We start from the raw sequence: 57,671 nt of genomic DNA, 5'->3' as shown, positions 1-57,671 counted from the left end.
ACAAACAAGGGGAAGTTGATGAGGAGTATATACAACATATAGAGAGTCTAACATTTGGAGTGGATATTTATTCAGCTTCAATTCAACAAGAAAAAGTTGAAAATATGGATTATGGCAGTGATGTGGAAAAAGTAGAATTGGTTGGCTTAGAGGAAAACGCAATTTCTACATTATCTACAGATGCATCTTTACCAGTAGTTAGACTTTATCAAAGAATGTCCGGCGTTGCGAATCCGAATAGTTCGTGTGGACCAACTGCTGGCGCAATGATTACTAATTATTATAAAAGTTTAGGTTATAATGTAAGAGCTTCTTCTTATTATGGTGGCAATGCAAGTTTAATCAACCAGTTATATTATATGATGAACTCTTCCTTTATAGGAACAAACCAATACTCGTTCCATAATGGTCTTCAAACACATTTAAATTTAGATAAAAATTTATGGGAAGGGAAATCAAGAGGTCATGCTAGTGGTGTTGAAAAGCCAACTTACGCAAATGTAGTCAACGCTATTGATAAAAAATATCCTTTAGCGATGTTAACATATTTAAGTTCTGAAGATCCTTATCATTGGACAGTGATTAATGGTTATTACAGTAATGGAGATATTAGTTATTTAAATCCTGATGGTAGTTCAAGTTCATCTACAAGAGTTAAAGCTTCTTTAATGTTTGAAAGCAAAGCAGGATATACTTATATGGCATTGAAATAAAATAAAAAACACCTTTTGTTTAAACTTTAAAAACACAAGTAGAAAAGCTGATTTTTAGTCAACTAAATGTAAAGATGAAGTTGTAGTTTACAAAGTGTTTTTAATCAAACTTTATTTTAAAGCTACAATAGTTATTAATTTTTATATAAAAAAGAAAGAACGCTAATCCATAAGGACAAGCGTTCTTTTGTTATTTTATCTTTTAAAATCATAATGTTTCCTCAAATGCATAGTAGACTACTCTTCGTCAGGTTGCTCTTTATTTGTTCTATCCACCTTTATCATTGTTCATCTAAGTAGTTCTTTTCACAATGCTTACAGACATCATCTGGATAATCAACAATATTTACAAGCGTTTCATCGTAAGTAATACCACAGATTGAGCAAGTGATTAGATTAGTCTGAAGCTTATACGAAGTACCATTAGCAGCTACTATATCAGCTACTACTGTATCTAAATCTCTTGTCTCCAGCATATCAGGGGAAACATAAGCTAAAACTTGAAATTCACCATTTAGTAACACACATATATTTCCGCGATTTTCAGTTTTAAATAGTTTACTTATCCATACCATTCCTTCATGGTGGTCCAATGTATTATAATTATTCATTCTTATCGCTCCTATTTATCAAATATATAATCTTAATTTTGAACGGATATTTAAAATGAAAAATTAAGATTGAAAAGCGAATCGAGAAGAATTTCTTCTATATCTCCTGTTCCCAAAAATACCAACATACCTTTTTCTACTGCTAAGGTGATTTCATTTTTTTCTATTATTTCTATAAATTTTATAAACGAGCAATTTGCAATATAAGTTGCGAAAGAATTTGTTGAAATACTATTTCCCTTAACTGTAAAATCAAATGCTCTAGTAACGATATTAACCCACTTAAAAGGATTTTGACTCAATATTGTTTTGGCAATAGGTTCGATCATATTACAATTTTCAATCAAGCAGTTATATTTGTAAACATCATTTTCAGTAAGTTGTAGTGTATTTGTTTTCATAGTTTATCTTCTCCTTTATTAATCAACGAGATTTTATCTTCGATTAGTGCTGCAAGTGTCGAACCATTATCCCATTGAGTATGAACAGAACCAATGTCATCAACATGTAATACAGTCCCTTTTTCGTCTTTTAGTATTGGGGTAAATATATCTTCAATCGTTTCTAATACGACAATTCTTGCTCCTGGAGGGAACATTATTTTTCTTTCTATAACATTTGAATTCATAAAATGACTCCTTTTTGGTAGTTTGAAGAGTGAGTTTTAATTCTTTTCAACCTCTATTCTTTCGTTCATATATGGCATATATGTTGTAATAGTCAAACTTTCTACTACTCGTTTACATTCATAATGTTTGCCATTCCAAAGTTCAGAATCGATGACTGAATTTTCTAGAGATAAATAATCTTCTAAAGGAATAGATGTATACTTCTGTTTGTAAGTCCAAACAATCGTATTACGAGAATCATATCCAGCTGTCTCTATACCGTTAAATGTTTTTAACCAACGTTCATATTCTTCCTTCGTTTTAAAGGCAGTATGACGATGGGGTCCTTTTGATACTAAATAATTGTATTCAGTATCTTTATCATCTTCACTGTTATAAACTACGAATTTATCATGAGTCTTTGTTGTATATTTGTGTTCACCAATGGTATATTCCCAAACTGAAACTTCAGCATCGAATTGAATTGCTCCATTTGCACAAGGCCCATTATGTCCCCAAGCTTTAAATGCTTTTTTAGCCATACCAACAAAGCGAATTTCTTGAGGAATGTAAAACCATGCTCCGCCACTCGTTGAAGTCTTTATTTTTTCACCATTTTGAACAGCTTCCACAAAAGGAACATAAGGTTTTTCGCAAATATATACTGAATCATTAGTAACAGATTCAATATGAGCATAAGCATGATATTCTCCAGAACGATTAGTGAACTGTACAATATCTCCAACTTGAGGTTTAGAATTGTCACGAGTATTTTCGATAATTGGAATAATTTCATGGATTATCTCTAAATCAATTTCATTAATGCCGTATTGGTCATCATAACTTTCATTAAAGATTTTTAGCGCGTTAATTGTATTCATAATAATTTCTCCTTTGAATTAGATAATGTTCTTTTGTTTTCAATAAAAAGAAAAGAGTTTTGTAGAAATATCTACAGAACTCTTTTGCAGTAATAATTAAACTGATCATGCTAAAAATTACGATTTAGTTTCATAATTCTCGCCCCTTTAATTTATTTTCGGAAAAGAAACAACGTTACTATTTCTAGTAGATAAAGGTGTGTTCATTTCCTTTGATTTTTTATCGTAATACGGTTCATATTCTGCCTCCCATGAAGGTATATTCTTACTAGGGTAAGGGAAGGGAGCAAAATTTGGATTCTTCCATTCAGGGAACTGATCCGGTATTGTAAGACCTTGAATGGTTAATTCGTAGCGTTGCCTACGCTCCATCTCAAAATAATAAGCTCTTACAAATGTAATACCAACTTCCCGATCCGGAAAGGCATCTCTCCATGTTACTTGCAGCAAGCAATCATTTTCTTTCAATTCGCGATCCAATTTTAAAGGATTGTACTTAATGAAAGCTTCAATGAAAAAGAGTCCTCGCTGGAAGGCTGCAAACATAAAAGGTAATGATATAAGAGGCCAATCAGTCAACATGGATTGCTCTAATATGATATAGACAAAGAACAGCCAAACAAATGGTATCAACAGATACAACAGACATTTAGTAATATTCTTTACCCCGATTACGTCAAAATAAGATGAACGGTTACAAGGTTCTATAGAATCGAAATCTTGTAAAACAAAAATTCTATCTCGAAACGAATTAATGACTAAACGATAAAATGTATCGTTTATATATGCATAGTCAGTTGGCCGAATCGAGCCAGGGGGGTTTTTCAAGTATCGTAGCATAATAGGTGGGACATAAGGTGTGTTAAAGTACCTTTGGATTTCCGCGAGATATTGATTAATACGCATGTCTTCCATTATGTCATACTTGTAATCTTTAGATTTAGTGAAAACAACTTTACACAGCAGTAATGCTAGTATTAGATTCCACCATTCTTTTAAAAAATGAGAATAGTTCAGTAGCCAACTTGTGCCATTAAAGTAATCGACAATTAAGCAGATTGGAAACAACACTAAAATGAAAAAAACTGGTTTTAACATAAAATTACCTTCTTTCTATTATGGAATATTTTAGGTAAATAAAAAAAGCATTCCATAGTGAAAAAAGCATAGTAGCTTCATTCACATTGGAATGCTTTTAAAAACATAGGCCCTTCACCGTTTGGTTAGGGTGATAAATTGCAAAAATAAATTGATAATTCATTTTACCATAAAAAATTAATTTAGGTATATTTTAAAAATAATAAATTATGTTATAATTCCGATATACACTTTTTCTTCAATTATCAAACCTTAACCACACGGTGAAAGGCTTTAAGTTTATTTTAAAACTCATTATGAGGTAATAGCGGGATACGTCTGTCCTTTTGCTACCCCTCATAATGGGTTTTTTTGTTTTTAAAAGGGGGGATTTTATGCAAGAAGTAAAGGATGTAACAGCATTTGGTTGCTGTGCTTTTTGGCAGTCATGCAAGTTAGGTTCTGAAACTTGTGTGTATGCTATTAGTAATCCAGCTAAACAACAAGCATGTGGAGTTTATAAAAGAGCTAAACGTGCTAGATCATGTAATTTTTTACATGAAACGACAGAAGCGGTCCATCCTTCACAACCAATGATCGAAATAAATAATTTCGATAGTGATGAGGATGGACAACTTACTTTATTTTAAGGAGGATTATCAAATGAGACAGATTTCTTTATTCGATGATTTTGTTACAGACGAGAGAGAGGACAAAACAATTAGAACCGATTGGTTATTAATCGACGGTAATAATTTGTTAAACCGCGCTTTTTACGCTACTGCAAATAATAAATTTACAGCACCGGACGGTACTCCTACTAACGCGGTATCATTATTCTTAAGAATGGCGTTGAACTATCAAAAACAGTTTAATACTAATATTGTAGTTTTCTTTGATAAAGGAAAAGGGTTCCGCAAGAAATTGTATCCTGAATACAAAGAAGGGCGTAATGAAACTCCTGAATTACTTGAGAGGCAATTCCCAGTTATAAGAGAAGTATTAACATCAGCAGGTATACCATATTTTTGGAATGATGACTTAGAAGCAGATGATCTTATTGGGGCAGCTTGCAATTCACTAAGTGGTCATAAATATATCCTTTCAAATGATAAGGATCTACTTCAATTAATTCGAAATGATGTAACTGTTGTTGTTAGAAGGAAGAATAATGAAGATATTTTAATGACGCCACACCAATTTTCTTTGGAATGGGACGAATTAATTCCACAACAAATAGTGGATATTAAATCACTAGCAGGGGATACATCGGATAATATTAAAGGTGTCCCAGGGGTAGGAAATAAAGGAGCCCTAAAGATTATTAAACACTTTGGGTGTGTCGAAAAAATAGAAATGCCTTTTCCTAAAGAGATTAAAAGATATGAGAAAAAATTTGATGATAATGGAATGAAGGAGGCTTTATTTGCTAAGCAATTAACTACATTAAAAGTAGATACGCCGCTTCAAATAAAAGAATATGAGATTAATGAATCTGGACTAATTAAAATTTGCGAAAAACTTGCAATGAAATCCATCATTGATCTGATCATGTACTACTAAAAGAACTGTTACGAACAGTTCTTTTTCTATTGGAAAATTATATTAATTTCTAGCAATTGAGTTGTGGGAATTATTTTAGGGAGGCTGACGCATTGTTAGATAAGTTGTGGAATGAGTTTGCAGAGTCTGAAGAAAGATCAACATATGCAGAAATCATAGCATGGGCATATTTCAATCCTCCAGGAGTTCAAATTAAGGATATTCAAGAGCAATTCGATACTTGGACATTAGAAGATTTTGAAACAGTTTACGACCTAGTTATTGAGCTTCCACCACTGGAAGGTGAAAAGTGGGCTGAAAAACGTTTTGGTGTAACTGATTTTGTTTCAAAGATTGATTATTATGAAGGTGGTAATTTGCAAATATTACCTGAATTCTTATGGTTTTATATGAGTAAGCCACGAAAAAAACAAAAGTTTTTTTAGGAGGAAAATATGATAGACATGACTTCTAGTCAAGCAGGACAAGGGGATAGAGAAACGATAGGACGATTAATGTCTCGTTTAACCATGGCAAAGGTACTTAACTTAATGGGACATGATACAACAAATTTTATTTTTAGTAAAAACGAATATAATGAATATTCTTATTATCCTATTGATGTTGCAATAAGCGATATTAAAGAGTTTTTAGATACGATTGATGCGAATTATCTATGGGATGAAGAAGAAAGTATATTGACATTAAATTTTGCTTCGGAAGTAAAGAATATTGGTGCTTTAGCCAATTCAATTTCTTTTGGATGGAGTGAGCTTGAATTTAGTGGTGATGATGAATTAGAAGATGTTATTGAATATATCGATAATGGTCTACGATTTAATTTAGTAGGATATGAAGGTATTCCATTAATGTTTTTTAGAGCATACTATGAGCTGTTAAAGGAGAATAATTTTTTATGAAAATAGTAACGACAATAACGGAAAATAATTCTGTTAAAATACAACGATTTGAAAATGATGTATGTGTAGGTGAACGAAGTATTAGGCTTGTTGATTACTGTAAAGGATTTATTAAACCTTTACCTATGGGAGCAATTTTCGAGCATTTATGTACAGAAAAATCAGAGTTAGAAGAATACTTAAATGAACTTGAAGAACCTGAGAATTTTGATCAATTCTTAATCTCTATATTTGAGAATCTTTCTACGTCATGGTATGAAGAAAATCCAGCATTTTTGAACTACCTAGCAGTTGCATTTAATAGATTATCGAGTGTAAAAGTAGATAATCCATATTTAATAGATTTTTTAACTTCAATTGCTAAGAAAGCAGATAAAATACCACTTGAAGATAATATGGCCACATTGGTTATTGTGATTTTAAAACGTTTTTTAAAAGAAGAAAATAATAGCAAAGTATTAGATAAGAAAAAAATAGAAATATTCAATGCTATCATTTCCACATTAAAAACTGAGCATAAAAATGAACTGAAAAATGCCATATCACATTTAACTCCACATATGGATAGTGAATGGTTCTATGAGATGATGACAGCGATGGAAAAGGTTCAAGCAACCACAAATAAAAAAATTACTTTCTTTAGTGGAAAACTTCCTCCAGGATTATCATATTTTAATGTAAATTCACGTGGAACGAGCTTTGTATACGAAGTTGCCAAAACAAGACTCAGAGTAAAGTTTTTTGATACTCCGATTGAAGACGTAGGACATCCAAGATTATTAGCTATATATAAATTAAGCGGTGAAAAAGTCTCTTCAATGAAACTTGTTGCTGTCAAAGAACATGATGAAATTAATGATGACATGGATGTCTATCATTATCCTTATGCACATGTATTTAATAATGGAAGCGTGTGTTGGTACGGTTATCAAGATTTCACTAAAGATTTGCTGCCTAACATTGCGAATTTGTTCTTATCTACAAGTAATTCTAATCATATGGTTAATAATTGTTTGGAATTATATAAAGAATACGAGGGTAAAGATTTTGATGATTCAAAGCTTAAACTACTCGGGAAATTAGAAGAATTGCTATAGTCTATAGCAATTCTTTTCTTATAAGGAGGTAAATAATAATGATTAATATTTCGAAGATTGCCGATAGAATTGAGGAACAAGCAATTACAAGCGATAAAGAAAAATATGTGAATATATTTCAAGCGCTATATAATAATCCATTCGTACGATTAGGAGAAATAAGAGAAGTCTTTGATACGGTCTCTACGGATGATTTTAAAAATTTATATGATATGTTGATGAAAATAAAATCTCATGAAGGATATGAGGTAGAACCACTTATCTTAGGATACAGAGTAGAGTCTAATGTATTTAGAGATAGCTATTGGAATAATAGAAGTAGTAATTACTACTGGAATAAATTAAAAAATAATAAAAAAACTTTTATTTAGGAGTAATTTATGAATTTTGATTTAAATATTGATTTTGAAGATAAATTTCAATCGTTAAATATGATTGACATGTTAATTATTTTTAAATTAATCGAAGAATATACAAATACAAAATTGTCGAATAAAACGATATTTTATTCTGATAGACATTCGGAATATATCAGTACGGATGATGTTTGGTGGCCGTTAGATTATTTTTTGTATAAAACCGAAATTGGGGAATTAGAATACGATGGCGAACAATATAAATTAACTTTATACAATTTATCTTCTGCGTATCTACAAAAAGCTCATATGTCCATTGATTCTCAAAATGATTTAGAAAGTTTGGTAGAAGATTTGAATGAGAAAATGATGGAACCTACATCTGAATCTATGTTTTCACTAATTTCTTTTTTTTGTGAGGATGAGTTGATTTTTCGAGGTTACTTAGAATTTGAATGCGGAAGCGATATGTGTTGGCATACTATATGTGAATCGCTTCTTGAGGCACATACTCAATGTCTAAAATATATTAAGGAATGATAAAAATGACCAAATTAGTAGTTACTTTAGAACAAGGGGATTTCCCTACAATGGATAGATATGAAAATGGAATGAAGGTAGGGAGTCGTAAAATCTCTCTTGAAGCATTATTACGTTCTTTTATCGAAGATGCTTCACTAGATTTAATATTTGATATATTAATTAATCAAAGAAACGATGATTTAGACGAATATTTTGAAGGATTATCCGATATGACTGACAATGGGTTACACTTTTTAGTGAGTTTATTTAATAAAATTCCAGATTCTTTATTTAACAGAGATAAATTTTCTGATATAGCGCAACTTGTACTTGAAAATGCTTGTGATGAAGCCCTTTCTGTTGATCAATTAACTCCTGTACTATCAACATGGGTTAATAAAGTAAAATGTGTTCCGTGTAAAAACGAATATGTAGTATTATATAAAGATTTATTGCAATACTTTTTAGGAACTACTAATAGTGAACATTTAAAATTTCAGAAAGAATTACTAAAAACAATTTATAAATACATGAAGGGTTTAAAAGAAAAGAATGAAATTGATAATTGGGTGGCAATGCACGTAGAGCATTTGCCATCGTCTATGTTAATTGAAGCCTTACAAGCAAAAAATGTAAACAATAAAGTTATTCATGGCTTTTCAAGTGTACCTAAAAATGCAGCTTTTGTTGCAACAACAAGTGTTGGAACCACATATTTTTATGACATACCAAAGACAAAGATGCGCGTTAAATTTCAAGATGTTGCATTTGACAATGTGGGTCATCCTAGACTCCTTTTTGCAATATCTACAGTAAATAATAAAACCAAAGAAATTAGATTATGTGCCATAAAAGGAAAAAACGAATTAACCCTTGAGACACCTTTATTTCATTATCCATACTCGAATGTCTATTCTAATGGTAGAGTGTGCTGGTCAGGGTGGGACAACCTCCCGATCGATCAAATGCCTATGATGTTTTTAAGTACATCAAATAATAGCCATCTCAATTCGGAAACATTATCTCTTTTTAAAAAATATCAAAATAAAAATTATCCTGATAAAGTTTTAATGCCAATGAGTCAACAAATTGAGGATTGGTGTTAAAAGTATCAACTCTATACAGTAGAACAAAGGTAATTAATATATACCTTTGTTCATTATATTGTTAAGTTGGAATAATTTTGATATGTTTAAAGATAATAATTAAAAAACTAATGTCGAAAATTGATAGATTATAATGCTTGAATTTAATAATAAATAGAGGTGTGAATATGAGAAATCGTTCTTATTTTAATAATCAACTTAAAAAAGACTCAGTAACTAAAAGACCTATTTGTGAAGGTAAACATGTTGAAGAAGAACCGAAATTACTATTAGAGATTTCGGAACGCCAATATCAACTTAATAAGATATTTAATGAGTTTACTGTACAAGATGGGATTAGATGGATTTATGGATATGCTAATTATGTAAATGTTTTAGCCAAAAAGCCAAGAAGTACGAATTATCATTATCGTACCTATAAAGAGGGTACAATTGTGATGTTAGATTTTTTTGGAGGATTCAGCACTGAGTTGATTTATGATCATCCAGCCATTATTTTGAAATGTTCAAAGGATGGATTAATTGTTGCACCTCTTACATCAAATGCTAAGGTTTATTCAAATGCAGTTAATGTTGATACCCATATTCGACTAGATCGGAATATTGTTCCATATGGAAACCTACCTAAAAATTCTACAATCAAATTAGAACAACTTAGATTTGTATCTAAGTACCGTGTATTACAATCAAACGGACGTGTTACGGATAAACCAAAGTTAAATGAAATTCAGGACGCCCTAAGTGGATTATTAGCTGAACACGTGACTAAACAGCGTAATTTAAAAATCCAAGGTTTAGAGCAGGATAAAGCGATACTGGAAGGTGAAAAAACAATATTGGAGGGTGAAAAGACTACTCTCGAAATTGAAAATGCATCATTGAAGGAAGAACTTGTAATCAATAAAAGTGAGAAGCAAGAACTGGTAACAGAAATACTAAAACTTGAAAAAGAAAAGGAACAACTTGTCCTAGAATTAAGTGAATTAAAAGTAAGAACTAAGAGATAGGAAAAAAGATTAAAAAATTTTTAAAATATCTCTAGACATCCATTAAATTTTGAGGTAATATTAGTATATAATATTTGGGGGCGAACGGTCCCGTACTTTATGTACAAAATTGCATTAAAATGATTCTGCACTTTTGTGTGCTAACCCTCTAACTTTAGTTAGGGGGTTTATTTTTTTTGATAGGAGAGGAGTTATTTGGATAGTTATTTTTCAAAAGAATTTATAGAATCTTTAAAAAATATCCAGACTGTAATGCAGTCATTTCAAGCATCATCTCTACAGAATATAAGAATTTATAATGATATTGCATTAAATGCGCAAGCTGCTGCTGTAGAGCCAATTAAACAGTTTCAAAAATTTCAAAATTCTATATCTTCTCAAATGGTTACAGCATTACAAACACAACAAGCAACAACTACTGAAATGATAAATGTATTTCGTCAGTCAATGGTAAGAATCCCTTCATTTGTAAATGTTGTTGAGGAAATTCGAAATACTATTCCTTATGAACAGTTAGCAGCGTTAGATTTCAGTTATCTAGATAATTTAACTCTAGATAATGATATAGAGGATGAAACGGAACTTTCTAACGAAATGAAAGCTCATATACAACTAGAAATTCAGGAACAATTGAGATCTATAAATGAAAATGAGTTGCAAACTACATCTACTTACCAAGACTTTTTTGAAAAACTATCTAAAAATATTCCGGTACAAATAATGTTCTCCATTTTGGTATATTTGTTTACACCATTTATTTCACCGGTTACTGAAGAAGCTCTGGAGTTCACTACAGAATTATGGGAGGATAACCTTCACATAGATTTAACGGGTAAGTATAATGCTGTTATCCTCTCGGATACATACTTAAGACATGATATGAGTGAAATGGCACCAGTTGTCCTTTCACAACAGTTGAAAACTGGACAATCTATAATAGTGGAAAAACGTGAAGGTAGTTGGGTAAAAATAATACTCTATCTAGATGATGAAACGTATACTGGGTGGGTAGAAAAATCAAAAATTATTAAATAAACTCAGTAAATTCTATTACTTGAAAATAACTACCTAATTAACAGGGAGAGCCAAAAGCTTTATAAGCTTTTAGCTCCTCCCAAGTTAGAGGAGCAACAGCAAGTACATTGTTAAAATTGAAGATTCTTTTAGCACGTCTTGTAAAGCAGTAAGCTGTAAATGTATCATGTGTTATTTTAAGAATTTTGACTTTTCTTTGTGTGATTTCCCCATTTTTAGATACATATATCATAGTCATTATTTCATTGTGTTTCATAGCTTTTAGAATTGAATTTTTCATCTTGCATCACTCCTTTCTGTTAATTTTAGAACAAATGTTCTTGCTTAACAAATTTTCATTGAATGGTTATTTTTATATATGGTTGCTCTATCCATTCTTTTTATATATAATTTTTATATAACTTGTTTAATGAATCTTAGAGCTTAACCATACGGTGAAAGCATTTATAACACTTCTTTGATGGTGTTCATACTTATCTCTAGCTGGGATCAGTCTGTACATTTATCGGAGAGGTGTTTTTTCATTTCACAAGATAAATAAATTTTTAGGAGGACTTAATTATGAGTCAAGAATTAACTTTATTTGATTTAGGTGTTGAAGACACAACACAATCAGAGGAGCAAAAGAAAAAGGAAAGCAGCAAAAAGAATGCAGTTAAGAATGCTCCTACTCCAAAGAAGAAGGAAGAGCCACTTTTGGTTAATGCTGAATGGACAATTCATTTTGCAACTGATCACTTTAGCGTAAGTGAATTTGTCGATGAGATACCAGAAGAGGGAGTTACTTTAGAGGTATTGAGGGAAGGGATAGAACGTCATTTTCCGCAATTTAGTGCAGCGCGGACAAAATGGGATGCCAATAAAGATGAAAAGCAATTATACCCTGATGCTTTTGCAGGGAGTAAAGGTGCTGGTTCAAAAGAAGGTCGCTTTACGCCTTCTTTTTTTATTTCTGCTGAAGGAGCTTTTGAATCCAATAAATATTACCGGTATATTCTAAGTGGAGATGGTAATGTTCTGTCTGTACATCAATCAGTCTGTGGAACAATGATTACACCTACAAAAATGGTTAGTAGAGAAATAAAAAATAAGGCTTTAGAAGGTTTAGGATTTACTAAGATATCTGATTGTCCAGTAACTCCTTCTTCTTTTGAGTGGGCTCTACCAAAAATTGAAAATAAGATTTTAAGACAAATTTTAGGTTTTTTTAGGTCGTTTATACAAGATGATGCTGAATACGAAGTAGCGCTTAAAATTTATTGGGATTTAAAAAAGAAGAAATATGTAGTAGATTGCCCTAAACAGGAAGTTACTGCTATTAATATCGAGTTGCAGCACAATGAAGAATTCACAGGAAAAAATGCAACGCGTTATATTCCGGTTATGGAAGTGCATTCTCACAATGTAATGAGAGCCTTTTTCTCTGAATTAGATAACTCAGATGAACAAGCATTTAATACGACATTTGGTGTGTTCGGTGTGTTTGGAAGAATGAATCGCCAAAAGTATGAAATGGTCTTTAGAGCTAAAATGAGAGACGATGTAATTGACATTAAACCAGAGCAATTATTTGAATTAGAAGAAGATCGTAGGGACTACTCTTACCCGAAACATTGGAAAACTAATGTTTCAACAAAGGAAGGGTTTTACCTATGAAACTACTATTCGGACAAGCAATGGACATTGTGGTAATTGGTGTAGGAGCAAATGGTTCACATTTCCTTCGGAATTTACTACAAGACATGTCGATTTACGGCAGAGATATGAAAAAGAATCGCTTACTAATTGCTGATGGTGATAAAACAGAAGAAAAGAACATTAAGAATCAACTCTTTACGATTGAAGATGTTGGGGAGTTTAAAGTAAATGCTTTAGCAGAACGGTACGGCGATCATTATAGTATTGATGTTTTAGCTGTTCCTCAATACATTACTGATGGTGAAATGTTGGATAGACTTTTTGTAAATGACGGAAGATTTAAAATTCTAATCGGATGTGTAGACAATAATAGAACCCGACAATTAATGCATGATTATTTCAATCATGTGAGTGATTTATTGTACATTGATGTTGGAGTTGAAGGAGTCATTCTGAAGGAAGAGTTGAATGAATACTCATTTGAGGAAGCAAATCGTATGATAATTGGCAGCGGATTTTCAGGCCAGGTAGTTGTTGGTTTAAAAGCTAAAGGAGAATTAATATTACCTCCAATTTGTGATGTGTACCCAAATGTTCTAACTGATACAGAGTCAGTATTTCCAACACAAAATTGCACAGAGATATTAAATAATCCTCAACGTTTAGAAACAAATAAAATTGCTGCTCAAATGGCAAATATCATTATGAACAACTTGTTCCATACAGGTGAACTATTTCAGCACGAGATACTATTTAATGCGCGATATGGTTCTTCAAACGTCCGTTATATCGATAAAAGAACAGAAAAATATTTTAAAGAATTATGCAGGCTCGCAGTATGAGTACAGCAGCTTGCTAAAATATAACTCACTAGGAGGTAATAATATGAACACTGTATTAAAAAACGAAAGTATTTCTCAATTAGAGCATAAAGCCCTTTATAGAAAATATCGACCAGATGATTTTTCAAGTTTAGTTGGACAAGATCATGTAAGAATTACCTTGGAAAATGCAATTGCTCAAGGAACTGTTTCACATGCATATTTATTTACTGGTCCGCGAGGAACTGGTAAAACAAGTACTGCTAAATTATTTGCTAAAGCACTAAATTGTGAAAATCCAGATGGATGTAACCCATGCGGTAAGTGCCATTCTTGTTCGAATGACTCTACAGACATCATTGAACTAGACGCAGCTAGTAATAACAGTGTAGATGATATTCGCCAGTTAAAGGAAAACATTATTCTGGCCCCTATGAACGGAAAATACAAAGTGTATATTTTGGATGAAGTGCATATGCTTACGACTCAAGCGTTCAATGCTTTTCTGAAAACATTAGAGGAACCGCCATCACATGCACGCTTTGTTTTGGCAACAACAGAGGTTCACAAATTACCACCAACAATTCTCTCTCGGTGTCAACGTTTTGATTTTCGGAGAATATCTACTCATGAAATTGTTGGCCGCCTTAAATATGTACTTATTCAAGAAGGTCGCTCCGTAGAAGATACTGCATTAAATTTAATTGCTCAAGTATCAGCTGGAGGTATGCGAGACGCGTTAAGTTTATTGGATCAAGCATTGTCTAGAAAAACAGATTTTTCAGAAATTGTAACTTTATCTGAGATTTTAGAATTAACTGGAGCTGTGGATGTTCGAGTAATTGGGCATTTGATTTCTTTGTTAGCAAATGAACAGATTGAAGCGGCATTAAGTCATTTTAATACTTGTTTTGAGTCTGGAAAAGAACCAAAATTCTTTATTGAGGAAATGATGATATACCTCAGAGACATTTTGATTTTTAAAAAATTAGGACCAGAAGCGACATTAAAGAAGGCAAATACAGATGAAAATTTTCAAAGTGTAGTGAATTGTGTTGATGAGGAAAAAATTTATATTTACTTAGAAGAGCTTCAACAAACTTTAAGCAATTCTAAATTCCATCACGACATACAGCTATTAATGGAAATGACAATTATTCGTATGGTTCATGGCGAGAAAGCTTCACTACAGGCTCAGATTGATGAATTACGATTAATGATTACGAATGCTAATACAGTCAATTATGTCAATAATATATCAGAGCAAGTAAGTGAATTAAATGAGTCTGTTTCAACTGCTGAACTGAATTCTTCAGATGAAAAAAACACAGATAATGATTTCTTACCAGAACAAACAAAACTACAAGAGGCAAAAGAAAGTAATAATCAAAATTTTGTTACTTCACAGGTTGATATTACTGCTTTTAGAAATTCAGAAGTGAATTTACCGGGCTTTGAACCCGCTTCGACGTCAGCAGCTCAATTGGATAATAACGATCGTGTAGTTGATATAAATGATCCAGTTGAGTTCATAAAGATGGCAGTAGAAGCTAATGAAAAAGGCTTAGATTGGACAGAAATTCCTCCGGAAGTGGATCCGAGTTATCCTATAGGTGACCCACCACCAGAGGAAGAAAGTGATAATACAACATGGACGATGCCCCCATTAAATTCAGAAACAAAAGAGTCACCACCTGGAAGTGAATCTAAAGGTAGTGTCATCGAAGAAGAAGAAGATATTGGTAATGCAAATAACATAATTCTTTCTAAAAGAGAAAAGAGTGTTATGGAGATACTTCAAACAGCCACGCTAGAGTTTCGTGAGCAGTTTAATAAAGTTAGAGAATCTATTGTTAATGAATTAGGAAACCTAAATATTTCCTCAAAAAGAGTGTTTAGTGAGTTTGTTGCTAAAGCAGTGAACGATAATACTGTAATTTTGGTACATGAAAATAAAATTCAAGTTAAATTAATTGAAAAGGTTGTTCATCGTAAAAATATTTCAGAAGCATTTGAGAACACGTATAAAGAGATGGAATATATCGCAATTACTAATGACGAATGGAAAACAGTAGTTACTGCTTTCAAACATTTAAGAGATAAAAAATAAACGGTAATTGGAACAATAGAGAAATGGAGAATGAAAATGAACATTCACTTTGACTTAAAAATTGCTCAAATAGAAATGCTATATAAAGCAGTGCTTTGTGTTCTAAAGAACGATGGCATACAGTTTGATGATAAGCATGAAAATTTATGGAATCAAATAATAACATATACCGAAACAGACAGTTCAGACTTATTAGATTTGATAGAATTTTTCTATCAACAAATAAAAGAGAACACTCAATATGACGAGTTTGATAAAGAAGATGATGAATGACGGGTGTTACCCAGGATAATTCATTTCATACTTAAATCAATGTATTTTTAAATTAAAAGATAGGCAAAAGCCTATCTTTTTTCAAAGGAGGTATAAGTAATGTCAAAGGCATTATTCGAAAATTTAATTAGTACTAAACGTTTAAGTCATGCTTACTTTTTAGAGGGTGGTAATGAAACATTTGCACTCTGGTTAGCAAGTAGAATCCTTTGTGGTGCTCATGAGGATGATTGTATAACTTGTAAAAGAATATATAATCATAATCATCCTGATGTTATAGTAATACGTCCTGAAGGACTTGACGTTAAAGTTGATCAAATACGTGAAATTCATGAGAAGGCAGCATATAAGAGCGCTGACGGAAAAGGACAAGTATTTATCATACATGGTGCAGATAAAATGAATATTCAAGCGAGCAATGCTTTCTTGAAGTTTTTAGAAGAACCTAAACCAAATGTAACAATCTTACTTCTCGGTCATTCTAAAGAACTTTTATTAGAAACAATTAGAAGTCGTGTTCAAATAGAAAAGTTAGAAGATAGTTCAGGCTTTATGAAAACAGCTGTAAGCCGTGGTTTGATGTTTAACGGCTTAGGCATTTTTGAAGAAATTCATATTTCAGTAGATCAAGCAGAAGAATTAAAAGATGTGGCAGACAAATGGATTCATTCAATACGAGATATTCTTGGATCTTCTAGACTCCACGCGTTACAAAAAGTGCAATTTTTGGAAAAAGATTTTGAAAACAGAGAAAAGCGGAATATTTGCCTTCGTCTCGTTCAATCTTATGTTAAAGCCTTATTTGCAGAAGCAAAAGGCCAATACCACTTGTGGGGGAATGTTCCAAAATATCAGTGGCATGAACTCCTAAAGTGGGGAAAAGCTATTGATGAATTGTCTCGTAATATGTACTCTAATGGACATTTCACATTACAAATGGAACATTTCATTAAACGTGTTTTGTAATAACATGGGAATAAAAGACAAGTTTTAGTTGAAAAAGTATGTAGAAAGTTATATGCATTTTTCATCGTTACTTGAATTTACTCCAACAAATAGATATAATGGACGTATCTATTTAAGAACGTTTCCAAGCTATAACCACACGGTGAATAGCAATTTAAATGCACTCTTGAAGTGTACAAACTTTTCCTTTAGAGGATAGGTCTGTTCATTTATCAAGAGTGCTTTTTTTCGTGCTTATAGATAAATAAATTTTTAGGAGGAACAGTAATGTTCAAAATTAATGTGGAGATTTTACAAAATGAAGTAAGTAAAATTGTTAGTGCTGCAAAAAGATCTCGCTTAACTCAAAGCTATATTTTTGTTTCAGCATCTAAGGAGAAGGGAACTGTAAGCTTTTCATTTAGTGGGGAACTACTATCAGTTGTAAAAACCATTGAAACAGAAGTTTCCAAGGATCTTTCGTTTGCGACTTCTGTATTGGAATTTCAACTAAAAGTATCTTCATTACCAGATGAAGTAGAAATCTCAGTTTTTTCCTCACCAAAAGATAATGTCCAACTTAAGTGGGGAAGCGGTAGTGGTATTACCTTGTTAACTGTTAAAGAAAATGAGATTGCATTGACTTCTCCTGATACATCTCAATCTATCTCTTTCCCAGAAGGAAAGTGGAATTATTTTAGATTGAATTTTGCCACTTTCTGCGCTCTTCCAAATAGTAAGGCTGCAATTAAAGAACCAACTTGTACCGGAATTAATTTTAGTAAAACTGAAAATGGAATTATAGTACAAGCAACCAATTCGGTAAAAGCAATTAAATCAATTGAGGAAATGGATTGGTTTGATACTTCAATAACGATACCGTGTGATACGTTTTATTCCATAACGGAACTGATTTCTTCAAATGAAATAGTCACAGTATCGCTAGACAAAACAGGTTCTAACATTATTATTGAAAGTTCAAAAGTTCTAGCAATATCAAGACTAATAGATGGAAAATTCCCTGATACTGAGAAGTTATTTTGTGATGAAACTGCTCCGATAATTTGGCGCGCAGACCGTATGGAATTGTTAGAAACAACAAGACGTGTCAAAAAATTAGGTGGTCAAACTCCAGTAATGAAGGTATTTAAAAAGGATACAAAGCACTTTGCAGTCCTTAAAGATATCCTTATAGAGAAAATTGGGGCTGTTGTTGAATCAGAGGTAAAAGAAGGCTTTTCCGTAAACCCTAATAACCTTGAGGCAGCTTTAACAGTTCTCCGATCTGAAGAAGTTTTACTTGCATTTACTCAAAAAACGGCACCAATTACTCTATTGAGCGGTGACGAGGATGATGACAATCGTTCAAATTTAAAAGTAATGATTGGACAAGTAAAACAAAATTAGAATCGTTTAAAGAAAGATTCGGCGAACCGTTTCTTTCTTTTCTATCTATGGAGGTATGGATAATGAAGATGACTTTGAAGAAGAGAAGAAATCAAGGTTTTGGTTTCCAAAACACAAAAAATATAAACAATAATTTAATGCAATTATCTTTGTTAGAATCAGTGGGTTTACATAAACGCTATCAAACGGAACTTTTAAGAGGTTCAACAAGAGATCGTAGTAAAACTAAATCTAAATTGACATTTGATTTACTACATCGAGAAAATGTTGAATCCATAAAGGACCAAGAGGCAATTAAAATGCTGCAAGAATATGGTGTTGAAATTGAGGGTTTAGATGAGGCCGAAAGTATTTATCAACACCGTAAGAAAAAGCATGATTTTATGGGGATACCACTTACTACTTACATTGACTCAGAGCATTTTAACAAAGTAAAGGAACAAGTAAAAGCTAAATATGGAGGGGTTTTACAGGATGGTTCAAGCCTATTTGAATATCAAGTAGAGTGCGCTTCCCTAATAGTTGGTAGACGACGATTGTTAAATGCTCTTGATATGGGGCTAGGTAAAACACGTACAACAATTGTAGGTCTAACATCGGATCCAAGAAACAAGAAAATACTTATTGTTACAATGAGTCGGAATTTTTGTGACTGGGAAAATGAATTTAAATCGTTAGGTCTTGGCGAAGAGTATATTATCTTAAAAAAGCCAATGGATATGAGATCAACTAAAAGAATTCATCTAGTTTCATATGAGTCTTGGGCTGATGAAACCATAAAATTTAGGACTAAAAGAAAAAATACAACTGAACGCTATAGCAAAAAGGATTTACCTTATAGATGCCCATCGTGTTTACAAAATTGGATAGACGATAAGTATTTTTGTACTTGCGGTGAGACCGTTATAGAGAGAAGAAAAAAACCACTCTATAAATATTTAGATAAATCTTATGATGCAGCTGCAGTTGATGAAGGCCATTTAATCAAAAATGGAAAAACTGGTCGCTGTAAATCGATAATGGCTATAAAAACGAAAACTAGAGTATTACTTAGTGGTACTCCAGCGGAAAACGGTGCTTCAGATTTATTCTGGCCATTAGCCTGGTTAATGGGTGATAGTCACCATTTTTGGAATAAGGTTGATCTTTCTAAATTTGAAGCGTTCGGGAATTTCGGTGATAGATGCTTCCGTCATGTCTATGGAGGAGTAGCTAAGACTGCTTTGATGGACAGTTCTAGTATTTCTAAAAGGACAAGTAATGAGAAAGCGTTATGGGAAATGCAAGACATCATTATGTACAGGAAGTTAAAAAAAGAGCCATCCATAGAGCGTATAATTCGAGTTCCAAAGCCCGTTCATAAACGGTTACATCTTGAACAAACAAATGCTGAAAAAGAATTATATAAGAAAGTACTTTCAGATTTTTCCCATTGGTTCCGGGTTACTTTACATCAAAGAAAAGTGGCAAATGCACGAGATGAAAAGTACAAATCAACAACTATAGAAATCTGTAGTTGGTTAGACAAATTACGTCTCGCAGCAAGTTGTCCCTGGATACATGAAGATTATAAGAAAAATACTTTAGTTCAACCAAGTAAATTGACATTTATCCGTGAAAAAATGCAACAAGAAGCTCGTCAAAAGAGAAAAATGCTTATTTTCACGGCACATAAAAAAACTTGTGAGGAATTAGGGTCACTGTTAGATGCTTGCGTGCCAGGATATGAGGTTGGATATATTCATGGTGGCGTACCTATGAGCAGACGTTTTGAAATGTTAACTCGTTTTCAGGATGAGAATGATCCATTAAGCGTTCTGATTATGACAATGAAAACTGGAGCTGAATCATATACCTTGACTCAGGCAAAAAGTGTAATTCTTCATGATTTGGATTATAACGCGAAGAAAATAGAACAATGCTACTCCCGTGCTGTACGTTTAGGGCAAAAAGATGTAGTAGAGATAACATGGCTTATTAGTGTTGATACTATCGATGCCAATATGCATAGTTTAATTTTATCTAAACAAAGTAGTGTTGACTTGGCTATTGACCGTAAAGAACTTGATTTTGCTGAAGTAGCAAAGGAGTTTGAAGGACAATGCGTATCAGGTGTTGGAAGCGTAGATTATGAAACATTTGCTAAAGAAATGTTAAGCCGTGGTACAAGTCGAGCTGAATATGAATACGTAAGTTAAGGGAGGACTTTACCATGATTGTATACGATGGCACATTGGCATATGTGACCTTCAATTTTTATAGTGGTAGTACACGAAAGAAGGAAAGTTTTTTTGCAAAACCAACTTTACTTCAATTTCATCCAAAGGATAAGGACAAAATAATTAAGATTCATTTTGCAGAAAAAATGCCAAAATGGATGAAAAACTTTGCTCAAAAGTACAATTATTCATTGGTTGAATTAGATAACGAACAAGTTGGGTTTGCTCTCACTTTAGAGAATAAAAATTTCTCAGTTAATCCCTTATTTAAAGGAATAATTCATGAGTGGTTTTCTTGTATGGATTCATCTTTGAACAAGATAAGAAACTTGTTACTGACTGACATAGAATTAGTTCGACAAAACCTAATTTATAGAAAATCATTTTTTGAAGAAATTGGACTATTTTATTGCCTAGAAGAATTTGAGAAAACTACGGGAGCGTTATATTACGGTGACTGGGTTACTCAAGATTTTGAAAATCTAGAAGATACTAAGCAAAAAGAATGGCTTCAATTAGTCTCTGAGCTGACATTTAAGGGAGAATTTCAATTAGAAGAAGATAATGACTGGGTTGAAAATGAGAATGGAAAGGAATTAGCAGACTGCACCCAAGGTTCTAACAATATTGTTAGAACTGAACGGGTTGAAGAAGTTGTCCTTGATGACATTTTACATGTTGAAGAACCATTAGTTAAAACAGAAGACATAGTTATCGATACAACGGAAGTGGAACCTCTTATAACAATAGATGATTTAGTAATCGAAGAGTCCAAAGAAGATGATTCTTTAATATCAATTACTGATATTTCTGTTGAAACAGACGAAGAAATTAAGTTAATAGAGAGCGATAAAGTGAAAGTATCGAATGATAATTCGTCAAAATTTTATTTAGAAAACGAACTTAAAGTAGCAACATACAGAAGCAAAAAAGAAGGTATTGTCGAAGGACAAATTTTACTATTTTAACTAGGGGCTATTTTTGCCCCAATTTTAAGGAGGCTAACAATTTATGTTAGAAATTATGGTACTAATAGGGACATTTATGTTGCTGGTAGTCATAGGAGCTTTGAGTGCACTAAGTGAAAGCTTTGCACAGAAAAGAGAGTCAAAATGGGCGTTTTCAGCTGTAAGTCAAGTTGAAAATGCAAGTAAGACTATTCAACCAGTTGATGAAGCTTCAAGTTATGGGACTATATTAATTAAGGATGCGGTGACAGAAATACAATTAGAGGATAATACTATACTCTTTAAACAAATTATAAATAACGAAGATTTAGTAGAATTTTCTCATTCGGAAATTACGGAGGAAGTAAATAATAACTTAAATCAAATTGTGAATGCTATAAATATTGAAATGGATAATCATACGGAGGGATGTAATAATTCTCATTTAGGGGATGAAATAAAAAATAAAATTAAAGAAGTAGTTGGAGAGAAAACTGCAGGTTTAGTGACTAATCTTTTAACAGACCTGAAGGAAAATGAATTATCGGTAGTATTGGGTTTATACAACTCAGTTGAGAATTCTATTAACTATGAAGGTGCTAGTTTAAAGCTTTCTACAGATAAACCTATTGTTACAGGGGACGAAGATTTTATTCTTCTCAAAGGAACTTTATTACCTAATGGGGAATTTCGTGTGATTCACTCTGACGATGCTGAAACAGTAGAGCATGGATACGGGACCGAATCGTTTGTAATAAAAAAAGTAGCATAAATATACATTGAGGAGTGTGGTTTCACACCCCTTCCTTAAAGGATTCAAATGGTTTTAATATATATTTGAATCCTTTAAGGAAGGGGTATATTCTCACTAATACTGGTAATTTGTGATAAAATTTTGGCGTTATATAGTCATTCGTACTTATTGTTATACAGTGTCTATTGTCGTACTCTTTTTGATAATATATAATTAATGGATGTTAAAAATTAAAAAAACAGGATTAATTTATATTTTCTACCTAAACATCTAAATCAAAAGTATACGACAATAAATGATTTTTGGACAATGAGTTACAGAATGAGTGGGTCTTCAGTACCGTTTGTAATAACTACCAAGTATTAGTGACGTTAACAAAGGAGATCTATAACGGGAGATAGTTTAATCACTCCTTTTGACATTTATAATCTTACAAAAAAGTATTGTTACGCGGAGGCAGGAAAATGGAGAATACACTAGTAGCAACATCAAATGATAAAATAGCAGAACAACTTAAAAATGCCATGTTTAAGAGTAAAGATATAATAAAGGCAATTTGTTCTCAAGAAGAAGGCTTTATTGACATTTTTATTCGAAAAGGTAATGTATCCAAATTGTTATACCAAAAATTTCAATTTGATTCTATGAAAGTCAATTTTGATGAAATGAATGACGACTTTCAATTAAAAACAGAAAAAGAATTTGAAGTGCCAATACAAATATATCGACGATTTACTTACTTATTATCTACTGCGATAACGTATAGTCCAAAAATGGAACACGGTCATATTCGTTTTGCTTTTAAATTTAGGAAAATGGAAAATGACCTTTGGCAAGAAGATTTCCACATGGAATTTATTGCAGAGAAGCCTTTTAGAAATGGTGAAATGATGCCTGAGTATGATTAAATTAACAGATTGACTTTTATGTCTAAATTTGTGATAATCTAATTAAATTTATAAGACGAAAATTGACACGGAAGTACCGTGAAAGTTTAAAGGAGAAAAAAACCTTTTTTGGTTTTTTTGGGCCTTGCTTTCACGGTGCTTTTTTTTTGTCTTTTAGTCTAGGAGAGGAGGTGATATGAGTGGATAATTCAATCTACACACAAGGCAATAATAATATAACTAGTATTCTAGAAACAATCATTCGGCTAATTGGCGGTATAGGTGGACTATGCTTCACTTTAGCAGTTTTAATTATCGCTGTAGTTATTATTTTTGGTTCAATCGCTCCAAGAAACATCGGTAAATGGTGGACTGCATTATTTTCTTGTGTTGCAGGAGCTGCTTTGTTCTTTAGTGCTTTCATGTTATCAGATGTACTAACAGGCTTGTTCTCTAAGTAATGAATGAGAAAAGCCTTTCTAAACTGATGAGTGACAAATTATGTCACTCATTTTTTGAAAGGAGTTAGTTAAATTGATTAAAATTCCTGTTGATTTAACACAAGAACAAAAAACAGTATTAGCCTATTTTTCTATCCGACAATTATTCATTGTGGGCCCAATAGGGGCAGTTACAATTTTACAGTTGGCTCTATTTAATTGGCCATTTATTAGTGGCTGGTATGAATTTTTTTGGAGATTATTTATTGTGTTATCAGTAAATGGCATTTCAGTTTCCTTAGCATTTATTTATTTGGAAAAACACGATTGTTATTTATCTGAATTTGTTGTTCGTCGCTATAACTTTTGGCGATCAAAAAAAACATATACAAATTAGGAAGTGACGTGATTGGATTTATTGGATTTACTTGTTCTTTTTTGCATCTTAGCAATTGCCATAGTGTTAATTATGCTAATAGTTGCAAAGAAGCGTATGGAACGCAATGAACCTGTATTTGGTTGGAAAAGAAAGCAGTTTATTGAGGAGCAAAAAAACGGTGACTCTATAACTACATCATCTAGTACGACTAATAAAAGTGTTCCAACAAAAGAAGACCGCGAACATGAATCAATTATTGATCTATTAGAACTTAAAAAAATCGAACACTGTGTTGTAGAGCGTGAACGTAATGAGCATCTTGTTGTATTAAGCGCAGACTTTGTAAACTTTCATTTACTACAGGACCGTGAACGTATAGCAATTTTAGAGGGTTATCAACAACTTTTTAACGTTATTAACTTTCCTGTTCATTTGCAAGCACAAGCAGTTAGGCAAGATTTTTCAAAGGATCGTAATAGGTTTGAAAAGAATTTGAGTCGTGTTAACGAACATGCTGCTAATTACAACCGAGATGTCTTAGACCATATTCAAACCGTAACAGAAAAGAATTTCCGTATTACACTTCGTATTTATTACATTGTGAAATATATTTACGAACCGTCAAAACTAGCAAAACTAAACAAAGCTCAAAGAGAAAAGAATATTATCGACAATATCGGTTTGCGTGCTGAAATTGTTAGAAGGGCACTACGTCGAGCAAAAGTAGATGCTACTATTCTTAATTCTGTTGAGGCAGCGGAAGTTTTAAAACGTGCATTGAATCGTGACCGTATTGTTTTACATCCTATAGAGGATATTCAGGAAAAAGAAAAAATGAATGCATTTGTAACGATGGACTTTTCTACAATTCCTGATTTTGAAAACTTTGTAAATAATGTAGAGGAGGCGTTGGATCTTGTTGGGGTTGCTGAATAAAAGAAAAAAGAATAAAGAAGCTGCTGATACCAATAAGCGAGATTTCAAAAAAACTGTTCCTCCGAAAGCAGTAACAGGAGAACATAATGTTGTAGAGCCTACTCTAATCGATAATATTTCGAATGAAGGTATTAAATTTCATGCGGATTATTTTGAACAGCAAACAGCATTAGGGACAAAAAAGTTTGGAAGATCATTTTATGTCAAGCCTAGCGGTTACCCATCAAATGTTCGTATAAATTGGCTAGAAGGATTATTTACAGGGGATGATATGGATGTTTCAGTTCATATCGAACCATATGACCGTACTGATGCTGTTCGTAAATTAAAGGATAAAGCCGATGAATACGAAGCAGTTATGTACTCGGCCGAAAAACAAAATGACATGAATAAAATTGAAGCAGTACGTCAAAATTATTGGGATGCTAAAGGGTTACGTGATGAAATTCGTAATAATTCTAATGGCTTATTTTATGTAAGTATATCTGCTACCGTGTACGCGGATAGTTTAACTGAGTTAAATGATAAGAGCGTAGCAATTGAGCGGGAATTATCTGGTGAATCAATTGAATTAGTGAATGCTTTTGATCGACAACGTGAAGGTTGGTTATCTACTTTACCACTGGGTTCAAATTATTTAAAAAAATCTTATCGAAACCTAGATCGAAATTCTTTAACAGCAATATTTCCTCATATGTCTTCCAAACTCAATCATGACGGCGGTATGCCTATAGGAATTTACCGTAGAGAGTATGTTTATTTTAATAACTTTGATAAGAAACTTACAAATTATAATCTCGGGATTTTTGGTGAATCTGGCGCCGGTAAAGGAGTTTTCGTTAAACAACTTATTGGCCGTGGTTTTATGGATGGTATTGAGAAAGTGGTTATTATGGATGTCGAACCAGAGTATGTAGGCTTGACATATGCACTTGGTGGAATTGTAGTTGATCTACGCAGCGATTCCGTTGAAATCGGTAGTAAGATTAATCCTTTAGATATTTATGTAGAAAAAGAGATTGTTAATCGTTATCAAGCTGATGAATATGTGGTTGAACGAGTAAATGTTAATGAAAAAGTAAAAGAAGCAATTGAATTTTTTAAAGTAATGAAAGAGTCTGCTTCACATGATAAACCTCATTTAACACCTTACGAATTAAACGCATTAGACCGTATTTTATTAAAGCTTTATAAAGAAGGATGTAAGATAACTGATGAACCTGAATCCCTTTATGAATACGTAGATGAAGTTGGTGATAATGGACAGATAAAATATATCAAAAAATATAAAAGAATGCCTCAGATTTCAGATGTCGATCGAGAAGTGAAAAAATTAATACATGAGCAGGGCGAAAAAGGCCTTGAAGATTTAGAAAGTGTTATTGCTTTATTTGTCAAAGGTCGTGCTTATGGTATGTTCGATTGTCAAACACAAATTTATGATAAAAATGGCTTATTATTACCTGAAGAAATGCTTGATAAAGCACAAATTGTGAATTTTAATATTTCTAATTTAAGTAAATCAGGAATTGAAAGACCATTAGCACAGCACGTATTAATGACTTGGATTTGGAACCGGTTTATTGTAAATGACCCAAAACCGAAGAAGCGAGTTATACAGGATGAGGCATGGATGATGTTGGAATATCCGTCCATGATAAAATTCTTCAAAACACTTTCAGCACGTGGGCGTAAGTGGAATGTATCTTTGACTCTAGTATCTCAACGGTATGAAATGTTTGACAGAACCAAAGAGGCTCAAGACGTAGTAGCACAACTTCATTCATGTGCATTTATGAAACAACCTGACCAGGATGTTGAGCCTATTTTAAGAACATTCCGTTTCTCTGAAGAAGTGGGTCGTATGATACGAACCGCTGATACAGGGGAAGTAATATTAAAGGCTGGTAAGGAGATTGTTTCATTTCAAAGTACGCCTACTCCTAGTGAGTGGAAATACATCAACACTAATCAAAACATATCTGTGGATTCATTAGTGGGGAGTGGTTAAATGAAAAAAGCACAATTGCTTCTTTTATTTTTAATCATGTTTTTATTTCTAAGTCCAATCGCTACATTTGCAAATACAGATTCTAACGGTATTGATACAGGATACTCATTGGGCGCTTTTGAGTGTGGGAAGCCGTTGATTTCAGAAGATGTAGATAAGGAGATTGAGAACTACAAAGAAAACGATGCTAACATGGCGGAGAAATTTTTAACAAGCCAAGTTCAAAATCTTTTCCATATTGGACCAATTAATGGTATGTCCACGTTAGTTTTTGGTAACCCATATTGTATTTGGGCGGGTAAGGATGCAAAAATGTCCGCAGATGGTGTATTTACACTTGACGAACGCGAAAAAATTATTGAGCCATTATTAAAGCTTTTCGGCTCTGCATTTTTTTTAATACTAACTCTATCAATGTTAATCACAGGTTTAAAAACAATGGGTAATAGTGTTCGAGGACAAGCAATGGATGAGTTTTGGAATGACGCTAAAATGTGGTTTGTGGCATTATTTTTAGCATTCTTCTACAATGACTGGACCAATTGGCTATTCCAAATAAATGCTGCGATAGTGTTAGAAATTCGTGACTTAGTTAAAGCAAGTACAGATAATCTAGATAATATATCAGCCATGAGTTCTATAAGCGATTTTATTCCTGGTCTAATGGGATCCTTCCTAATCGTAGCGTTGGGTGAATGGGTTTTAGCAGGAATATTAAATGTAGTATACCTTGCTCGAAAAGTAATTATTTTATTATTGCTAGTTATGGGATTTGTTGCTATTTATAGTCTGATGTTTGCTAAAGCAAGAGCTTTCTTTGGGAATTGGTTCCGAGAAATTGTAGGCAATGTATTTTTACAGTCTATTCATGCAATAGTATTTTACGCAATGATTATGTTTACAACGTTAGGCGCCAGCCCATTTTTCAAAATAGGGTTAATGATCATGTTTATCCCCGTATCAGGGATGATCTCAAAATGGTTGAATATTGGTGATAGCTCTTCGAAACTTGGTTCTGCTCTAACGATGGTTGGATTGGGAGGAATCACTTCAACTATGATGTTAGCGTCTCAAGCTAAGAGTGTTATGTATGGTGGTTCAATGACTAGCAGCGGAGGACTATATAACAGTAATTCGTCTAATAGTTCTGGAGGTGAGTCACTAGCAAATTTAGCATCGAGTATTTCAAATGATAGTGCAAGCACTTCTATATCATCTAACGCCGCTGGAACAAACTCTTCATTGTTTAATATGGCAAAGGACACTGGTTCTAAACTAGGCACTATTGTAGGCGGAGGAGCCGGTGTAGTTGCAGGGCCAATGGGAGCTCTTATGGGAGCGAAATTAGGTGGAGCTGTTGGCGGAGGACTTGTTCAAGCCGGTCGTAATATGAGTGTTGGTATGAGTAACATTCATTCAAATATCTCTCAAGCACGAAAATTCAGTAATGAAAACGGTTCTGGATTCAAAGCTTTGTTTAGTAGGAACGGGAACTTTGATTCATTAAACGCCCGTCGTCAAACAATGGGGAATTTCGGTGAATCTTTAGGTGTAATGCTTGCAGGGCAAAGAGGAGCTACTTTAGGAAGAAGTGCAGGATTTGCTTTGAGTGGCGTTTCCCGTCAACGTTTAGCTTCTGAAATGTCTTCTTCTTTTAATATGAGAAATTCATCTGGAAACTTACAGCCTACAACATTTAGTGCATTATCACAAAAATATCCCAATGCTGATGTGAAGTGGATGCAAACCAATCAAGGTAGTGCCTTCTATGTGAATTCAAGTGAAGGTTGGAAACAGGTTGGTCTTACTGGAGCAGCTGATTCTTCTTTAAATGCAGGTCAAGCGCGAGTTATGGATTATAAACTTGCTGATCCAGCATTGAATTACGAATATCAACCGAATGGCACATACAAATCATTATCTCAATTGTCTGAAGCAACTGTTTCAGGGGCTGTAAATACATCGTCTGTAACATCTGCATCATCTTATGCTAACGCTTCCGCTTCTTCTGTTCCTTCATTTGAAGAGGCAATGAAAGGTGGTCATATAGCTTCACCATTAGGCACTTCTATTAATGGTTCGGTTTCGGCTGAAGCTATAACATCAAACATTTCATCATCTAATGATTCTATTTCAATTACTCAACCATCAGTTGGTCAGACAGTTGGGGAATCGGTAAATATGTCAAATACATCAACAAGCATTCAAAGTATGGCAAATGTAAGCGGAATGTCCAGTACTTCGATGAGTGATAGTGTCATCACTGGGAACTCAATGGGGAATAATTCTCAGACATCAGCTGATTTTACTGGTAGTGATGCCTTAAATTCATTACCTCCTCAAACTGTTCAAGGCAGCGAATCTCGTAATCAAAAAATGGAAACTGTCGGACTTCAAGGTTCTACATCGTCTGTTATGAGGAAATCGGAGGCTTATATTGTTAATACTGGGGAATCAAATTTAGCTCTGAACCCTAAAACAGTTGAACAGGTTGCATCTTCCAAAGCAATTCAACATCAAGACGCTGGATTTAATGCAAAAAAGGTTAATCCTGATGCGTATGTTTACCATAATGTTTCAGGCGCTGATACTCGAACAACTTCAGATAAAGCAGCAGATTCTGTTCAAAGTATGGGGAAAATATCAGGTACATGGAAAGAAAAAGCACAAAAACAATCTCGTTCAGAGCGAGTTAAAAAAATCGTCTAGTAAAGGAGGGACAACGTGTGAAAACTTGTTTGCGATTGCTACTTGTCTTTCTCATTTTGGTCCCTTCTTTATTCTTAAATGTTTCAATAGCCAATGCAAATATCGAAAAGGATGAATCAGATTCACAGAAAGCATGTGAAGGAGCATTAAAGGATAAAGAAACAAAGGATAAAGTGGACGATTTTCGAGATGAACGAGCAACGCTAGTTGAAGAATATAGCCTTGATTTAGTTGAATTGGCATTCAATGCTATTAACATTAACACACTAAATCAATTAATCTTTGGTAATCCTTATTGTATTTGGTTTGAGAGCGAAGAAGAGGCTCCCGATTTAACATATGGATTATTTCCAACATCAATAAAAGAAAATGCAATAGATCCTATTTTTAATATTATGACAAGCATATTTGTTTTACTTTTTTGTCTATCCATTTTAATTAGCGGAGTAAAAATGATGTACTCTAATACATTTGCTAAGAGATTTAATATAGGCGAAGAATTATACATGTATTTTGTCAGCGCAGTAATGCTAATGTGCTATTGGATGGGTGTAGATTATATCTTTAAGATGAATCATGCCATAGTGACTGCAGTTACAGAATTACTTGAAAGTCAAGGTATGAAATTGGGGAGTTTAAGTCTCATTGCATCTCAAGACGAATTTCAATTCACTGATATTATAGTATTGTTTACAGAATGGGTAATGTTATTGTTCTTAAACGTTGTGTACATGTTCCGACTGTTTGTCATTACTGTACTATTAATGGTAGGCGGGTTAGCAATAATAGGTTTGCTATTTGAGAGAACAAGAAAGTATTTCAGAATGTGGTTAATTGATTTTATTGGTGCAGTTTTTATGCAAAGTATACATGCAATTTATTTTGCAGTGGTTATTATGTTTATAAATCTAAATACATTAGAACTCTTCTTTAAAATGGTTTTATTGTTCTTATTCTTACCAATTAGTTCAATGTTATTGAGTATTATGGGTATGTCCACCGCTACGATGGCTGTCCGTGGTGCACAGAATATGGCAAATTCGGCTGCTGTACTTGTAAGAGCAAGACAACGTATAAAAGGAAAGTCTGGTAATGCTAAACACGCTGGCGGGAAAACTGCAATTTCAACATTAGCAGAAGGGGCCAACTCTAATTCCTGGAATAAATTTAAAGCAGGTGCTCAATTTACAGGAGCAGTTATGGGTAGTACAGCAGGTATGGTGATAGGTGGAGGAGGCGCTGCACTTGGAGGTTCTATAGGGTCTAAGATGATGGGTAGTACACTTCAAGCTCCTAGAAATATTGCAGCTGGTGTTAAAGGGGTTATGGATACAAGAAGTAAAGTAAATGATAAATTTCTAAACTTAAACAACATATCTGACAAACGCCAATATTTCGGTTCTATGGGAGAATCTATTGGAGCAATGTTTGGCCAAGGACAGATTGGTAGAAAAATTGGTTTTAAATTAAGTGGAGTTAGTACAAACAGAGTGTTAAATTCAAGCGAACTAGGTGGATTAGGCTCAGTAACATTAAGTGATATTGTCACGAAATATCCTGAAGCAAAAGTTCAATTTCAACAAACAAATGAAGGTAGTGGCTTCTATTTAAACGATGCCGGTAATATGAAACTAATTTCTCCAATTGGTGAAGCAGATACTGGATTAATAACAGGTATGACGCGAACAGTCGATTTCATGCCGACAGATGAATCAAGTAAAATGGCTTCCGGTGGCAATTTACCGAATAATCAATTGTATACACAGGTTAGTGACGCGATGTTAGCGGATAGCAGCGGTAACTCCTTTGTAGATAGTGGATTTAATACTAGCCAATGGCAACCTGAACAACACTGTAACGTAGGTAATTTGCCATCACCAATTCATCCTTTAGAAAATGATTCTCCGTTTAATTCTTCTAATAATTCAAACGAAACGGGGGGTGGGGCATAGTGAGTAATTCAGATAATAACAATAAGAGTACAGATATTGGTAAAGGTGCAATAGATAATTCCGTTAATGCTGGGAAAAAGGGTATGGGTTTATTAAGAGGAGCCAAAAAGCTTGGTAAGTTTGCTAAGGTTCTAAAATCCATACTTTCGAAAGTTTTAGGAAGCTGTATAAAATGGCTTTTAGGATTACTTGGCCCTTATGTGATACTAGCGATTGTTTTAATAGTTTTATTAATGATAGTACTTGATAGTGTTGTTAGTTTTGATTTATTCCAAAAAGCCTCTTCTCGAACTGATACTGAAGTAGTATTTGATAATGCAGTTAAAGAGGTTTTTGAATTAAGGTTAGAAGCGGGACCAGCAGAAATAAGAGATAGGCTTCGCAGTACACAATCTGAATTTCCATATCCTCCAGTTTCCGAACCCTGGTTGTATCAAGTGGGAGATTTGCTGAAGCAAAGCATTGCTATACCTACTATCCATCATTATTTTAGAAATATTGAACATGAGAATTATAAAGCTTGGCACGAACAATATAAAGATTACACCGCTGATAATATGGATAATTTGTTAGGTAAGTTTATAAAAATAATTGATAAAGAAATGGCTTATTATTTTGAGGGATCACCAAATTATAAACCAATTTTCGTTAATGGGACTTCACCTATTGATGAATACGTTGATATTACAACTACTACAACATGTACTTACACTGATGATGAAGGGAATACGACGGTAACAGTTTCTGGGCCTACGACTACACACGAAAAAGTTTCCCATGAAATTATCACGGAAGTTCAATTAGGTTATTTAAAGGCTACCATACCTTATAAGGTTGAACACAAGATTGTAGATAGCACATCGTCTAGTGGGAATTGTGTTAGTGATATTACAACTGAAACAAATTTATATATTATTGATGACGGATCTCCTCCCGCTATAGAACTTCTTGCAGAGGAATTAGTAAAAATATTAGTTTCTACTTCTGAAGAAGGTGAACACACTAAATTAGTTCAGGTTCAAGACTTAGAATATTCAATTGATTTAGGTCAAGAAATTGATGAGCGATTCCCTAAACCTGATATTGATTATGAAGGTTTAAAAAAGTGCTACTTTAAAAACAAATCGATTGAACCATGTATAGGGGAATTCGTTTTAGGTGGATCATTGGGTGATTATGATTTAGCTAGTGGTTGGTACCCATCAGAATATGAATCTATTTATAAAGCTGCTGCTGACCATTGTGGTATTGACTGGTTTATCCTAGCAGCAGTACATGGACAAGAAACAAGCTTTAGTAGTAATCCTGTAGCAACCGATCCGACAAAGGGTTCAATGAATTCTGATGGAGAATACATTGGCGCACTTGGTCATTTCCAATTTATGCCATTAACTTGGGTTGGATGGGCAGCCAGAAACGATTTTCCGACGAGTAGTAAAGGTAATATCTATGGTGACATTTCCTTTATTACAGTCCCAGCTAACATTAAAAAATACGGTGGTCGCGGTAAAGATGGAAATGGTGATGGTGTGGCAAGCCCTTGGGATTTAACGGATGCCGCATATGCAGCTGCTTGTTATATAAAATCAATAGGTTATCAAAAAGGAAATACTACTTCTATTAAAACCGCTTTAGCTAAATACAACGGTGGTAATATTGCTTGGCAGAGTGGTTCGGCTCAAAAATATGCAGATGAAGTTTATAATAATGGCAAGCAATTTGAACTAGGTGTTGATTCTCCAATTAGCGTAGCGCCTGGTGAAATTACTTATCCTACAACAGGAAGTATTACTTCGCCTTATGGCTCACGATGGGGAGCGTTCCATTACGGTGTAGATATTGGAGCAAATGGCAGGTCAAACGTACCGATTGTATCTGTTGCTGACGGTGTAGTATCGTATGTTGGACCGTTGAGTACTTACGGAAATATAGTGAGGGTTCAGCATAATATAGACGGCTTCGTATTCGAAACTTTATATGCGCATTTAGCAACTTACAAGGTGAAAAAAGGTCAAACAGTTAAGAAAGGACAACAAATAGCGATAATGGGTAATACAGGAAATTCTACAGGTCCCCATTTACACTTCGAGATACATGTTCCTAAATTTGTAAAACAAGCAACTAACCCAAGAAATCCGATGCAATATATTCCTACCCCACCATTAAAATAGAGGGTGCTTAAAATGCGAGAAATAAAAGAAGCAGTATGGTTAGCAGTACGAGATAACATTATAAAAAAGGTATGGTTTAAAGTGCTATCGGCCTTATTTATATTTATAGTAGGTTTTGGATTATACAAAGCCTACTTTTCACCAAAAATTACTAAGGGTGAAATAGGTAATGAGAGTATTTGGAATGAATTTGACAAGCTTTCCTCTGAATTTGAAAGAAAGTCAAAAACACTGGATGGTGTAGAAGATGTGGAGAATCCTGTTTCTTCAATAGATGGAAGTAAATTGGAAACTGTTATTAATGAATTCTTTTATACAGCTAATAAGAATAATGCAGATTTATTTATTTCAACAATACATCCTGACCAAGTCAATACAGATTTTGCTAGTTTTCATTTAAAAGAAAGATTTAATAAAATTGATGAAGCAATGAGCAGAATATCAAGAAATGGCCAAATAGAAAAAGTTAATGTTGTTAGGAGTTTATGGGTATTAGAATCTAAAGCCGTTCGTGTAGTACTTGACGTTTATTATAAGGATCTAGATAACCCAATCCGTATGAATTTAATTACTAAAAGAGTAGAGCAATATCATACTCACTCTAATGAAGAAGAAGAAATAGACATACCGTATGTTTCTTCATCTGTTTGGGATATTATCGAAATGATTGAAGAAAAGTAGGTGAAATATGTTAGATCATATCGATGCAACTGAGCCGATATTGGTTGCCATTTACTATATACAGTTAGTATTTGTATTTGTTTGTGGTGTTGGTTTTCTATTTGGTATTTTTATGTTCATCTATGCATTTAAAAATCCTCATAAAAAAAGATTAGCATATGTTTTAACAGTGTTTATGCCAATTGGATTATTATGCGTTATACACGGTCCTGTTCTTCTACTGTATTACGTTTACAATAAACCAGCTACTCCAGATGCAGAGTTAGGTTTAATGTTATTTGTACCATCTCTTGAAGTAGCTGGTGCTAAACTTTATGAAGGTATTGTTAGGGTAACTCAGCCTTTATTAGTGGCAGTATTTCTAATTGGTGTAGCAGTTCTACACCATGCTAGTCGGATTCCAGGTAGGAAACGAATAGGATATGGCATATTTTTGGGCGTACCATTCCTTTGGTGTCTTATGAAAATTGGGCCAAACATTATCAAGATATTAACAACATGATTTAAAAGGTTATTTCCTTAAATTCAGGAAATAACCTTTATTTGTAATTATATGTAGCAGTAAAAAATGTTTTCTGCTACAATTATATTATGGAAAGAGTAAATGAACCAATTAAATTAATCTACCACATGGTATTTGTAACACGATATAAACGAACTGTCTTTGACGATAAAGAATCAGCAGAAATAGTGAAAGCTGCATTATTGAAAATAAATGGAAAGGGTATATTACAAATTAAATCTTTGGAAATGGGAGATTGTTTTGTCAAATTAGTCTGTGATAGCGAACCTTCTAGGAGTCCAAACCAAATAGTCTCAATCCTCAAACGAGCAAGTTATCAAGCTTTACTTGAAAAAATGCCACAATTAAATTCGTTATGGGCTAGAAGTATAATTTTGCGTACTTATCCAATTTCCGAAAATGAATTAAATAGTTTTTTAATGTCTATAAAAAGGAGGGGGTAAGGTAATGAAAACATATAGTGAAATTGTAGAAAAATTAAGGAAACCCTTCCCCCCTGGCACTGTTAAAATAAGTACTGATGGAACCAGAGGCCATATTCCAGTACAAGTATACATGTCGCGGTTAGAGGATGCAGCAGAATCCCAATGGCATTGGAGAATCATTGGAGAACCATTTATAAACTACGATAAACATTTTGTAATAGTTAAGGGAGAAATAACACTTGTAGATGCAATTAGGCAAGGCTTGGGAATTGCGAAACTCACTAAAGCTGACACTACTTCCATTAAAAATGCTTTAATGACTGCTGAATCGGAGGCATTTAGAGATGCGTGTGATAAGTTTAAAATGGGATGGATTGATTTAGCTCCATATAGGGAGTGGGCTTTGAATCCAGGAATTAATTTGCCCCGCAATTCGTTAATAACTGAAACATCAACAATTGAAAATTATGATCCTAATATTCATAGCGTAATGCCTGCCAGCAACCGCACCTGCTTAAAATGCCAAAAACAATTGAGTCAAAAAGAGGAACTTTTATTAAGTATGAATGGTATTAAATTTGCTTATTGTAAGGAACATGTGCCTAAACAATTAGTAAAAAAGCAAATTTGAACTAAAAGTAGATATTATAACAGCGAATTGTTAACCTATCTTATGTTATGGACAAAGATTATGCACAATGATTAATAAAAGGAAATTGTTACAGTAAAAAGAAGAGGAATAGATAATAGAAGTCTTTTATAAGAGAACAGTAGGGAGATATTTAATGTCAGATATAACTTTAGGGGTTTATGATGGTCATTTAACTAAGTTTGAAAAAAAATCAATAGATGGATATATTGGTTCTTATCTATTAGCATTGGGCTTTTCTGATAAGAATGAGTCTATTGGTGAACTATTCATAACCTTTGAGGTAATTGGATATGGAGTGGAAGGTTTTGATGGAGGGATTGATATTTCATATCAAGTAATATACTTTCAAGACCCAGACAATAAAGAAGAATATTTAGATGATTCCGAAGCTTTCGTTTATGTTTTTTCAAACTATGGAAGAGATATAATGGATATAGTTAACTTAGCTTATGATGCTTTAGATGATTTTTATACAAACGGTACTCCATTGGGGGAATTTGCTAATCATTTCAAATAAATAACCATAACTCTAAGGAATTATTAAAAGATTTTTAATATATGGTGGTGAAAGAATGGTGCAACAAAGCAATGTGATAATTGACCCGACAAAAGAATCTTACAGCTTCAGATTTAGTAATCATGATTGTTATAAGCTTGCTACAGGAAGATGCACATTTGAACTATCAGATGAGGAATTTGGGCAAGAAAAAGCTAAGTGCAATTCACCGTATATGTATGAAGCCAGTGTCACCTATTGTCGTGAACTATTAGAAATGATGAAGGTAGGGGGCTCTCTATCGGCAACCACTTCAACAGGTATTAGAGCTGAAATAAAAAAGTGCGGTCACATTCAATTTAATGACGGACAACATCGTTCGTGTATCGCAAAGAAAAACAGATTACCAGAGTTGTATTTTGATAAATTAGATGATGACGTAGGCTCTTTGTGCCAATCTTGTCGCCTTGAAAAAGTAGAAGCGCAAAGACAAAATAGATTTTTAGATATGCTTAAAAATACAAGAAAACATAACATTGAAGAGGCTATTCATTTTTATATCACTGATGAGAAATTATAGAAAACCCTATGTTAATAGAGAGGTTAATTATGTTTCCTAAAAGATTAAAGAAAGTAAAAGTCGATATTAAGGACTTTTCGAAATTAGAATTGATTTCTATGTAAAGATTAAAAAGAAGGTGTATTCTAGATGGAATTCTCTGAGGAAAAAATTTATAAAATAGTTTCAGACTATTATAAAAACAAAGGTCTAACTAAACAGGAGTTTAGTAATCGTTTGCGAGCTATCAATATGTTGGTAATCAAAGAACTACCAATGAGCGAAGCTATTTATTGGTTGTCTAAGTATGAAAATGATTATTTTGAAGATGCAGAAACAAGGAATAAATTGAAAGCTAGACATAGGGCACAACTAAACGCAATTTTGAAGAAGTTAGGACTTAAAAGTACTAAAGAAGGTTTAATAATGATTGTATGAGTATTTAAACATCATGTATCCAAATACAGAACAAGAATCTGATTGGGAGTTTATTTGGATAGAATGAATCGAATAAAATAGAACCATTACAAAATACATAATTAGTAGTGGGAAGAGTATTTGAAAATGGGAAAGTGCTACTGGTATCAATGAATATTAAAACTTCTTATCTTGTTTATGGAAGGTGACCTATGGATGATAATGAATATCGTACACATTTAATAGTAAAAGCTTATGAATTCGCGGAAAAGATTCCTTCTATATGTATCACTTCTGAAAATTGGTCATTAACTACTAATAATGGTGATTTTGAGTTGAAACATGGTAATATTCTTATCTTGTCTGTAACTAATAAAAGTACAAATTTAGATTCAAATGTTTCCAGATCCAATCAGCTCCCCTATTTTGTAGAACAGTGGCTAATAAATCAGGGGTCCCTACACTAAATTATAAATGAAAGAAGAGATAAAATGATAAAGAAAAGTGGAGAGACAATTATTCCTGATTTTATTGAAGAGGAATTTATTTCTGCAATGGACAGATATTTTAGTAACAAATATGTTTATCCTAGTAATGAAGATTGTGTTAAAATAACTAGAATATCCCAAAGTGAAGAAAGAGAAAGAGGATATGATGGCATAATTACATCTATTATCCCTTTCTATGTTCAATTTAAAAGATCAAATTTTCTAACCCCCAAATCCTCTTCTAAATTAATTAAGGATAGAGAAAGTGTTTCGCTAAAGACACAAAAAGGGGTGTATTATTTCCCCCTACACAAAAATGAGCTAGAATTTAATCAACATAATACTATGTACAAATTAGCAAATGATTCTTACTTTAAAAAGAAAGTTTTTTATGCTGCTCCTTTGTTTTTTAGAAAGGGGCAATTAGATGAAGTTCGTAGTGGGAGTGGGAATGATTATGCATACAGATATCAACCAATAGAAATTTATGATTTTCAAATAAAATCAAAATTTTACCAAAATAGAATTCCTATGTTTAAGAATGTTATAACTATCCCTCCTCACAAGATAGTAAATAGAGGTTCTGAATCTCATATTTATAGCTATACAAAAGAAGGGGAAGTTTGTTTTCATAGTGATCCTGAAAAGTACCCAGAAGATTTTAATCCTCAAAATTTATGGGATTTTTTATCATCACTTAACAATGAAGAGGAAATTACAGATCTGGAAAAGTTCACAAATCATTTAATGAATATCTTGCCAGATATATTTGGACTGAAGTCAAATACACCAAAATTTAAAAGTCTGCTTATTACCTCTTTAAATCGATCATTGAATTTCGAAATTCAAAATGAAAGTTTAACGATTGAAAAACTGTTGGAATCTTTGACACCATTAGATAAGTTGGTTATTTTTGAGGATGTGTTAAAACAACATTTTAACATACATCAATACGTAAGATACACTGTACTAGAACTAATTTAATAAACAAATAAAATGGATATAATTACAATGTATATAGACAATCCAGACTGTTTGTACTATAATAGAGATAATTTAATGAACGAACTAAAGGAAGAACCTTTAACGTCTAGGAAACTAACGTTTTAGGTTCTTTTTTTATTTTGAGGGGGCTATTTATATTGATTAAAAATAAAACATTTAAAGTAGTTGGAGTCCAAATGATTCCTAAAGACAGTGTTGGTAAAATGCAAATGGTTCAAAAAATTGCAGATAAAGAAATTTTACAATCATACAACTTATTCGAAAAACTTATACGGCCTGTAAATAAAGATTTTGAGGAATACTTAAGATATGAGGAAAGTAAAAGTAAATCAACAAGGAAATTCATGATTGTTGGATTAATGGATTTAGAGTCAAAAGGAGATGTTTCTGGAAGAATTATATTTAACCCTAGCTTGTTTTTAAGCATGGACGTTATGGACGAATTAAAATCACTTGTTAGAACGGCTCACTAGGTGTTCATTAATGAGAAAACCTAAAATGTATTTTGCAATTCATTGTCGAAGCAGCATTTGGTTAAGGAGAAGTATACAATTCTTTAAGGGAATAATACTGATTTCAACGTTTTCCATTCTTATAAGCACAAATCACAGTTATCTTGTTATTGCGCTAATACTATTTATAATCTTTTTCATTGTAAAAATAATTCCAATACCACATCAAGATTCAATTGAGGTTTATTTTGATCGTTTAATTTATAAAACCAAGATTAAAGATGTGGAAGTATATTTTAATCATATAGCTTTTATTGATCAAGATGTGGTAGAAGCGCATGAAGGTGATACTTATTACAAAACCATAGAATTTTTAGACGAATCGATGGCGTCTATACTGTATATCGAGGCAAGAGGCTACTCATATGATGGACTAGTAGTGCTGTGTAATAGGATATATTCAGTTAATCAAGAATTTTCAACTTCAGAAAACACCTCAAGAAGTATTTTCAATCTTGATAATGATAAGCAAGAGGTAATTTAAGACGAGTTAGAAAGTAGGAGATGTGATGAATTCTGTATTATTAATTGGAACAATCGGTTTAGGGATAATTTCTATAGGAAGTGTGATTCTTTGTTATAAATCATACAGAGAACACACTTTAAAAAATTCTGCTGATTATCTTGATAATGAACCTTCAATATTAGAAGGACTTAAAAAGGAAAATTGTGATGTAGAGGAAAGCTCATTTAGGAAAGCAGTAACTTCTTTTGATAGGAGTGAGCATGACACCGAGGGGGAATTTAAGCCAACAGATAGTTTACTAAGAAAAGCAATAGCTTCTTCTAATAGAAATGATGATGAAGAGAAAGTTTTGAAATCTAGTAGTTCATTAAGAAATGCTGCTGTTTCATTCAACAAAAGAGAGCGCGAAAAAGGTAGAAGCAATAGTAATGAAGGATGGAATACGACACCTAATAATAATTTGTTTGCGACATCATATTTAAATGATACGACAAATGAACATTGTAACAAAGGAGGCTCAACTTTCGATAGTGGAGCTTCTGATTTCGGAAGTAATGTATCTTCTTCCAATGATTCAATGTTTTCATCTAGTAACGATAGTAGCAGCAGTTATTCAGGAGGAGGGGATTCTGGTGGTGGAGGATACGACTAATTAATACCTAATTGCTGCACCGCGTCCGGACAATGCAAGGTTCCAGCTTTTCTCTGGTCCACTGGTTACACCAGGCACTGCAGCTTTAATTGTTTTACGTAATCAGCTGGATGTAGATGACGAGGTTGCATTATTAGCTATTAGTGAAATAACAAATTAATAGCATTATTCAACTAACGGATGTTTAGTTGAATAATGCTCATTTAATTGGATCAAACTTTTTTATAAAAATTTCATACTTAGTTAGAAATATTAACTCCATTTTGAACAATCTTTTTTCGAAATGAAAATTTTCCATTCAGCTGATAAATAAAGGTTGAAAGGGATTTTTAATCAATCTTTATTCTAAAGCTACAATATTTCCTTAAAATGGGAAAGATAATAATTTGAATAATACAAAATTTGAAGCGAAGCTTCTTAATAGTGTTTTTTCTTAATTTTCTATGTAAAGACAATATTAAGAATAATTAGTTCAATCATATCAACCACTAAAAACGTTCCTTTTCAGTGGTTGATAAGGATGGTATAATTGTATTAGTAAATATTACTTATTTAATAAAATAATTCTATATAATAATTATCTATACAATAGTGGGGTGAAAAGGTATGAATGGTTTAATTAAGGCAAATCAGATATTTGGTCATTGGAGAGTTTTAGGTGAGTCAAAAGATAACCCTTTATCAGAAGAGATAAAGTACTACAGATGTAGATGTACTTGTGGTAAAGAGAAAGATATTAGAGCGGAATCACTAATAAATAAAATATCTACCTCGTGTGGATGTAAAAGACAAAAACGACGGAAAGAACTCAATGTTGGTGCAACATTCGGGAGTTGGAAAATTGTTAATTCTACATTCAATAGTACTAAAAATGATATGTATTATTATTGCGATTGTAAAAGGTGTGGATCGAAAGTAAAAGGGTACCATTCTGAATTATATAGACTTATGAAGGATACTTGTTCATGCAATTTTGGCTCTGAAGGTTTTAGGAAAGGGAGCAAGTTTGGAAATTGGATAATTGTAGGACTTGGAAAAAAAATCGCAAAGAAATCTGCCGATAGATACTATCTTTGTAAATGTGATTGTGGAACAATGCGCGAAGTTGTCGATAGTAGTTTAAGAAAAATGTTATCTACTTCATGTGGATGTTCAAGAGTTAACTCCCAAAAAAAGGTGATTTCTCTTATAGGATGGTCAAATCCGCTGCCATTTTTAAGTGATATTAATGGAAATTGGAGAGTTATTCATAAGGATATTGCAAATGAAAAGAAGATATATGAATGTATGGGATGTAAAATTAAAATAGAAGTCAAATTAGGGGCAACTCAAAAGAAGTGCCCTATCTGTTCTCATTCAAAACCTATAGATAAAGAGAAATTGATGCAAATAATATATGAAGAACATAATTTAATAGATAATGATGTAGAAAAATTTTATTTTGTAATTTGTCTAATAACAGAGAAAGGCTACTTGAAATATGTTCTATCTGATGGAACGAAAGAATATGAAGGGGATTTAGTCCTATCGCGAAAAAGAAAAAGAAAAAAAGGAAACCCTCAGAAAAATAGTCCTATTATTCCAAGAAAAGTTTCGAAAATAATAGATGAATTAAAATTAACCTATGATGATGAATATATTATTGAACATAAGAACGAGTTACATCCCTTATTAAGTGATATAGGGGATTGGGAACTAGCAAAGGTTTTACTTCAAGGATACTATTTTGAAGACATCATAGTTGAAAATGACATATATAAATAAGTAGAAACTCTACAAATTAAATGGGAAGGAAATTGAAGGTACAAAGTTTAGAAGTTGGAGGAATCATCAATATATTATTTATACAAAAAAGGGAGAGGCATAAAGTTGAGTGTAGTTAAGGAAAATCAAATGTTTGGAAACTGGAAAGTCCTGGGCGAATCTGAAAGAAATAAAACGTTAAAAAATAACAGATATTATAAATGTAGATGTAGTTGTGGTGTAGAAAAAGATGTGAGGTTAGAATCCTTAACTAATGGTTTTTCTACTTCTTGTGGATGCAGACGGCAAAAAAGACGAAAAGAATTAAATACAGGAGCTGAATTTGGAAGTTGGCAAATTGTTGATTCTAAATTAAATAGTTTAAAAAATGATATGTATTATTACCTTGAGTGTAGACAGTGCGAGGAGAGAATAGAAGGTTATCATTTAGAATTATATAAACTAATGAAAAAAACTTGCTCTTGTAATCTAGGTCCTCAAGGATTTAAAAAAGGGACAAGGTATGGAAACTGGGTAATTCAATGTCCTGGGAAAAAAAGTAGTAATAAAGCGGGGGATAAATACTATCTTTGTAAATGTGATTGTGGAACTTTACGTGAGGTGGTAGATAGTAGTTTAAGAAAATTACTTTCAACTTCATGTGGATGTTCAAGGGTAAATTCACAAAAAAAAGTTATTTCAGTTTTAGGTAGGTTTAATCCTAGCGATTTTCAAGGTGATATTTATGGAAAATGGAAAGTTTCTAGACGAGATATTGTAAATAATAAGAAAATATATGAGTGTATGACATGTGGAATAAAATTTGAGGTCAAATTGGAAGCTACACAAAAAAAATGCCAAATATGTTCTCATCCAAAAGATATAGATACAATAAAATTAATGAAAAGGTTATGTGAGAAACACAATTTTTTATACAAAGAAGAACTATATTTTATTGTTCTTAAAATAAATGATTCTGGAACAATGAAATATACTTTAACTGATGGGCTAAAAGTGTATGATAGTGAGTTAGTTTTATCCAGAAAAAGAAGAGGACATCCCTTAAAAAATAGTCCTTTGATTTCTAGTGATGTATCAAAGATAATAGATGAATTGAAATTAGATTATGATGAGAGGTTTATTGTTGAACATAAGAATGATTTACATCCGTTATTAATTAATTTAGAAAGTTGGGATTTAACGAGGATATTACTACAAGGCTATTATATCGATGATAGTTTTTATATATAAATAGGAAGAAACTAAATAAAAAAATTGGTGGGAAATAACTTGATTGATTTATTTAAGGAACAAAAGTTTGGCTATTGGACTGTTTTAGAAGAATCAAAAAATGCAATCTTTACAAAAGGTGAAATTACTTATTATAAGTGTAAGTGCACCTGTGGTAAAGAAAGTGACGTGCGTGAAGAATCTCTTGTAAATGGCCTTTCTACTTCTTGTGGTTGTATGCGTCGTAAAGAGCGTAAAGAACTCCATGTAGGAGCAAAGTTTGGTAGTTGGAGAATCACCGATTCCACATTTGACATAGAAGCAGTTGAAAAGATATATAAATGCCAATGCAGCAATTGCAAAAAAGAAGTTACTGGTTACCGAACAGACTTAGGTGGCAGAATGAAAAAGGCATGTAAATGTAATGTTAGTAAAGAGGCATTTCAAATAGGTAGTCAATACGGGAATTGGACTATAATTGATTCCTCAGATAAGGTAAGTTCAAGTGTAAGTGAAAAATACTATCTTTGCCAATGTGATTGCGGTACTGTTAGGGACGTAGTAGATAGAAGCCTTAGTAGGTTATTATCTACTTCCTGTGGTTGTTCTAGAGCTGAATCTCAAAAGAAAATACATTCAATATTGGGGGGACCAGATCTTAGGCATTTTTCAGGAGATATTTTTGGTAAGTGGAAAGTGCTGAGAAGAGATATACTTTCTCAGAATGATGTTCTTTATGGTGTTTATGAGTGTCTTAAATGCAGGCTACGTCTACAAGTAAGGGTAGGCCTTATAAATAAAAAGTGCCCTCTATGTAATCATCCGAAAAATATCGATAAAGATAAATTGATGATAGCTATTTGTGAATCTCATAATTTACATACTCAAGAACAATTATATTTTGAAAAGTTAATCCGTAATCATTCTCAAACAGAAAATCTTAAATATGTTTTATTTGATGGTAAAACTCGATTTAGCGGGACTATTAAATTCAATATAAAGTCGGACGGTCATAAGGACGATTCAACTTTGTTTTTAATAAAAAAAGGTAGTAATGATTAAAAAGAGAATTTAATATATTTAAATAGGATTTATAGGTTTAATGGTGATAAATTGTTACAAAACTTACAAAAGAATGGAGAATGATTAATGACAGCAACAAATGCTTCTTTAGTTCATTATTTTCAACTTAGATTTAATGGCTTGGATCTGAATAATGAAGAAGAGATTTTTATGTTTGTAAATAATGCTTTAGTTTATGCAGAAGAAATACATATTTCTAATGAAGATAGTTCAGATGAGTTGCAAAAATTACCTCTATTAGCAATACTGTCTGAAGTACAACGAACGTTTCCTGGTGTTTTGGAAAAGATGAAAGACAACTCTCCTATTATTGCGAAAAGTCTTGATATTTTATCATGCTATACAGATGCAAAAAGAGATTTATTAAAAGATGTATTCCTGAAATCAGCTCTTGTTAATTAAGAAAAAGCATGAGGGAAATGGGAGGTTGAAAACTAAGTGAATTTTTTCATATTGGCAGTTCTATTTGGAGTATTATTAATCATTATGTTTAAACAAAAAAAGACTAAAGATAATAATCCAGAATTTATGATTCAAGAAAATGGAAGGATATTAAACAAGATTCTTGTAGAAGAAAAACAAATTTTTCCGATTTTTACACGTGAAGTTCTCTACTTTATAGATATTGAATTTCAAATAAATGAAGCATCCTATTGGCAAAGATTTTCTTTAGAAAATGCACCGCAACTGGGAATTGGTGAAAAAGTAAAGGTTTTTAAAAGAAATGAACAAGAATGGCAACTAACAAGAAGTTAACTTGTAATTGGGGTGGAGGTGGAACTATGAAATTTTCAATTTTTAATTGGATCACTTTCTTAGTGATTGTTAGTATTTATTCTTTGGCCACAGCATGGGTTGAGAGTTTGCTAGTCATGAGATACATATCAGGTATAATAATGGGTGTAGCAGTAATGTTATTAATATGGGTAGTAAAATTAATTAAAAACCAAAGAGTTTAGTGGATATATAATAATTGCAAATATGCAATATCTTTAATGGGGTGCCCCAAATGAATGAAGAATCAATAATAAGATTAAGTCACTTTCAAGATGATAAACGCATAAATGAAATAAAAGCACTTACTAAAGAAAAGAAGAAAAAAGACTATGAAGGAGAATACAACTTATTTAAGAAATGGTGTTCTTTAAATCACTATTCTATGGACTTCATTGGGGCAGAAAAATATTTATTACATGAAGTCGAAGTTAAAGGTATTCGATTAAATACAATGAATCGTAAAGTAGCTGCACTCCGCTTCTATTTAACTGGAATTCAAGGAAATATTGAGCCGGAAGTATTTAGCGAATCCGTTCAAGCCATTCGTGATCTGTATAATTTTGAACCTTATTTAGAGAAAAAAGGAATCAACCCTGTTACTTTTGCAATGCAGAAAGAAGTAGCCTTATCATTGATTGAAAAATTTAATACGGATAAACCAGAAGACATTCGTATATATGCAATATGTTTAGTCAATCTTATAACTGCAAATAGACCATCTGAAATGGTACGCATTCATGTAAAAGACTTTGATTTTTCAAGAAGAGAAATCGCTGTAAAGTTAATTAAGCAAAAAACATTACATCGGAAGCGGTTAACAATGGAAGCATTATTTGCAGTACAACGGTATATATCTAGCTTTAAATTGGCTCCGGATGATTACTTTGTTGGAAAAGTTGATAAGTGGGGCAATTATAGTGCTGTTCAAATAAACGCTAATACCTATCGTCAAAACATAAAAAAATGGATAAATGTTGCACCTTATACGTTGAGAAAGACTCAAATAACAAGTATGCATCGAAACAAAGCAGATTTGGCGACCATTGCTAGACAAAGTGGTCATAAGTCAGTGCAAACTATTTCAGAGCATTATATCAAACTAGATTCTACTGATTTGGATGATTATATTTAAGTAAAATAATTAGAATCTTGATTTAGCACTATTTAATAGGTTATAATATTAGAAAACATAGGAAAATTCGGAAGCACCGAATATTCGCACTTTTTGTGCGTTTATTCGGTGCTTTTTTTTTATTCCGAAAGGAGTCCTTGCAATGATTTATAAATACTAAAATTATCAGATTTTAAAAGAATAAATAGGACGGAAAAAGGAGCGAAAAATATTGGGGAAAGTTGGAAACAAAGGGAAAAAGAAAAAAGTTACAAAGGCAATAATGGCCTCCGCTGCTATTGTAGTGGCCGCTGGTCCTGTTGTAAATGTGCAGGAGGCAAAAGCAGCATCTAGCCATGTATGGAATAAGTATGAAGCTGTTATTGCTTCTCAAGAATGGGCCTCACAAACATTTCTTACTTGGTCAAGTGCAACGAATTTCGCAATTGCTGTAGGTGGAAACGTAACTACATTAGAAGATGATGAAGGCACAGGGCTTTGGTATGTTGTTAATTGGTTAAATACTACCTATAAAAAAGGGCAATCATTGGGGACGGCAAAGTCCTCTCAAAGCGATGCATTTCCTAGTGATGGTATTCATTCAGATGGTTTCTATTATGTTTACAAAGGGGCTAACTCTCCACCATCTACACCATCCTTAAATGTACCACCTCAACAATTTGTTGAACATGGAGATAGACATTATATTTCTTTCCCTTCTAATGATAGTGAAGGCGATTCAATCACATATACACTACAAGCTCTTTATAACAGTTCATGGACAACTATATATACAGGTAGTTCTTCTACGTATTTATATACAGTTCCATCTAATCAATCGCAAGTACAATTTAGAGCAATGGCATCAGATGGACAAGAGACTTCTTCATATGCCACAAGTACAGTGAAAACAATCAGAGAAGTACAATATCAATGGAATAAGTTTGATATACAGAAAGAATATACTTTCGATTATAGAAATATTCATGGTGTGGAAGATGCTAGTGGTATGTGGACAAGTAGTGTCCCTTCTCCTGAATTTAAAGTGGCTTTTGATTTCACCATAGTAAATGGCAGGTTTGAATTGGTAAATCCTTTTACTCCTTGGCCTGTTCATATGGGTGATTTTCCTGAAGGTAAGGAATTCTATACTCTGTATGGCGGTTCTTTAACCTACAATCAAGTAAGGATGAGTGGGTATCCAAATAATGCCGAAATGAGAGTGTTTTCTAAGACAGCCGAACAATCTGACATCAAAGCTAATGAGATTAAGGGCAATTTTATCAGTTCACTATCAGGCGGTATTAATGCCTATACGCATGGTGAGAAAAATGCAGACGGATATTGGTATGAGAGAGGGCAACGAGTTCTGTCAGAGGACGTAACACCTCCAATTATAGAGTTGACAGAGCAAAAAAGTTACGGTCAGACATCGACGGTGGAAGTAAGGGTGCATGATTTATCTGCCATAAAAAATGTAAAGTATACGAAAGGTGAACAGGCACCAGGTTACTTTGCAACAAATGGCACAGCCGTTACAGATAATATATTTACAGTAAATGAAAACGGTAAATATACTGTGTATGCAGAGGATGCCAAAGGCAATAAAGCCGTACAAACCATTGATGTCAAGAAAGTAAATAGTGCTCCAAAAGTCGATTCCGTTAATACTTTTGACAAATTTAATGTTGTAGATGATACTACAAATTTTGCTGTACATGGCCGTATTTCAGATGTCGATGGACAACCGATGTCAGTAAAAGCTAATTATAATGGCAAAACAGCTTTAGCATCAGTTGTTGAAAATACATTTGAAGCAACATTAAACGGTAGTGAGTATGAAAATGGTTTCCACCTAAGTGCTATTAGTATTGTAGCAAACGATGGGTTTACAGATAGTGAGGCGAAAACATTCACTCATCCCGTAATTAAAGTTGATAACGCCGCTGATTATAAAAGGGATTTAAACGCACATTCGGAAAACCCTGACGACTATACAACTGCGCAACATGAAGCATTTTATAACGCTTATAAATCGGTTTTGGATTATGAAACCCACAGAACAGCAGAAGCGATTCAAACTGCCATTGAAAAAATGGACTCTTTAAAGGCAGCAACAGTCTTAGAAAGTGATACGCTTACAGGCTGGCAAAATCGTTTGGATTTGGTGACTGCAACAGTTGCCACAGAGAACGCAGAAAAGAATCTTTTAAAAACAGATTTCGAAAAGGCTAAAGTGCTAGTAGAAGCATTAATAACATCCGACAAAAAGGATGAACTAGAGGAACGTATCAATGAATTACAACGTTATCACGATGCAAATGACGATATTACCGCAATGGAAGATGAGCGTGGAAATGTTTCCTGGAATACAATCAATGAAGCGCAGGCCAAAGTTAATGTAGTAGAAAACGCAGAAAACAAAAAAGCATTACAAGATCGTTTAACACAAGTTGTTAAGGATTACATGTCTGATTTAACAACAATCACACCGGAAGATTTAGAAAACTTTGGTGTTACGGATGTTTTGCCAGAACACAGTGATTTATACGATGAATTGAAAGATGAATTCCAACCCCTTGGAGAAGATACAAATGCACAGAACTTAGTAGACTTTGTAAATGCTTTGAAGGTATTCATGAGTGATGTAACGACAAGCTCAAATGATACATTCCATTCAAAAGTGCCAGTCAATGCATCAATAAAACTTCTAACTACAGTAAAAAGTGTGGACTCCATTTTAGACTATCGTCAAGTATTCAAGCGCGATGCTAATCGTGATAAGGCGCTGTCTGATGTTATTCAGGATGTTCCATTTAAATTAACGAATCAGTATATGAATACTTTGATTACAGCCATGCAGGAAGTCATTGAATATAACGATACACATGATGCCACTGAAAAATCAGAAGGACACAAAGCGACTGAAGCTTTGTGGATAGGGCAACTACGTACTGACATGCAAGCATACCTGGATAACGGTATACCTGATATTATCGTCTTGGACGATATATATGAATATATCAATAACGGTACGTTAAACGTTGTCTCATCTATTCAAGACACAAACGACACAACGCATAACGTAGCAGTATCCTTTAATGGGAAAACAAAACAAATAACTACTACAGATGGTAAAATTAATGTTTCGTTTGATTTAGCTGATGGTGTTTATGAGGATTATATAACAATTGTAGCCAAAGACAAATTAACAGAAAAAACGTATGTAATTACAAATAAGCCAGTTGTTGTGGTATCCGATGTAGAAATGTTTAAACGCTTTGTACAAGCACTAGAGACAGACTTAAATCAATCTTTTGATACCATCGAATTAACAACTATTTCAACTTTAAAAACACTATTTGACAAGACTATGGCTATTCAAGTCAATGTTTCGTCAGAACGACAAATCCGAGAAGTTGAAAACGAGGCCACTAAGCTTGGCGGTAAGAACGGTCACCTTGAAACTTTAGTGAAATCTCTAGTACAAAATAATCGGTTAATTTGGTTAATTAATAATTATAAACTCGCTACTGACGACGACTTTACTTGGGCAGGCGTTGTTGGTGTAACACCTGGTAATATTGAAGGTTTAAAAGTAATCATTGATGATTATGTAGCATCTCATCAAGCTGGGAAAGTTAAAACACCTACAATTGAGGATTATCAAAATTGGTTAAATCTCAATGCTGTCATTAAAGAAGCTGAGCATGCAATTGAAAAGGCCGAAGGCATTCATATTAAAGAAGCACTGGGAGAAGCCCTGACGAACGCGGAATTAAGCTTAGAAAAAGTACCCGGTTGGTTGTCGGCTAAAAAAGAACTTAGGGACCGTCTTGATGCTGCTATTGCTTATTACGGTGTGATTGATAGCGTAATGACTGCAGAAGTAACGTATTTGCAAGCCGATAAAGACACGGCACAAGCATTAGTAGATAAGTTAGCAGAAGGTACACCAAAAGATAACCTTAATAATCGTTTAGAAGCTGTACAAACTGTTATTGATGCCATTGTGGGAGTTGAATGGGCGGAATCTACCTTAGAGAAAGCAGACCAAGTAACTGCACAAGCATTAGTAGATGCAATCGATGCCACTAATCTGAAGAAAATAGAATTACAAAGTCGTTTAGATGCCCTAATCAAATTAAAAGAGGCCATTGTTGCTGTTGAGCAAGCTGAAACTACTAAAATTCTAGTAGATAAAGAGGCCGCTCAAATACTTGTAGACGCTTTACCCGCAGGTCCGAAAAAAGAAGAACTGGAAAATCGTTTATCAAAATTACAAGCTGAAATTGATAATAAATCAAAAGAGGACCAAGCCAAAGATGCTGTTGGCAAGGCTGAGGATTCATTAAAAAAAGAAGATAAAGAACAAGCTCAAGAGAAAGTTAATGCACTAGAAGATGGTGCATTAAAAAATGAATTACAGGAGCGCTTAGACGCATTAGAAGAACATGTTGATGCATACCTAGTAGCTGAAGAAGCAGTCGAACAAGCAGAAAAGTCTAAAGAATCAAGTGATATTGAAGCTGCACAGGCACTTGTAGATGTATTACCAGATTCAAAAGCAAAGGATTCTTTAAATGAACGTTTAGATACTTTAAACAAATTCATTGAAGCAGATAAAGCTGTTGTCAAAGCAGAAATTAGCCTTATGCAAAAGCATAAGAATGAAGCACAGGTACTTGTGGATGCACTGCCTAATAATGTTGAAAAACAAACATTACAAGCTCGTTTAGATTCTCTTCAGATAGCAATTGATAACAAAGTTAAAGACTTATTGGATAAAATTATAAATGATTTGGATAATGTTACTGCTGAAGAATTAGCTGATTACACTGATCAAGAAGTGTATGAAGAATTAATGCCTGAATACCAAGAAGAAATTGGGAAATTAGGTGATTCAGTAACCAAAGAGCAAGTCATTGAGGTAGTGAAGGTAATCAATGCTATAGAATTTGCAAAACGTGAAATGCTACCTAATTACATTGCTGCATATGAAAAAGAATACGCAGCATCAACATTACCGACTCTTCACAGCTATCCACAGCCAACCGCTCTTAGTTCAGTTGTAGACTATCTACATGATGACAATGCTTTAGAAAAGGTTATTCAAGAAATAGCGGTTGCTTTAAAAGTTTCAGAGGAAAAAATTCGTGCAGAACTAGAAGGGATACTTGAAGATGTATCTGACGATGCATCAACAGGCAATTATCTCATTCAATATGTAGATGAAGATGGCAAAATGATTTATGAAAATTGGGTACTTGATGTAGCTTATGGTGAAGTTGTAGTCATAGCGGAAGCTCCTGAAGGCTATGAGGTTGTTGGTGATAATACTCAATCATTTACTCTATCTGACGATACAGCGAATCAAACAATTACCTTTGGTGTAAAAGAAAGTCTAAAGGAAGAAGGTGAACCAAAACCTGAAACAGGAGAGTCTACTGAAGGTGAAGACGGTGAACCAAAACCTGAAACACAAGAAAATAATTTAGACGCAATTGAAATCAATGCACTAACAATTGAAGCCCTAAATGAAATGGTACCAGGACTAACAAATGTAGATTCAGATAATTTAGCTTTATATATCCAACATGTACAAGCTTATGCGAATGACAAAGGCGTGGCTACTTTTACGAATGATGAATTAATGGTTGTTCTAGACGCTATTCATGCAGCTTATGAGCAAGGTATTGAAGCAGAAACTAAAATATCAATGTTGGACAATGGAACTGTTAAAGATACATTAATGGCTTTAATAAAACCTAAACAAACAATTGGTCAGGAGACAGCGCTTGTTCGTTCAAAAATGTTGATTGCATCATTAAATGACGACTTCCTTCGTGTAACTGCAACTCCTTATTCAGGAACTTGGGGCACTGAAAATGAAAATCATGCAGAGTATGTATTTAAAACATTTTACGCTTTGGCTAGCGTTAAAGCCTACAAAGAAAATTTGTCTGAAAAATACCAAGAAGATGTTAAATCATATATTACGGTTAATCTTCACGATGGATCATATAAAGAAATGTTACTATCCGAGCTAGGATACCGTATAGATGAAATTGGAACAACCGACGATGGAAAACCTGACTTGACGCCAGTATATCCTACTGAAAAACCGCCAGTGGTAGTTCCGCCTGTAGACCCACCGGTGATTGATCCACCTGTAACGGAACCGCCAGTGGTGAATCCGCAGCCGAAACCGGAGCCGCCGCCAGTGGTTGTACCTCCCGAAACGGGAACGGTAGCTGAGACAATAGATCATGAAGAAGGCAAGTGGATTATAAAGAATCCAGCCAATGATTATATTACTCTTGAGCAAGATGGTGTTAAAATCACTGTACCATTCGAGCTCAAGGCTAAAGAGTGGCAAGTAGAATGGACAAATAAAGGAAACAACCATTATAAATTACGTGTTTTTGCAGATGGTAATGAAATTAACTCGTTTAAACAAAACATAGAAGTTGAAAAAGTGCATAAGAAAGCTTATGTACTACGTTATGAAAATGATAAATACACATCTGTGCCGTTCAAATATGAAAAATCTAATATCAGCTTTAAAACAAAACGAACAGGTGAATTTTATTTTTCAACAAAAATAGTTAAATTTAAAGATATAGAAGGAGTCTTTAGTAAAAATGCCATCGAAGAACTAGCTAATCGTCAAATTGTCTTTGGAACTTCAGAAGGCTATTACAGCCCATATAAGAATCTTACACGAGCGCAATTTAGTTCGATGTTGGCTAGAGCTTTAGGAATTGAAGCAACTGGTACAAACGCATTCAAAGACGTAAAAGCCAAAGATTGGTTTGCTGATGACGTTCAAGCTCTATTCGATGCAGGAATTATTAAAGGTGTGACAACTACAAAATTCAATCCATATGGCACATTAACACGTCAGCAAGCAGCTTTAATGTTAGACCGTGCATTGGATTACCTTGAAGTAGAAAAAGGAAGATATAGCCCTACATTTAGCGACTCAGACAAAATATCAGATGAAGCTTGGTCCGCTGTAGGAACAATGCAAGCACTAGGAATTTTTGATGGTAAAGCTAATAATAACTTTGATCCATACGAAAACATAACTCGTGCACAAATGGCCAAAGTACTATTAAATACATTAGAAAAAGGGGGATTGTTTTAAATTGAACCATGGAAAGTATTCTTAAATGAGATGAAAAATGCAGATGAACTAGGAAATCACAATTAAAAACGCCCAAAAGAAGGTCTAAATTAATAGACCTTCCTTTTTAAAGAAATTATTTTAAATTTAAACGTTCGTCAGGGAAATGTTAGTAATTTGCTTTTTAATTATTGAAATACGTTTTATCTACTGATAAGATAAACACATAGTTATTCATTACCTTTTATGGTTTCGAACAGGAAGCCAAACAGTAATGGATACTTGACTTTTAATTGTTTTATGATTGGTTAAAAAACGTCTGCGGAAACAGGCGTTTTTTTCATGTTTAAATTTCTAATAATACATAATTCATCTTGAAATTTCAATAACTACCACTTATACTAGAGATAGTTATTGAATGTATGAAACTTGTTTAAATCCCACCGAAAGGTGAGCAGATTAAGAACAAGGTGAAGTTAGAGTGATACGTTTTCCCGTAGGATAACTATGAGCAGAAAATGTTGATGAAAGTGAATAATAGTGGGTATTTAAAGCATATTTTCCTGTTTTTACAGGCGAAATATGCTTTTTTATATTTTATAACCAATCATAAAAAATTAAAGGGAGAGATTTAAGATGGAAAAAGTATTTGAATTCACATCACATTTGAGGAAAAAAGCCTAATGTATGCTACAAAATTGGCAGATTCAAAAATCAATGATAACGATGCGAATGCATTTTTTGAGGTATGTGAAGTGTATGGATTAAACCCTCTACAAGGAGATATTTTGATTCAATCTTACGAGACAAAGCAGGGGCGAAAAGTTTCTTATATTGTTACTCGTGATGGTCTTTTAAAACACGCACATCGTCAAAAGGATTTTGTTTCTATGAATGCTGGTGTGGTACATCAAAATGATCATTTTGAATTTGATGTTGCCAATGAAGTTATTCAGCACAAATTTAGTGCAGATCGTGGTCAAATAATTGGTGCATGGGCAGTTCTTAAAACAAAAACTCGTGGAAATGTAATGGAATTTGTAAATTACATGGAGTACAAAACGGCTTTAGGTTCCAAAAATGATCTTTGGAATAAAATGCCTTCATCAATGATTAAAAAAGTAGCTCAAAGTAATGCCATTCGTAGTGCATTTCCTCTTGGCGTAAACTTTAGGTCAGAGGATGAGTTTAACGAATATGAGGAACCTGGTTCTGAGCAAAAAGAGCAAGACCAGCCAGATTCGCTTAAAGATGAATTGCAAGCGGCTGCACTCCAGGACACATCATCAAAACAACCTAAAAAAGGAAACAGTAAATCTTCAAAAGTAGACAGCGAAAAAAACACTAGTGATGAGTTAAAAGATGAAACTAATAAAATCTCATCAGAGGCAAATGTTATAGAACCTCAACAATTGGTTACTAGCGTTTCAGAAAAAGAAGTAGCAAATGATGCAATTCAATCAGAAAGTAAAAATGTAGCTGCTGTAGAAACGAATACAAATCCTATTGAACAAACAAAGATTAATTCAACAGTAATTGATGGAGATGTAGATGGAGAAGATGTTTACACTTTTGTGAAATCAGATTTAAGTTTGTCTCCAACAAATAAGCAGAAATTTTTAAAAGTCTATGCATATATGCGTGGTACAGATGAGATGTTATTTGCTGCTGAAGAAAACATTGAATTGTTCGATGAATTCGAAAATGGTGTAAAGTTTTCAGCACAAGTTGAATCTCACCAAGGATTTAAGTTTGTGAAAAGTGTAAAAGTATTAGCGGCTGCTTAATATTAATGAAAATTGAATAGGAAAGGAGATATGCGTAATGTTGCCTTCAATTATTGACGTTGCTCAGGAAAATTGTTTAACAATTAATCCTCGTTCATTAAATAAAAAAGAAGTTTATGCAAAATGTCCGTTTTGTAATGGTGAGAAATCAGCAAACCAATACAAGCTTTCAATGAATACAGAAAATAATGTATTCAAATGTTGGCTCTGTAAGGCTAGTGGCGGTGTACTTGAATTTGAAAGTCGATTAACGAATCGTACTTTCCAAGAAGTTCGAGTGAAATACTTCGGAGATAATCAGAAGAAACGACACTATGTTGAATACTTATCACCTAAACAACTGCGTAAAATTGGCTGGAACGAATATAAACGTAAAAGCCGTGAAGATTTTATAAAAAAACGTGACGACGTGCTGCGAGACTGGCGAGATTATGAATATAGCGAAAAAGTAAAATATTTTGCTTTATTTATGGTAGTTGCGCATATCGACGATCCAAAACGCACAGGTACTTTGCTTGAATGGATAATGAAATCAGTAGAAGAAACGGGAATTTATTGTTTATTCTCTACACTACTCGAACAGTTTATCTTAGAAGAAAATCAACGAACTACATGGGCAAAAGAAGGAACAGAAATTGCGAGAATGGCATGGAAATGTAGCCTTTCTACTGGAGATAATACTATGCAAGATGTAGTTAAGTATGTATTACTCACTTATTTTCTATCGAAAAATGAAAGTGAAAATCAAAAAAAATTAAAAGGTGTAATTTAATTCTGAAGATGATTTTTTATTCAGATTGTAGTAGATAAATTAAGCCGAAATCGAAAATTAGTCTCTTTGTATACTGCTACTGCAGTTTCAGAGAGGCTTTTTATTTAATCCAAAAACAATTCAAACGTCCTTATAAAAAAGCTATTTATTAAAAGGAGTGTTTATAAGAATGGAAGTCCGTATCCAAAAGCTATTGAAAGAGCGAACGTTTTCTTTTTCAAGACTCACATTATATGAGGATTGTCCATTTGCTTATTTCCTTAGATATGTAGAAGAGATTGAAACAGTGGATAGTTTACCACTTGCCTTTGGTAAAGCAACTCATAGGGCTATTGAGGAGAAGATGAAGGGTGCAGGAGATAAAGAGGCTCTCATAACAGGTTGGAAAGAAGTAGATTATTATCCTTTTGATTTAGAGGAATACGAAAAAGTATATCGCAGAGCTGACGTAGAAAGAGGTGAAGCTATAAATTCTAATGTACAGACAGAGATTCATTTCAAGTTACAACTTGAAGATAATCAGAACTCTCCTTATGTGCAAGGGTTTGTAGATGTTCACAGTATTATTTATGGAAATCATAGTTTTATTGATTGGAAAACTAATCGAGTAATGTATGATCCATTAGAAACTATGCAGCTTCCGCTATATTCCTGGGCAATCGGTAAAATCTACAATGTTACATCTGTAAGAGGAACTCTGTATTTCTTGCGGTTCTATAGAAACAATCAAAAAACAGCATTGTTTGATCAAAAGGATATGGAAAAAGCACGCATTTGGGCTTTAGGTTTAGCTAATCAAACGTTGGAATCATTGGAAAACTTTCGATGTGGCCAGTCATTAGAAGAAGCTTTCCCAGCAAGAGCAAATATGAGGTGTGCTAACTGTCCTTTTGCTTATATATGTGTTGATAAGTATGCGAATATTACTAATTAAAATTAAAAAGGAGTGTCATTATGACAAATTTAGCAAAGAAAACAATAGAAAATACAACGATGGAAGATGCAGTATATTTAGCACAAGAAATTGAACGTTATGAAGCTGCCTTGAAAATTATGAAAGATAAATTGAAAGCTTTTGTTAAATTAAAT

General features: G+C 33.3%; 57 protein-coding genes (1 of these 57 running past the window's edge). 51 read left to right on the top strand and 6 right to left on the bottom strand.

What is annotated here, in order from left to right:
• On the top strand, window positions 1–713 hold the 3' portion of the coding sequence (locus ACOMCU_RS22640) for a C39 family peptidase (protein ID WP_421051489.1). 457 nt of this gene lie to the left of the window's left edge; only the last 713 of its 1,170 coding nucleotides appear in the window; its start codon lies beyond the left edge, outside the window; the stop codon is at window positions 711–713.
• Between the two features lie 281 nt (window positions 714–994).
• On the opposite strand, the gene ACOMCU_RS22635 is transcribed toward ACOMCU_RS22640, so the two are convergent.
• From ACOMCU_RS22635 to ACOMCU_RS22615, 5 genes are all read right to left on the bottom strand, one after another.
• Window positions 995–1,324: a hypothetical protein gene (locus ACOMCU_RS22635; protein WP_421051488.1), complete on the bottom strand. Its 330-nt coding sequence runs from the start codon at window positions 1,322–1,324 to the stop codon at window positions 995–997.
• A 50-nt stretch (window positions 1,325–1,374) separates the two neighbouring features.
• Window positions 1,375–1,725, bottom strand: coding sequence for a hypothetical protein (locus ACOMCU_RS22630; protein WP_421051487.1), 351 nt, complete (start codon window positions 1,723–1,725; stop codon window positions 1,375–1,377).
• Window positions 1,722–1,952 carry a DUF4314 domain-containing protein gene (locus ACOMCU_RS22625; RefSeq protein WP_421051486.1) on the bottom strand — a complete coding sequence of 77 codons (231 nt, stop codon included), beginning with the start codon at window positions 1,950–1,952 and terminating at the stop codon, window positions 1,722–1,724. The genes ACOMCU_RS22630 and ACOMCU_RS22625 overlap by 4 nt, the downstream gene beginning before the upstream one ends.
• 36 nt (window positions 1,953–1,988) lie before the next feature.
• A complete protein-coding gene (locus tag ACOMCU_RS22620; RefSeq protein ID WP_421051485.1) occupies window positions 1,989–2,813 on the bottom strand; it encodes a DUF4121 family protein in 825 nt (274 codons plus the stop codon).
• A 147-nt stretch (window positions 2,814–2,960) separates the two neighbouring features.
• Window positions 2,961–3,911, bottom strand: a complete 951-nt coding sequence (locus tag ACOMCU_RS22615; protein ID WP_421051484.1) for a hypothetical protein — start codon at window positions 3,909–3,911, stop codon at window positions 2,961–2,963.
• 374 nt (window positions 3,912–4,285) lie between these two features.
• On the opposite strand from ACOMCU_RS22615, the gene ACOMCU_RS22610 reads away from it, so the two are divergent.
• From ACOMCU_RS22610 to ACOMCU_RS22565, 10 genes are all read left to right on the top strand, one after another.
• Entirely contained in the window at window positions 4,286–4,540 is a 255-nt protein-coding gene (locus ACOMCU_RS22610; protein WP_421051483.1) for a hypothetical protein, read from the top strand.
• 13 nt (window positions 4,541–4,553) lie between these two features.
• Entirely contained in the window at window positions 4,554–5,453 is a 900-nt protein-coding gene (locus ACOMCU_RS22605; protein ID WP_421051482.1) for a 5'-3' exonuclease, read from the top strand.
• Window positions 5,454–5,545: 92 nt separating this feature from the next.
• Complete coding sequence (locus ACOMCU_RS22600) at window positions 5,546–5,878, top strand: hypothetical protein (protein ID WP_421051481.1); 333 nt, start codon at window positions 5,546–5,548, stop codon at window positions 5,876–5,878.
• Window positions 5,879–5,887: 9 nt separating this feature from the next.
• Window positions 5,888–6,352 (top strand): hypothetical protein, encoded by a 465-nt coding sequence (locus ACOMCU_RS22595; RefSeq protein WP_421051480.1) that lies wholly within the window; start codon window positions 5,888–5,890, stop codon window positions 6,350–6,352.
• A complete protein-coding gene (locus ACOMCU_RS22590) occupies window positions 6,349–7,449 on the top strand; it encodes a hypothetical protein (protein WP_421051479.1) in 1,101 nt (366 codons plus the stop codon). Before ACOMCU_RS22595 ends, ACOMCU_RS22590 begins: the two co-directional genes overlap by 4 nt.
• A gap of 38 nt (window positions 7,450–7,487) precedes the next feature.
• Complete coding sequence (locus ACOMCU_RS22585) at window positions 7,488–7,820, top strand: hypothetical protein (protein WP_421051478.1); 333 nt, start codon at window positions 7,488–7,490, stop codon at window positions 7,818–7,820.
• A gap of 9 nt (window positions 7,821–7,829) precedes the next feature.
• Window positions 7,830–8,345, top strand: coding sequence for a hypothetical protein (locus ACOMCU_RS22580; protein ID WP_421051477.1), 516 nt, complete (start codon window positions 7,830–7,832; stop codon window positions 8,343–8,345).
• Window positions 8,346–8,350: 5 nt separating this feature from the next.
• Window positions 8,351–9,433: a hypothetical protein gene (locus ACOMCU_RS22575; protein WP_421051476.1), complete on the top strand. Its 1,083-nt coding sequence runs from the start codon at window positions 8,351–8,353 to the stop codon at window positions 9,431–9,433.
• 167 nt (window positions 9,434–9,600) lie between these two features.
• On the top strand, window positions 9,601–10,440 hold the full coding sequence (locus ACOMCU_RS22570; protein ID WP_421051475.1) for a type II toxin-antitoxin system PemK/MazF family toxin: 840 nt from the start codon (window positions 9,601–9,603) through the stop codon (window positions 10,438–10,440).
• Window positions 10,441–10,635: 195 nt separating this feature from the next.
• A complete protein-coding gene (locus tag ACOMCU_RS22565) occupies window positions 10,636–11,475 on the top strand; it encodes a hypothetical protein (protein ID WP_421051474.1) in 840 nt (279 codons plus the stop codon).
• A 37-nt stretch (window positions 11,476–11,512) separates the two neighbouring features.
• Here the strand turns inward: ACOMCU_RS22565 and ACOMCU_RS22560 are convergent, their stop codons facing one another.
• Complete coding sequence (locus ACOMCU_RS22560) at window positions 11,513–11,755, bottom strand: transcriptional regulator (RefSeq protein WP_421051473.1); 243 nt, start codon at window positions 11,753–11,755, stop codon at window positions 11,513–11,515.
• A 281-nt stretch (window positions 11,756–12,036) separates the two neighbouring features.
• Here ACOMCU_RS22560 and ACOMCU_RS22555 point away from each other — a divergent pair, with 281 nt between their 5' ends.
• From ACOMCU_RS22555 to ACOMCU_RS22360, 40 genes are all read left to right on the top strand, one after another.
• Complete coding sequence (locus tag ACOMCU_RS22555; RefSeq protein ID WP_421051472.1) at window positions 12,037–13,131, top strand: hypothetical protein; 1,095 nt, start codon at window positions 12,037–12,039, stop codon at window positions 13,129–13,131.
• On the top strand, window positions 13,128–13,955 hold the full coding sequence (locus ACOMCU_RS22550; protein WP_421051471.1) for a ThiF family adenylyltransferase: 828 nt from the start codon (window positions 13,128–13,130) through the stop codon (window positions 13,953–13,955). The genes ACOMCU_RS22555 and ACOMCU_RS22550 overlap by 4 nt, the downstream gene beginning before the upstream one ends.
• Window positions 13,956–13,998: 43 nt before the next feature.
• Window positions 13,999–16,044: a DNA polymerase III subunit gamma/tau gene (dnaX, locus tag ACOMCU_RS22545; RefSeq protein ID WP_421051470.1), complete on the top strand. Its 2,046-nt coding sequence runs from the start codon at window positions 13,999–14,001 to the stop codon at window positions 16,042–16,044.
• 30 nt (window positions 16,045–16,074) lie between these two features.
• Window positions 16,075–16,317 carry a hypothetical protein gene (locus tag ACOMCU_RS22540; protein ID WP_421051469.1) on the top strand — a complete coding sequence of 81 codons (243 nt, stop codon included), beginning with the start codon at window positions 16,075–16,077 and terminating at the stop codon, window positions 16,315–16,317.
• A gap of 99 nt (window positions 16,318–16,416) precedes the next feature.
• Complete coding sequence (locus ACOMCU_RS22535) at window positions 16,417–17,283, top strand: hypothetical protein (protein WP_421051468.1); 867 nt, start codon at window positions 16,417–16,419, stop codon at window positions 17,281–17,283.
• A 267-nt stretch (window positions 17,284–17,550) separates the two neighbouring features.
• Window positions 17,551–18,669 (top strand): hypothetical protein, encoded by a 1,119-nt coding sequence (locus tag ACOMCU_RS22530; RefSeq protein ID WP_421051467.1) that lies wholly within the window; start codon window positions 17,551–17,553, stop codon window positions 18,667–18,669.
• Between the two features lie 62 nt (window positions 18,670–18,731).
• The gene (locus tag ACOMCU_RS22525) at window positions 18,732–20,867 is read left to right on the top strand and encodes an SNF2-related protein (protein ID WP_421051466.1); all 2,136 of its coding nucleotides are present in this window, start codon (window positions 18,732–18,734) and stop codon (window positions 20,865–20,867) included.
• 14 nt (window positions 20,868–20,881) lie between these two features.
• Complete coding sequence (locus ACOMCU_RS22520; RefSeq protein ID WP_421051465.1) at window positions 20,882–21,856, top strand: hypothetical protein; 975 nt, start codon at window positions 20,882–20,884, stop codon at window positions 21,854–21,856.
• A 43-nt stretch (window positions 21,857–21,899) separates the two neighbouring features.
• The gene (locus ACOMCU_RS22515; RefSeq protein WP_421051464.1) at window positions 21,900–22,607 is read left to right on the top strand and encodes a hypothetical protein; all 708 of its coding nucleotides are present in this window, start codon (window positions 21,900–21,902) and stop codon (window positions 22,605–22,607) included.
• A 446-nt stretch (window positions 22,608–23,053) separates the two neighbouring features.
• A complete protein-coding gene (locus tag ACOMCU_RS22510; RefSeq protein WP_421051463.1) occupies window positions 23,054–23,497 on the top strand; it encodes a hypothetical protein in 444 nt (147 codons plus the stop codon).
• 179 nt (window positions 23,498–23,676) lie between these two features.
• A complete protein-coding gene (locus ACOMCU_RS22505; RefSeq protein WP_421051462.1) occupies window positions 23,677–23,937 on the top strand; it encodes a TrbC/VirB2 family protein in 261 nt (86 codons plus the stop codon).
• A 73-nt stretch (window positions 23,938–24,010) separates the two neighbouring features.
• On the top strand, window positions 24,011–24,313 hold the full coding sequence (locus ACOMCU_RS22500; RefSeq protein ID WP_421051461.1) for a hypothetical protein: 303 nt from the start codon (window positions 24,011–24,013) through the stop codon (window positions 24,311–24,313).
• 12 nt (window positions 24,314–24,325) lie between these two features.
• A complete protein-coding gene (locus ACOMCU_RS22495) occupies window positions 24,326–25,231 on the top strand; it encodes a hypothetical protein (RefSeq protein ID WP_421051460.1) in 906 nt (301 codons plus the stop codon).
• On the top strand, window positions 25,212–27,242 hold the full coding sequence (locus tag ACOMCU_RS22490; RefSeq protein WP_421051459.1) for a VirB4 family type IV secretion system protein: 2,031 nt from the start codon (window positions 25,212–25,214) through the stop codon (window positions 27,240–27,242). Before ACOMCU_RS22495 ends, ACOMCU_RS22490 begins: the two co-directional genes overlap by 20 nt.
• A complete protein-coding gene (locus ACOMCU_RS22485) occupies window positions 27,243–29,951 on the top strand; it encodes a hypothetical protein (protein ID WP_421051457.1) in 2,709 nt (902 codons plus the stop codon).
• Window positions 29,952–29,968: 17 nt separating this feature from the next.
• Window positions 29,969–31,903, top strand: coding sequence for a hypothetical protein (locus ACOMCU_RS22480; RefSeq protein ID WP_421051456.1), 1,935 nt, complete (start codon window positions 29,969–29,971; stop codon window positions 31,901–31,903).
• On the top strand, window positions 31,903–34,074 hold the full coding sequence (locus ACOMCU_RS22475) for a peptidoglycan DD-metalloendopeptidase family protein (protein ID WP_421051455.1): 2,172 nt from the start codon (window positions 31,903–31,905) through the stop codon (window positions 34,072–34,074). Before ACOMCU_RS22480 ends, ACOMCU_RS22475 begins: the two co-directional genes overlap by 1 nt.
• A 12-nt stretch (window positions 34,075–34,086) precedes the next feature.
• Window positions 34,087–34,755, top strand: coding sequence for a hypothetical protein (locus ACOMCU_RS22470; protein ID WP_421051453.1), 669 nt, complete (start codon window positions 34,087–34,089; stop codon window positions 34,753–34,755).
• A gap of 7 nt (window positions 34,756–34,762) precedes the next feature.
• On the top strand, window positions 34,763–35,257 hold the full coding sequence (locus ACOMCU_RS22465) for a hypothetical protein (protein ID WP_421051452.1): 495 nt from the start codon (window positions 34,763–34,765) through the stop codon (window positions 35,255–35,257).
• 89 nt (window positions 35,258–35,346) lie between these two features.
• Complete coding sequence (locus tag ACOMCU_RS22460) at window positions 35,347–35,721, top strand: transposase (protein ID WP_421051451.1); 375 nt, start codon at window positions 35,347–35,349, stop codon at window positions 35,719–35,721.
• 4 nt (window positions 35,722–35,725) lie between these two features.
• Window positions 35,726–36,334, top strand: a complete 609-nt coding sequence (locus ACOMCU_RS22455; protein WP_421051450.1) for a hypothetical protein — start codon at window positions 35,726–35,728, stop codon at window positions 36,332–36,334.
• 154 nt (window positions 36,335–36,488) lie between these two features.
• On the top strand, window positions 36,489–36,872 hold the full coding sequence (locus ACOMCU_RS22450; RefSeq protein ID WP_421051449.1) for a hypothetical protein: 384 nt from the start codon (window positions 36,489–36,491) through the stop codon (window positions 36,870–36,872).
• A gap of 55 nt (window positions 36,873–36,927) precedes the next feature.
• On the top strand, window positions 36,928–37,431 hold the full coding sequence (locus ACOMCU_RS22445; protein WP_421051448.1) for a hypothetical protein: 504 nt from the start codon (window positions 36,928–36,930) through the stop codon (window positions 37,429–37,431).
• Window positions 37,432–37,560: 129 nt separating this feature from the next.
• Window positions 37,561–37,848, top strand: a complete 288-nt coding sequence (locus ACOMCU_RS22440; RefSeq protein ID WP_421051447.1) for a hypothetical protein — start codon at window positions 37,561–37,563, stop codon at window positions 37,846–37,848.
• Between the two features lie 191 nt (window positions 37,849–38,039).
• Entirely contained in the window at window positions 38,040–38,294 is a 255-nt protein-coding gene (locus ACOMCU_RS22435) for a hypothetical protein (protein WP_421051446.1), read from the top strand.
• A 24-nt stretch (window positions 38,295–38,318) separates the two neighbouring features.
• Window positions 38,319–39,299: a hypothetical protein gene (locus ACOMCU_RS22430; protein ID WP_421051445.1), complete on the top strand. Its 981-nt coding sequence runs from the start codon at window positions 38,319–38,321 to the stop codon at window positions 39,297–39,299.
• Between the two features lie 158 nt (window positions 39,300–39,457).
• Complete coding sequence (locus ACOMCU_RS22425) at window positions 39,458–39,793, top strand: hypothetical protein (RefSeq protein ID WP_421051444.1); 336 nt, start codon at window positions 39,458–39,460, stop codon at window positions 39,791–39,793.
• 10 nt (window positions 39,794–39,803) lie between these two features.
• Window positions 39,804–40,316 carry a hypothetical protein gene (locus ACOMCU_RS22420; protein WP_421051443.1) on the top strand — a complete coding sequence of 171 codons (513 nt, stop codon included), beginning with the start codon at window positions 39,804–39,806 and terminating at the stop codon, window positions 40,314–40,316.
• A gap of 25 nt (window positions 40,317–40,341) precedes the next feature.
• Window positions 40,342–40,950, top strand: coding sequence for a hypothetical protein (locus ACOMCU_RS22415; protein ID WP_421051442.1), 609 nt, complete (start codon window positions 40,342–40,344; stop codon window positions 40,948–40,950).
• 606 nt (window positions 40,951–41,556) lie between these two features.
• Entirely contained in the window at window positions 41,557–42,714 is a 1,158-nt protein-coding gene (locus ACOMCU_RS22410) for a hypothetical protein (RefSeq protein ID WP_421051441.1), read from the top strand.
• 105 nt (window positions 42,715–42,819) lie between these two features.
• Window positions 42,820–43,944 carry a hypothetical protein gene (locus ACOMCU_RS22405; protein WP_421051440.1) on the top strand — a complete coding sequence of 375 codons (1,125 nt, stop codon included), beginning with the start codon at window positions 42,820–42,822 and terminating at the stop codon, window positions 43,942–43,944.
• A 39-nt stretch (window positions 43,945–43,983) separates the two neighbouring features.
• The gene (locus ACOMCU_RS22400; protein ID WP_421051439.1) at window positions 43,984–44,985 is read left to right on the top strand and encodes a hypothetical protein; all 1,002 of its coding nucleotides are present in this window, start codon (window positions 43,984–43,986) and stop codon (window positions 44,983–44,985) included.
• A gap of 87 nt (window positions 44,986–45,072) precedes the next feature.
• Window positions 45,073–45,408 (top strand): hypothetical protein, encoded by a 336-nt coding sequence (locus ACOMCU_RS22395; protein ID WP_421051438.1) that lies wholly within the window; start codon window positions 45,073–45,075, stop codon window positions 45,406–45,408.
• Window positions 45,409–45,444: 36 nt separating this feature from the next.
• Window positions 45,445–45,762: a hypothetical protein gene (locus ACOMCU_RS22390; RefSeq protein ID WP_421051437.1), complete on the top strand. Its 318-nt coding sequence runs from the start codon at window positions 45,445–45,447 to the stop codon at window positions 45,760–45,762.
• Window positions 45,763–45,788: 26 nt separating this feature from the next.
• The gene (locus tag ACOMCU_RS22385) at window positions 45,789–45,965 is read left to right on the top strand and encodes a hypothetical protein (RefSeq protein ID WP_421051436.1); all 177 of its coding nucleotides are present in this window, start codon (window positions 45,789–45,791) and stop codon (window positions 45,963–45,965) included.
• Window positions 45,966–46,015: 50 nt separating this feature from the next.
• Window positions 46,016–46,915: a tyrosine-type recombinase/integrase gene (locus tag ACOMCU_RS22380; protein WP_421051435.1), complete on the top strand. Its 900-nt coding sequence runs from the start codon at window positions 46,016–46,018 to the stop codon at window positions 46,913–46,915.
• 211 nt (window positions 46,916–47,126) lie between these two features.
• Window positions 47,127–54,044: an S-layer homology domain-containing protein gene (locus ACOMCU_RS22375; protein ID WP_421051434.1), complete on the top strand. Its 6,918-nt coding sequence runs from the start codon at window positions 47,127–47,129 to the stop codon at window positions 54,042–54,044.
• Between the two features lie 662 nt (window positions 54,045–54,706).
• A complete protein-coding gene (gene bet / locus ACOMCU_RS22370) occupies window positions 54,707–55,810 on the top strand; it encodes a phage recombination protein Bet (RefSeq protein WP_421051433.1) in 1,104 nt (367 codons plus the stop codon).
• A gap of 37 nt (window positions 55,811–55,847) precedes the next feature.
• Window positions 55,848–56,582, top strand: a complete 735-nt coding sequence (locus ACOMCU_RS22365) for a hypothetical protein (protein ID WP_421051432.1) — start codon at window positions 55,848–55,850, stop codon at window positions 56,580–56,582.
• Between the two features lie 169 nt (window positions 56,583–56,751).
• Window positions 56,752–57,516, top strand: a complete 765-nt coding sequence (locus tag ACOMCU_RS22360) for a RecB family exonuclease (protein WP_421051431.1) — start codon at window positions 56,752–56,754, stop codon at window positions 57,514–57,516.
• Window positions 57,517–57,671 lie beyond the last annotated feature (155 nt).

This window comes from Lysinibacillus sp. UGB7, assembly GCF_049058285.1.
Lineage (GTDB): Bacteria > Bacillota > Bacilli > Bacillales_A > Planococcaceae > Lysinibacillus > Lysinibacillus sphaericus_B.
This window is presented reverse-complemented; position numbering and strand designations above follow the sequence as displayed.

Excerpts from the sequence above, each read along its gene's own strand:
- ACOMCU_RS22635 (WP_421051488.1), bottom strand. The coding sequence starts at position 1,324 with ATGAATAATTATAATACATTGGACCACCATGAAGGAATGGTATGGATA.
- ACOMCU_RS22630 (WP_421051487.1), bottom strand. The coding sequence starts at position 1,725 with ATGAAAACAAATACACTACAACTTACTGAAAATGATGTTTACAAATAT.
- ACOMCU_RS22625 (WP_421051486.1), bottom strand. The coding sequence starts at position 1,952 with ATGAATTCAAATGTTATAGAAAGAAAAATAATGTTCCCTCCAGGAGCA.
- ACOMCU_RS22620 (WP_421051485.1), bottom strand. The coding sequence starts at position 2,813 with ATGAATACAATTAACGCGCTAAAAATCTTTAATGAAAGTTATGATGAC.
- ACOMCU_RS22615 (WP_421051484.1), bottom strand. The coding sequence starts at position 3,911 with ATGTTAAAACCAGTTTTTTTCATTTTAGTGTTGTTTCCAATCTGCTTA.
- ACOMCU_RS22610 (WP_421051483.1), top strand. The coding sequence starts at position 4,286 with ATGCAAGAAGTAAAGGATGTAACAGCATTTGGTTGCTGTGCTTTTTGG.
- ACOMCU_RS22605 (WP_421051482.1), top strand. The coding sequence starts at position 4,554 with ATGAGACAGATTTCTTTATTCGATGATTTTGTTACAGACGAGAGAGAG.
- ACOMCU_RS22595 (WP_421051480.1), top strand. The coding sequence starts at position 5,888 with ATGATAGACATGACTTCTAGTCAAGCAGGACAAGGGGATAGAGAAACG.
- ACOMCU_RS22590 (WP_421051479.1), top strand. The coding sequence starts at position 6,349 with ATGAAAATAGTAACGACAATAACGGAAAATAATTCTGTTAAAATACAA.
- ACOMCU_RS22585 (WP_421051478.1), top strand. The coding sequence starts at position 7,488 with ATGATTAATATTTCGAAGATTGCCGATAGAATTGAGGAACAAGCAATT.
- ACOMCU_RS22580 (WP_421051477.1), top strand. The coding sequence starts at position 7,830 with ATGAATTTTGATTTAAATATTGATTTTGAAGATAAATTTCAATCGTTA.
- ACOMCU_RS22575 (WP_421051476.1), top strand. The coding sequence starts at position 8,351 with ATGACCAAATTAGTAGTTACTTTAGAACAAGGGGATTTCCCTACAATG.
- ACOMCU_RS22570 (WP_421051475.1), top strand. The coding sequence starts at position 9,601 with ATGAGAAATCGTTCTTATTTTAATAATCAACTTAAAAAAGACTCAGTA.
- ACOMCU_RS22560 (WP_421051473.1), bottom strand. The coding sequence starts at position 11,755 with ATGAAAAATTCAATTCTAAAAGCTATGAAACACAATGAAATAATGACT.
- ACOMCU_RS22555 (WP_421051472.1), top strand. The coding sequence starts at position 12,037 with ATGAGTCAAGAATTAACTTTATTTGATTTAGGTGTTGAAGACACAACA.
- ACOMCU_RS22550 (WP_421051471.1), top strand. The coding sequence starts at position 13,128 with ATGAAACTACTATTCGGACAAGCAATGGACATTGTGGTAATTGGTGTA.
- dnaX (WP_421051470.1), top strand. The coding sequence starts at position 13,999 with ATGAACACTGTATTAAAAAACGAAAGTATTTCTCAATTAGAGCATAAA.
- ACOMCU_RS22540 (WP_421051469.1), top strand. The coding sequence starts at position 16,075 with ATGAAAATGAACATTCACTTTGACTTAAAAATTGCTCAAATAGAAATG.
- ACOMCU_RS22535 (WP_421051468.1), top strand. The coding sequence starts at position 16,417 with ATGTCAAAGGCATTATTCGAAAATTTAATTAGTACTAAACGTTTAAGT.
- ACOMCU_RS22530 (WP_421051467.1), top strand. The coding sequence starts at position 17,551 with ATGTTCAAAATTAATGTGGAGATTTTACAAAATGAAGTAAGTAAAATT.
- ACOMCU_RS22525 (WP_421051466.1), top strand. The coding sequence starts at position 18,732 with ATGAAGATGACTTTGAAGAAGAGAAGAAATCAAGGTTTTGGTTTCCAA.
- ACOMCU_RS22520 (WP_421051465.1), top strand. The coding sequence starts at position 20,882 with ATGATTGTATACGATGGCACATTGGCATATGTGACCTTCAATTTTTAT.
- ACOMCU_RS22515 (WP_421051464.1), top strand. The coding sequence starts at position 21,900 with ATGTTAGAAATTATGGTACTAATAGGGACATTTATGTTGCTGGTAGTC.
- ACOMCU_RS22510 (WP_421051463.1), top strand. The coding sequence starts at position 23,054 with ATGGAGAATACACTAGTAGCAACATCAAATGATAAAATAGCAGAACAA.
- ACOMCU_RS22485 (WP_421051457.1), top strand. The coding sequence starts at position 27,243 with ATGAAAAAAGCACAATTGCTTCTTTTATTTTTAATCATGTTTTTATTT.
- ACOMCU_RS22470 (WP_421051453.1), top strand. The coding sequence starts at position 34,087 with ATGCGAGAAATAAAAGAAGCAGTATGGTTAGCAGTACGAGATAACATT.
- ACOMCU_RS22465 (WP_421051452.1), top strand. The coding sequence starts at position 34,763 with ATGTTAGATCATATCGATGCAACTGAGCCGATATTGGTTGCCATTTAC.
- ACOMCU_RS22460 (WP_421051451.1), top strand. The coding sequence starts at position 35,347 with ATGGAAAGAGTAAATGAACCAATTAAATTAATCTACCACATGGTATTT.
- ACOMCU_RS22455 (WP_421051450.1), top strand. The coding sequence starts at position 35,726 with ATGAAAACATATAGTGAAATTGTAGAAAAATTAAGGAAACCCTTCCCC.
- ACOMCU_RS22450 (WP_421051449.1), top strand. The coding sequence starts at position 36,489 with ATGTCAGATATAACTTTAGGGGTTTATGATGGTCATTTAACTAAGTTT.
- ACOMCU_RS22445 (WP_421051448.1), top strand. The coding sequence starts at position 36,928 with ATGGTGCAACAAAGCAATGTGATAATTGACCCGACAAAAGAATCTTAC.
- ACOMCU_RS22440 (WP_421051447.1), top strand. The coding sequence starts at position 37,561 with ATGGAATTCTCTGAGGAAAAAATTTATAAAATAGTTTCAGACTATTAT.
- ACOMCU_RS22435 (WP_421051446.1), top strand. The coding sequence starts at position 38,040 with ATGGATGATAATGAATATCGTACACATTTAATAGTAAAAGCTTATGAA.
- ACOMCU_RS22430 (WP_421051445.1), top strand. The coding sequence starts at position 38,319 with ATGATAAAGAAAAGTGGAGAGACAATTATTCCTGATTTTATTGAAGAG.
- ACOMCU_RS22420 (WP_421051443.1), top strand. The coding sequence starts at position 39,804 with ATGAGAAAACCTAAAATGTATTTTGCAATTCATTGTCGAAGCAGCATT.
- ACOMCU_RS22415 (WP_421051442.1), top strand. The coding sequence starts at position 40,342 with ATGAATTCTGTATTATTAATTGGAACAATCGGTTTAGGGATAATTTCT.
- ACOMCU_RS22410 (WP_421051441.1), top strand. The coding sequence starts at position 41,557 with ATGAATGGTTTAATTAAGGCAAATCAGATATTTGGTCATTGGAGAGTT.
- ACOMCU_RS22395 (WP_421051438.1), top strand. The coding sequence starts at position 45,073 with ATGACAGCAACAAATGCTTCTTTAGTTCATTATTTTCAACTTAGATTT.
- ACOMCU_RS22385 (WP_421051436.1), top strand. The coding sequence starts at position 45,789 with ATGAAATTTTCAATTTTTAATTGGATCACTTTCTTAGTGATTGTTAGT.
- ACOMCU_RS22380 (WP_421051435.1), top strand. The coding sequence starts at position 46,016 with ATGAATGAAGAATCAATAATAAGATTAAGTCACTTTCAAGATGATAAA.
- bet (WP_421051433.1), top strand. The coding sequence starts at position 54,707 with ATGTATGCTACAAAATTGGCAGATTCAAAAATCAATGATAACGATGCG.
- ACOMCU_RS22365 (WP_421051432.1), top strand. The coding sequence starts at position 55,848 with ATGTTGCCTTCAATTATTGACGTTGCTCAGGAAAATTGTTTAACAATT.
- ACOMCU_RS22360 (WP_421051431.1), top strand. The coding sequence starts at position 56,752 with ATGGAAGTCCGTATCCAAAAGCTATTGAAAGAGCGAACGTTTTCTTTT.